The sequence below is a fragment of the Paenibacillus sp. genome, from assembly GCF_035645235.1.
Taxonomy (GTDB): Bacteria; Bacillota; Bacilli; order Paenibacillales; family YIM-B00363; genus Paenibacillus_AE.
Genome location: NZ_DASQMZ010000199.1, coordinates 1 through 51320 on the forward strand (window position 1 = coordinate 1; position 51320 = coordinate 51320).

At 62.4% G+C, this 51320-nt stretch carries 50 protein-coding genes and 2 tRNA genes; 40 read left to right on the top strand and 12 right to left on the bottom strand.

Annotation, left to right across the window (positions count from 1 at the left end; translation table 11 throughout):
* The 15 genes from VEZ38_RS18495 to VEZ38_RS18565 form a co-directional block, all read left to right on the top strand.
* Positions 1-230, top strand: a 230-nt coding sequence (locus VEZ38_RS18495) for a hypothetical protein (RefSeq protein ID WP_324896134.1), incomplete at its 5' end; no start/stop codon positions are given.
* A gap of 2 nt (positions 231-232) precedes the next feature.
* Complete coding sequence (locus tag VEZ38_RS18500; RefSeq protein WP_324896136.1) at positions 233-1858, top strand: hypothetical protein; 1626 nt, start codon at positions 233-235, stop codon at positions 1856-1858.
* Positions 1859-1878: 20 nt separating this feature from the next.
* Positions 1879-3885 carry a hypothetical protein gene (locus tag VEZ38_RS18505; RefSeq protein ID WP_324896138.1) on the top strand — a complete coding sequence of 669 codons (2007 nt, stop codon included), beginning with the start codon at positions 1879-1881 and terminating at the stop codon, positions 3883-3885.
* 12 nt (positions 3886-3897) lie between these two features.
* On the top strand, positions 3898-5067 hold the full coding sequence (locus VEZ38_RS18510; protein WP_324896140.1) for an ATP-grasp domain-containing protein: 1170 nt from the start codon (positions 3898-3900) through the stop codon (positions 5065-5067).
* Positions 5068-5098: 31 nt separating this feature from the next.
* A complete protein-coding gene (locus VEZ38_RS18515) occupies positions 5099-5953 on the top strand; it encodes a DUF3473 domain-containing protein (RefSeq protein WP_324896142.1) in 855 nt (284 codons plus the stop codon).
* An 11-nt stretch (positions 5954-5964) separates the two neighbouring features.
* On the top strand, positions 5965-7503 hold the full coding sequence (gene murJ, locus VEZ38_RS18520) for a murein biosynthesis integral membrane protein MurJ (RefSeq protein ID WP_324896144.1): 1539 nt from the start codon (positions 5965-5967) through the stop codon (positions 7501-7503).
* Positions 7500-8228 (top strand): glycosyltransferase family 2 protein, encoded by a 729-nt coding sequence (locus tag VEZ38_RS18525; RefSeq protein WP_324896146.1) that lies wholly within the window; start codon positions 7500-7502, stop codon positions 8226-8228. The genes murJ and VEZ38_RS18525 overlap by 4 nt, the downstream gene beginning before the upstream one ends.
* Positions 8225-8611, top strand: a complete 387-nt coding sequence (locus tag VEZ38_RS18530) for a DUF2304 domain-containing protein (protein ID WP_324896148.1) — start codon at positions 8225-8227, stop codon at positions 8609-8611. The genes VEZ38_RS18525 and VEZ38_RS18530 overlap by 4 nt, the downstream gene beginning before the upstream one ends.
* Before the next feature lie 42 nt (positions 8612-8653).
* Positions 8654-10561: an HD-GYP domain-containing protein gene (locus VEZ38_RS18535; protein ID WP_324896150.1), complete on the top strand. Its 1908-nt coding sequence runs from the start codon at positions 8654-8656 to the stop codon at positions 10559-10561.
* Positions 10558-11349, top strand: coding sequence for an endo alpha-1,4 polygalactosaminidase (locus VEZ38_RS18540; protein WP_324896152.1), 792 nt, complete (start codon positions 10558-10560; stop codon positions 11347-11349). Before VEZ38_RS18535 ends, VEZ38_RS18540 begins: the two co-directional genes overlap by 4 nt.
* Before the next feature lie 15 nt (positions 11350-11364).
* Entirely contained in the window at positions 11365-11712 is a 348-nt protein-coding gene (locus VEZ38_RS18545; RefSeq protein ID WP_324896154.1) for a hypothetical protein, read from the top strand.
* Positions 11713-11728: 16 nt separating this feature from the next.
* Positions 11729-12781 carry a polysaccharide biosynthesis protein gene (locus VEZ38_RS18550; RefSeq protein WP_324896156.1) on the top strand — a complete coding sequence of 351 codons (1053 nt, stop codon included), beginning with the start codon at positions 11729-11731 and terminating at the stop codon, positions 12779-12781.
* Between the two features lie 25 nt (positions 12782-12806).
* Entirely contained in the window at positions 12807-13940 is a 1134-nt protein-coding gene (wecB, locus tag VEZ38_RS18555; protein WP_324896158.1) for a non-hydrolyzing UDP-N-acetylglucosamine 2-epimerase, read from the top strand.
* A 2-nt stretch (positions 13941-13942) separates the two neighbouring features.
* Positions 13943-14803, top strand: a complete 861-nt coding sequence (locus VEZ38_RS18560) for an SDR family oxidoreductase (RefSeq protein ID WP_324896160.1) — start codon at positions 13943-13945, stop codon at positions 14801-14803.
* A gap of 19 nt (positions 14804-14822) precedes the next feature.
* A complete protein-coding gene (locus VEZ38_RS18565) occupies positions 14823-16043 on the top strand; it encodes a glycosyltransferase family 4 protein (protein WP_324896162.1) in 1221 nt (406 codons plus the stop codon).
* A 14-nt stretch (positions 16044-16057) separates the two neighbouring features.
* On the opposite strand, the gene VEZ38_RS18570 is transcribed toward VEZ38_RS18565, so the two are convergent.
* A complete protein-coding gene (locus tag VEZ38_RS18570; RefSeq protein WP_324896163.1) occupies positions 16058-18076 on the bottom strand; it encodes a hypothetical protein in 2019 nt (672 codons plus the stop codon).
* A gap of 91 nt (positions 18077-18167) precedes the next feature.
* Here VEZ38_RS18570 and VEZ38_RS18575 point away from each other — a divergent pair, with 91 nt between their 5' ends.
* Both VEZ38_RS18575 and VEZ38_RS18580 read left to right on the top strand, forming a co-directional pair.
* Positions 18168-19856 carry an ABC transporter ATP-binding protein gene (locus tag VEZ38_RS18575; RefSeq protein ID WP_324896165.1) on the top strand — a complete coding sequence of 563 codons (1689 nt, stop codon included), beginning with the start codon at positions 18168-18170 and terminating at the stop codon, positions 19854-19856.
* 52 nt (positions 19857-19908) lie between these two features.
* A complete protein-coding gene (locus VEZ38_RS18580) occupies positions 19909-20013 on the top strand; it encodes a lasso RiPP family leader peptide-containing protein (RefSeq protein ID WP_324896167.1) in 105 nt (34 codons plus the stop codon).
* 83 nt (positions 20014-20096) lie between these two features.
* On the opposite strand, the gene VEZ38_RS18585 is transcribed toward VEZ38_RS18580, so the two are convergent.
* Positions 20097-20576 (bottom strand): RidA family protein, encoded by a 480-nt coding sequence (locus VEZ38_RS18585; protein ID WP_324896170.1) that lies wholly within the window; start codon positions 20574-20576, stop codon positions 20097-20099.
* Entirely contained in the window at positions 20573-21496 is a 924-nt protein-coding gene (locus tag VEZ38_RS18590; RefSeq protein WP_324896172.1) for an SDR family oxidoreductase, read from the bottom strand. Before VEZ38_RS18590 ends, VEZ38_RS18585 begins: the two co-directional genes overlap by 4 nt.
* Before the next feature lie 131 nt (positions 21497-21627).
* Here VEZ38_RS18590 and VEZ38_RS18595 point away from each other — a divergent pair, with 131 nt between their 5' ends.
* Positions 21628-21954 (top strand): helix-turn-helix domain-containing protein, encoded by a 327-nt coding sequence (locus VEZ38_RS18595; RefSeq protein WP_324896174.1) that lies wholly within the window; start codon positions 21628-21630, stop codon positions 21952-21954.
* 13 nt (positions 21955-21967) lie between these two features.
* On the opposite strand, the gene VEZ38_RS18600 is transcribed toward VEZ38_RS18595, so the two are convergent.
* Genes VEZ38_RS18600 through VEZ38_RS18615 form a run of 4 tightly spaced genes read right to left on the bottom strand, consistent with a single transcriptional unit; the run spans position 21968 to position 24633 of the window.
* The gene (locus tag VEZ38_RS18600; RefSeq protein ID WP_324896176.1) at positions 21968-22957 is read right to left on the bottom strand and encodes a nucleotidyltransferase family protein; all 990 of its coding nucleotides are present in this window, start codon (positions 22955-22957) and stop codon (positions 21968-21970) included.
* Positions 22958-22959: 2 nt separating this feature from the next.
* Positions 22960-23937, bottom strand: coding sequence for a hypothetical protein (locus VEZ38_RS18605; protein WP_324896178.1), 978 nt, complete (start codon positions 23935-23937; stop codon positions 22960-22962).
* Between the two features lie 2 nt (positions 23938-23939).
* Positions 23940-24359: a lasso peptide biosynthesis B2 protein gene (locus VEZ38_RS18610; RefSeq protein WP_324896180.1), complete on the bottom strand. Its 420-nt coding sequence runs from the start codon at positions 24357-24359 to the stop codon at positions 23940-23942.
* Complete coding sequence (locus tag VEZ38_RS18615; protein WP_324896182.1) at positions 24352-24633, bottom strand: PqqD family protein; 282 nt, start codon at positions 24631-24633, stop codon at positions 24352-24354. Before VEZ38_RS18615 ends, VEZ38_RS18610 begins: the two co-directional genes overlap by 8 nt.
* A gap of 184 nt (positions 24634-24817) precedes the next feature.
* Between VEZ38_RS18615 and VEZ38_RS18620 the strand changes: the two genes are divergently transcribed.
* The 7 genes from VEZ38_RS18620 (at position 24818) to VEZ38_RS18650 (ending at position 31184) form a co-directional block, all read left to right on the top strand.
* Positions 24818-24899: transfer RNA gene (locus VEZ38_RS18620), tRNA-Leu, on the top strand.
* Between the two features lie 574 nt (positions 24900-25473).
* Complete coding sequence (locus VEZ38_RS18625; protein ID WP_324896184.1) at positions 25474-26313, top strand: aldolase; 840 nt, start codon at positions 25474-25476, stop codon at positions 26311-26313.
* Complete coding sequence (locus VEZ38_RS18630) at positions 26313-27491, top strand: Gfo/Idh/MocA family oxidoreductase (protein WP_324896186.1); 1179 nt, start codon at positions 26313-26315, stop codon at positions 27489-27491. The genes VEZ38_RS18625 and VEZ38_RS18630 overlap by 1 nt, the downstream gene beginning before the upstream one ends.
* Position 27492: 1 nt before the next feature.
* Positions 27493-28722 carry a carbohydrate kinase family protein gene (locus VEZ38_RS18635; protein WP_324896188.1) on the top strand — a complete coding sequence of 410 codons (1230 nt, stop codon included), beginning with the start codon at positions 27493-27495 and terminating at the stop codon, positions 28720-28722.
* Positions 28723-28745: 23 nt separating this feature from the next.
* Complete coding sequence (locus VEZ38_RS18640; protein WP_324896190.1) at positions 28746-29300, top strand: D-lyxose/D-mannose family sugar isomerase; 555 nt, start codon at positions 28746-28748, stop codon at positions 29298-29300.
* Positions 29301-29328: 28 nt separating this feature from the next.
* Positions 29329-30396 (top strand): aldose 1-epimerase family protein, encoded by a 1068-nt coding sequence (locus VEZ38_RS18645; RefSeq protein ID WP_324896192.1) that lies wholly within the window; start codon positions 29329-29331, stop codon positions 30394-30396.
* A complete protein-coding gene (locus tag VEZ38_RS18650; protein ID WP_324896194.1) occupies positions 30393-31184 on the top strand; it encodes a DeoR/GlpR family DNA-binding transcription regulator in 792 nt (263 codons plus the stop codon). The genes VEZ38_RS18645 and VEZ38_RS18650 overlap by 4 nt, the downstream gene beginning before the upstream one ends.
* A gap of 415 nt (positions 31185-31599) precedes the next feature.
* On the opposite strand, the gene VEZ38_RS18655 is transcribed toward VEZ38_RS18650, so the two are convergent.
* Positions 31600-32424, bottom strand: coding sequence for an AraC family transcriptional regulator (locus VEZ38_RS18655; protein ID WP_324896196.1), 825 nt, complete (start codon positions 32422-32424; stop codon positions 31600-31602).
* 268 nt (positions 32425-32692) lie between these two features.
* Here VEZ38_RS18655 and VEZ38_RS18660 point away from each other — a divergent pair, with 268 nt between their 5' ends.
* The 7 genes from VEZ38_RS18660 (at position 32693) to VEZ38_RS18690 (ending at position 42230) form a co-directional block, all read left to right on the top strand.
* Positions 32693-33796: a glycoside hydrolase family 172 protein gene (locus VEZ38_RS18660; protein ID WP_324896198.1), complete on the top strand. Its 1104-nt coding sequence runs from the start codon at positions 32693-32695 to the stop codon at positions 33794-33796.
* Between the two features lie 115 nt (positions 33797-33911).
* Entirely contained in the window at positions 33912-35279 is a 1368-nt protein-coding gene (locus VEZ38_RS18665; RefSeq protein ID WP_324896200.1) for a sugar ABC transporter substrate-binding protein, read from the top strand.
* 112 nt (positions 35280-35391) lie between these two features.
* A complete protein-coding gene (locus VEZ38_RS18670) occupies positions 35392-36279 on the top strand; it encodes a sugar ABC transporter permease (RefSeq protein WP_324896201.1) in 888 nt (295 codons plus the stop codon).
* A 15-nt stretch (positions 36280-36294) separates the two neighbouring features.
* On the top strand, positions 36295-37176 hold the full coding sequence (locus tag VEZ38_RS18675) for a carbohydrate ABC transporter permease (protein ID WP_324896203.1): 882 nt from the start codon (positions 36295-36297) through the stop codon (positions 37174-37176).
* Between the two features lie 120 nt (positions 37177-37296).
* A complete protein-coding gene (locus VEZ38_RS18680) occupies positions 37297-38916 on the top strand; it encodes a DUF4185 domain-containing protein (protein ID WP_324896205.1) in 1620 nt (539 codons plus the stop codon).
* Between the two features lie 21 nt (positions 38917-38937).
* Positions 38938-40032 carry a glycoside hydrolase family 172 protein gene (locus tag VEZ38_RS18685; protein WP_324896207.1) on the top strand — a complete coding sequence of 365 codons (1095 nt, stop codon included), beginning with the start codon at positions 38938-38940 and terminating at the stop codon, positions 40030-40032.
* A gap of 101 nt (positions 40033-40133) precedes the next feature.
* Positions 40134-42230: a hypothetical protein gene (locus VEZ38_RS18690; protein ID WP_324896209.1), complete on the top strand. Its 2097-nt coding sequence runs from the start codon at positions 40134-40136 to the stop codon at positions 42228-42230.
* 211 nt (positions 42231-42441) lie between these two features.
* Here VEZ38_RS18690 and VEZ38_RS18695 read toward each other — a convergent pair whose 3' ends face one another.
* On the bottom strand, positions 42442-43428 hold the full coding sequence (locus VEZ38_RS18695) for an aldose 1-epimerase (protein WP_324896211.1): 987 nt from the start codon (positions 43426-43428) through the stop codon (positions 42442-42444).
* An 89-nt stretch (positions 43429-43517) separates the two neighbouring features.
* On the opposite strand from VEZ38_RS18695, the gene modA reads away from it, so the two are divergent.
* The 3 genes from modA to VEZ38_RS18710 all read left to right on the top strand — a co-directional run bounded on the left by modA (position 43518) and on the right by VEZ38_RS18710 (position 45209).
* The gene (gene modA / locus VEZ38_RS18700; RefSeq protein ID WP_324896213.1) at positions 43518-44381 is read left to right on the top strand and encodes a molybdate ABC transporter substrate-binding protein; all 864 of its coding nucleotides are present in this window, start codon (positions 43518-43520) and stop codon (positions 44379-44381) included.
* Positions 44378-45022, top strand: a complete 645-nt coding sequence (gene modB / locus VEZ38_RS18705; RefSeq protein WP_324896215.1) for a molybdate ABC transporter permease subunit — start codon at positions 44378-44380, stop codon at positions 45020-45022. Before modA ends, modB begins: the two co-directional genes overlap by 4 nt.
* 101 nt (positions 45023-45123) lie before the next feature.
* Positions 45124-45209 (top strand) — tRNA-Leu (locus VEZ38_RS18710).
* Positions 45210-45488: 279 nt separating this feature from the next.
* Here the strand turns inward: VEZ38_RS18710 and VEZ38_RS18715 are convergent.
* A complete protein-coding gene (locus VEZ38_RS18715) occupies positions 45489-45716 on the bottom strand; it encodes an alpha/beta-type small acid-soluble spore protein (protein ID WP_324896217.1) in 228 nt (75 codons plus the stop codon).
* Positions 45717-45850: 134 nt separating this feature from the next.
* On the opposite strand from VEZ38_RS18715, the gene VEZ38_RS18720 reads away from it, so the two are divergent.
* Positions 45851-46192 (top strand): DUF4870 domain-containing protein, encoded by a 342-nt coding sequence (locus VEZ38_RS18720; protein WP_324896219.1) that lies wholly within the window; start codon positions 45851-45853, stop codon positions 46190-46192.
* Here VEZ38_RS18720 and VEZ38_RS18725 read toward each other — a convergent pair.
* Together VEZ38_RS18725 and VEZ38_RS18730 are read right to left on the bottom strand one after the other, a co-directional pair.
* Positions 46189-46359 (bottom strand): hypothetical protein, encoded by a 171-nt coding sequence (locus VEZ38_RS18725; protein WP_324896221.1) that lies wholly within the window; start codon positions 46357-46359, stop codon positions 46189-46191. The genes VEZ38_RS18720 and VEZ38_RS18725 overlap by 4 nt on opposite strands.
* Positions 46360-46364: 5 nt before the next feature.
* A complete protein-coding gene (locus VEZ38_RS18730; protein ID WP_324896223.1) occupies positions 46365-46541 on the bottom strand; it encodes a hypothetical protein in 177 nt (58 codons plus the stop codon).
* 161 nt (positions 46542-46702) lie between these two features.
* Between VEZ38_RS18730 and VEZ38_RS18735 the strand changes: the two genes are divergently transcribed.
* From VEZ38_RS18735 to VEZ38_RS18750, 4 genes are all read left to right on the top strand, one after another.
* Positions 46703-48505, top strand: a complete 1803-nt coding sequence (locus VEZ38_RS18735; RefSeq protein ID WP_324896225.1) for an adenylate/guanylate cyclase domain-containing protein — start codon at positions 46703-46705, stop codon at positions 48503-48505.
* Positions 48506-48669: 164 nt separating this feature from the next.
* A complete protein-coding gene (locus VEZ38_RS18740) occupies positions 48670-49419 on the top strand; it encodes a ThuA domain-containing protein (RefSeq protein ID WP_324896227.1) in 750 nt (249 codons plus the stop codon).
* Complete coding sequence (locus tag VEZ38_RS18745) at positions 49416-50516, top strand: Gfo/Idh/MocA family oxidoreductase (protein ID WP_324896229.1); 1101 nt, start codon at positions 49416-49418, stop codon at positions 50514-50516. The genes VEZ38_RS18740 and VEZ38_RS18745 overlap by 4 nt, the downstream gene beginning before the upstream one ends.
* A gap of 105 nt (positions 50517-50621) precedes the next feature.
* A partial coding sequence (locus tag VEZ38_RS18750) for a glycosyltransferase family 2 protein (protein ID WP_324896231.1) occupies positions 50622-51320 on the top strand: 699 nt, incomplete at its 3' end.

Here is a 51320-nt window from a genome sequence, read left to right on the forward strand (position 1 = left end):
CGGCGACGGAAGGCGAGTCGCCGAGTCCGGCCATCACCGAGGAGATCCGTTCGCTGCGCGTGAAATATATCGTCGGCAAGTGGGCCGGCGAGGATTTGTTCGACGCCGCCGGGAAGCGCATCATCGCCAAGGGCGCCGTCATCACCGAAGAGACGGTGGACGCGGCGGAGCGGGCCGGCAAGCTCGCCGAGCTGATCGTCAATATGATTATCCCCGGCTTGGGGGATTGAATATGACGCAGACGACCTTGACGCCGGAAGCGCCGGCCGCGGCGGAGCTCGGGAAGAAGCCGGAACATCCGCTCGATCGGCTGCTCGACGAAGTGCTCGAGCGCCACATGCAGCCGGAAGACCGGTACGAGATCGCGGCGATTCTCGAATCGATGGGCTGGAACGACAAGCGGGCGCAGGAAGCGTTCGGGTCCGAAAACATTTTCGAGCTCGCGGACGATCTGTGGGAAAGGTCGCAATCGAAGGTGCTGTATACGCCCTTCACGAAGGTGCAGGGCATGGGCGCGGCGCAGCTGGCCATGGAACTGACGAGAAACTTCTTAAGAGGACTCATCTTTGCGATCCCGATGGCGATCTCGGTCGTCGCGATGATCACGCTCAAATTTTCGCTATGGTCTTATGAAAATTTGCGTATCGACTACGCGACCGGCATTGCGATCGGAACCATTCTCAGCTTCGTCACCGTCGGCGGTTTCACCCAGGCCATCGCGAGACGAGGCTTCTTTTATATCATCCAGGGCTATTACAACATGGCCCGAAGGGTGACGTTTTATCTCATCACGCTCGGATTTATATTATGTTTGGTATTATGCGCGCTCTTGTTCTTGTTTAATCTCGTCGTCAATATGTTTCCGAACGTCATCATCGGCATTATCATCCTGTACTTCTTCTTCCTGAACTCGATCTGGCTGAGCGTTACGGTCATGTACATCTTGAAGAAGGAGCTGGCGTTCACCGGGCTCATCATCGTCGGCATCGGCATCGTATACGTCTTGTTCGAGTGGATCAAGCTCGACATCATCGTCTCGCAGCTGATCGCGCTGTCGATCGTGACGATCCTGAGCATCGTGCTCGTCTTTCACTTCTTCCGCGCGGCGGAGCGCAAGGCCGAACGCGGCATCGCGCCGAAGCTGCCGAAGATGTCCGTCATGATGTACTCGACGCTGCCGTATTTCGTGTACGGCATTCTCTACTTCGCCTTCTTGTTCGTCGATCGCATGATGGCGTGGTCGACGAACAGCGGGTATATGCCTTACATCATCTGGTTTCGCGGGGAATACGAGCTGGGTCTCGACTTCGCGCTGCTCGTCCTGATGTTCCCGATGGGCTTCAGCGAGGTGGTGCTGACGAAGCTGATGATGGATATCGAGGTGAGCCAGAAAAGCTACCTCGGGGAGCAGATCGACGTCATGAACCGGACGTTCCTGCGGATGTACTACAATCGGCTGCTGACGATCGCCGCCATCTCGACCGCATGCGGGGTAGCCTTGTACGGACTGCTGTACTTGATCTTCCGAGATTCGGCGTCGATCGGACAGACGCTGTTCGGGGACCCTGTCACGCACTTCGTCTTTATCGTATCGATCGTCGCGTACGTGCTCGTCGCCGTCGCGCTTATGAACGCGGTCATCCTGTTCTCGATGTCCCAACCGATCTTCGTCATTCAATCGATATGGCCGGCGTTTTTGACCAACGTGGTGGCGGGCTTCCTCCTCAGCCGATGGGTCGGGTACGAATACGCGGTCGTTGGGCTGTTGCTCGGCTCGATCGTTTTCGTCGTGCTGTCCATCCGCAAGGTCAAAGGTTTATTTAAACACTTGGATTACTATCTGTACGCCGCTTCGTAGCGTCAAGAGGTGAATGAAACATGTATGCGGACGTCGGCAACCAGCTCATCCATCTGTTTCGGTTTTTCGCGGCGTTCCTTCTGCTCTTCTACGCGTTGCCGAAGCTGATGTTTTCGCGACCCGAAGGGGACGGCTTCGAGCGGGCGGGCGCCCTGTTCTTAAAGATGTCGCTCTTCGTCATCGTCAGCGGGTACGTGCTGGTGCTGCTCAAAATATTCGAGGTACTCGCCCTCGTGGCGGTGTACGGTCTCGTCATCGGCCATCGGACGTCGAAGCGGCGGAAGGAAACCAACATCAACCGGATGAAGGACCTCACCGTCAGCACGTTCGATTTGCTGGAGGGCAAGCTGCCGCTCGGGGAGCGAGTGCGCCAGCGGCTGCGAGAGAAGGGACTCGATTGGAAAATGCGCCTGCTCCGCCGCCTCCGATCCGTCCCGAGCGTCTGGATGGCTTTGCTGCTGCTCGTTATCTTCGCGGCAGCAGCCTATATTCGGATGTACGACGCGGTCGCGACCGCGCCGCCGGCGCTGTCGGACGGCAACGTCACGCTGGAGTGGATGAAGAAGATCGACGATCGCATTCTATTCGCCTCGGGCGTCTACCCGCAAGGCTTTCACATTACGCTCGACACGATTCATAAGTTCGCCTCGATCGACTGGCTGTACGTGCTGAAATATATGGGACCGTTCAACATGCTGCTCGTCATGCTGGGGATGTACTTGTTCGTCTCGAGGCTGTCCGGCAACCGGGCGGCGGGCGCTGCGGCCGCCGCGGTATTCGGCCTCCTCGGCGACCAGTTCGGCGGCCCGTTCGACCGGCAGGCGGCGACGAACTCGCAAGAGTTCGCGTTCGTGTTCGTCTGGCCGACGCTCTACTTCCTGCACCGGTTCCTGAAGGACCGGCGGCGGGACGATCTATTCGTCGCAGGCGCCGGCATGGCCGCGACGGGCATGGTGCACGCGGTGGCGTACGGCTATCTCGGGCTCGGCGTGCTGCTCGTGCTGGCGTATCATCTCGCGGCCCAAGGCAAGCAAGCGTGGCGGGCGATCGCCGAGACGTGCGCCGCCGGGGCGGTCTCGGTCGCGGCGTCGCTCGCGCCGGTCGCGGTCGGGCTGTACGTGCTGCGTCGACCGTTCCACTCGTCTTCGGCCGATTATTTGACGGCGGAAACCGACGACGTCGCGCCGGAGATCGTGTTCCGCGAACTGCAGCCGATGGACGAAGCCGCGCTCGCCGCGCTCGCGATTCTCGGATTGGCCGCCTTGCTCGCGCTGCCCAAGTTTCGGCTGATGGCGGCGCTTTGGATTCCGCTGCTGATCGGAAGCGCGACGTTCGCGATGTATCAATGGGGCGGCGCCGTGACGAACAGCCTGGTCGTCGCGACCCGCTCGGGCGAGCTGTGGGCGCTGGCGCTGCCGGTGACGATCGGCATCGCTTACCATGCGGTCGTCCGACCGTTCGCCGAACGCCGAATGAAGCTGCAGCTGGCGCTCGTCAGCGCGGCGGTCGCCGCGACCTTGTGGCTGCACCCGCCGCAGCCGGTCGAGCCGTACAAGATGACGTGGAACAGCAACGTCGAGCAATATTTGCGAATCAGCAACGAATTTCTGCCCCGCTCTTGGACGATCGTCGGCAAGGAGGACGATTATGCGATCATTTTCGGCACCGGGTACCATCAGTATTGGTCTTGGCTGCTGAACGGGTACGACCCGCGAAAGCCGCATCTGACGAAGTTCGGCGAGGAGAAACGCGATAAAGAGGTCACCGAGAACGTCTTCATCTACGTCGAGAAGCAGCTGTTCCGGGTCGAGGAGACGAATTCGATCTACTCGCTGAAGGAGGCCGACTACGAGCGCTGGGAGCGGGAGACGAAGGCGGTGGAGGAATGGGTGCGGATTCATAAGGAAGCGGGGCATCCCGTCGAGGTATATTACGAAGACGAGGTGCTGAAAATTTATCATCTCCGCTACGTACCGACCCGAGAGGAAATTATGGAGACCATCTGGGGTTCGCAGAGGGGCTCGTAAGGGGGAGAACGCATGGCGACCGTGCTGCTGACGAACGGACAACAACGCAAGACGCTCTCCGCCGCCCGATCGCTCGGCAGGCGCGGGCTGCGCGTGTGCGTCGCGGATACGACCCGCGTCCATCCGGCCGGGTGGTCGCGCTATACGGCGAGGAGCCTCGTCTGCCCGGACCCGAAGCGGGAGCCGGACGCGTACGTCGACTGGCTGGAGCGGACCGCGGCCGAGGAGCGGATCGACGCGCTGTTCCCGATGGACGACGACAGCATGGAGCTGGCCCTCGCCCGCCGGGAACGGCTTGAGGCGGTTTGCGCCGTGCCGCTGCCGCCCCTCTCGAGCTACCGGATCGCCGCGGATAAGGGGCAGTCGGTACGCCACGCGATGCACGCGGGCGCGGATTGTCCCCGGACGACGCTGCCGGCGTCGCTCGAGGAGGCGGAGCGGTTGGCTCCGCTGCTCGCATACCCCGTCGTCGTGAAGCCCCGGCGCAGCTCGGGTTCGCGAGGCATTCGGGTGGCGGAGACGCCCGGCGAGCTGATCGCGCGGTACCGGGACGTCCATGCGGTCTATCCGCTGCCGCTCATCCAGGAATATATCGCGCCCGGCGACCGGTACGACGTGTGCTTGCTCTACGGGAGCGACGGGCGGCTGCTCGCCTCCTTCGTACAGAAGGAGCTGCGGCATTACCCGATCGAACGCGGGCCGAGCACGATGCAAGAGAGCGTGCGGCGGCCGGATGTGCTGGACGCCGCCCTCGCCGTTATGGACGGCTTGCCGTGGCGTGGCGTCGTCGAGCTCGAATTTATGATCGATCCGGCCGACGGCAGGCCGAAATTTATGGAGATCAATCCGAGGTTTTGGAACTCGCTCGAGATGGCGGTGCAGGCCGGAGTCGACTTCCCATGGCTGCTGTACGGCTCCGCGGTCGGCACCGACGTCCCGGCCGTGCACGAGTACGCCGTCGGGGTGAGGTGCCGCAACCTGCTGCCCGGGGACGCGCTCCATTTCCTCGCGAACCGCCGTCGTTTCGATATGTCGCCGCCGATCTGGGCGGGGCGCCGCTCGGGCGTGATCGACGACATTTGGTCGGCGGACGATCCGCTGCCGACGCTCGGGGCGCTGGCGGCGTTCGCCCGCTATGCGGCGCAGCCGGAGATGCGGCGTTTGCTGAAGCAGGATCGGTAAAGAAAGATTTCGCAAGAAGGGGGGCGGCGCCGTGCTGAACGCGATGACGGTCGACGTCGAAGATTGGTATATGACGAACGGGCTCGATCTCGCGCCGGAGACGTGGCACCGGTACGAGGACCGGATCGAGGCGAACACCGCCCGAGTGCTCGCGCTGCTCGAGCGGTACGGAGCGAAGGCGACCTTCTTCGTCCTCGGCTGCGTCGCCGAGCGGCATCCGCGGCTCGTCGAAGCGATCGCGCGCGCCGGCCACCAGATCGGCACGCACGGCTATTGGCATCGGCTGCTGACGCGGATGACGCATGAGGACATCGTCGAAGACGTGCTGCGCTCCAGGGCGTTGCTGGAAAAGCTGTCCGGTCAACGCGTCGACCTGTTCCGCGCTCCGTCGTGGTCGCTCGGGCCGCCGACGTACCGCGTGCTGCTCGACCTGGCGCGGGAAGGCTTCGTCTGCGACTCGAGCGTCCAACCGTTCCGCACGCCGCTCTCGGGCGTCACCGGCACTCCGGCGCGGCCGTTCCATCCCGTGATCGACGGGCGGCGGCTCGAGCTGGTCGAATTTCCGTCGACGGTTTGGAACGAGCTCGGCGTCGGCATTCCGTTCGCGGGCGGGTTTTACTTGCGCGCGATGCCGTACCCGCTCGTGCGCCTGCTGCTGCGTCGAGTCAACCGAAGCGCGCCGGGCATGGTGTACGTGCATCCTTGGGAATTCGATCCCGAGCAGCCCCGCTTGCGCGCGAGCCCGCTCATCCGCCTCGCCCAGTATTATCGGCTGGAGGCGACCGCTCCGAAGCTGGAGCGGCTGCTGCGCGAATTCGACTTCGCGCCGATCGGCGAGGTGCTGAAGCGGCTCTCCGTCCCGGACGCGCCGCTGCCTGCCTCATGAGCGGCGGCAGCTTGCCGCGGCACCCGCGGTTCGCCTTCGCCTGGAAGACGATGGGCGCGGTGGCGCTGCTGAACGTGACGGTGGCGTTCGCGGCGTTCTTGAAGGATCTCTGGCTGGCGAAATATCTCGGGACGTCCGCCGAGGCCGACGCGCTCGCCTTCGCGTATTTCATTCCCGATGCCGTGGGCAATAACCTGTTCGCCGCGGCGCTCGGCGTCGCCTGCGTGCCCGTGCTCTCGCGAGCCGCCATGGCCGACCCCGGGGAGGGCTTCGATCGAGCGGTGGCGTCCGTCCTGCGCGCCGCCGCCGGCTGGGCGCTGGGGCTGTGCCTGCTCGTCGCCCTCGCCGCCCCTTGGCTCGCGTCCGTTCCGTCCGGGGCGGCGGGGCGGTTCGCCCCCGGCGACCTGACGGCGGTCCTGCTTTGGCTGCTCTGCCCGTCCATTCTGCTGTTTCCGCTGCTTACGCTCGGAACGGCGGCCCTGCAGGCCAAGGGCAAGTTTCGATGGGCGGCCGCCGCGCCGCTCTGGTTTAACGTCGTGTTTCTGCTGGCTGTCGGCGCCAGCGACTTGCTGCGGCTCGAGCCCGGCGCGGGGGCGGCGGCGATCGCGGTCGGCATTACGGCCGCGGTCGCCGCAGGCGCTTGGTCGGTCGGGAAGCCGCTCGCGAGAGCGGTGCGCGCCGGCGCGGCTTCGGCGGAGCGGGCGCCGCTGGGCCGGTGGATCCTTCCTTACTTGGCGGTGCTGTTATGCGCGCAGGCGGTCTATTTCGCGGAGCGTTGGTTGGCCGGCATGACGGGGCCCGGCGCGATCTCGGGCCTTAGCTATGCGTTCCGGCTCGCGCAATTTCCGATCTGGACGCTGATCGCCGCCGTAACGGCGGTCATCCTGCCGGAGCTGGCCGCGGAAGGCCGGGAAGGGGAGGCGCGGCGTCGGTCGACGTTGTCGAAGGCGATGTCCGTCGGCTGGGCGTGCGCGCTGCCGATCGCCGCGTTGCTTCATCTGCTCGCGGAGCCGATCGCGGCGGCGCTCTTCCAGCGGGGCGCCTTCGACGCCCGATCGCTCGCCATTACGGTTTCGATTCTGAAAGGGTACGCGTTATCGATACCGGGGCAGGCGTTGTTCCTCGTCGGCTTGCGTTATTTCTTGGCGAAGGGCTCGCTGCGGGAGACGGTGGGCATCGCCTTCGCCTCCGGCGCGCTGACGGTCGCCTTCGATCTGGCGCTGCTGCCGCGCCTCGGGCTCGCCGCGATCGGGTACGGCGCCGCCGCGGGCGCCGCGGCGCAGGCCGTCGGCATGCTGCTGCTCCTCGTCCTGAAGCACCGGGCGCTCGGACGGCCGTGGCTCGCCGGGGCGGGCCTTGCGCTCGCCGCCAACGTTCCGCCGGCGTTGCTGCTGGAGCGAGCGCTGCGCCTGCCGTACGTCGCCGAGGCGTTGTCCGGCGGATGGAGCCGCTATGCCGCCCTCGCCTCGTTCGCCGTCGCTTATATCGCGCTAGGATTCGCCATCTACTACCTCATACAAACTATCACGAGGAAGAAGGGTACGTCATGACGCCGGATACGTTGATTGTGATTCCCGCCTATAACGAGGAAGAGAGTCTCGAACAGGTCGTCCTGGATTTGTTGCAAGCGAACGCGGGGGCGGATATACTCGTCGTGAACGACGGTTCGCACGACCGCACGCTCGAAATCGCGCAGCGTCTCCCCATTCATGTGGTGTCGCACCCGAGCAATCTCGGCTACGGGGCGTCGGTGCAGTCGGGCTATCGGTTCGCGCTGCAGCGCGGGTACGGCTATGTCGTGCAGTACGACGCGGACGGACAGCATACGCCGAGAGATTTGAAACTCGTCATGGCCGAATTGCGCGAATCGGGCGACGACGTCATCATCGGTTCGCGGTTCCTGGGCGATCCCAACTTCCATCCGGGCGTGCTCAAGTCTATCGCCATTACGTTCTTTAACGCGCTTATTCAGCTCTTCACGGGCAAGCGGGTGACGGACCCGACCTCGGGCCTTCGAGGGTTGTCGCGCAAGGCGTTCTCGTATTACGCCGGCCGCATGCGATTTCCGTCCGAATGTCCGGACGCGGACATCATCATTCATATGCTGCTGACCGGCTTCCGGCTGCGCGAAATTCCGATCGGCTCGAAGGCGCGGACGACCGGCGTCAGTCAACATAGCGGACTCAAGCCCGCCGTATACTTCATGAAGATGCTGTTCAGCATCGTGGCGGTGCTGCTGCAGCATCTGCTCGTCGAACGGAGGAGGGTCCAATGAGCGATCTTCTGCGATGGCTGCTGGCGGCGGCCGGCCTCGTCTATACGTATTTTGCGATGTTCATGCTCATCAAGAAGAAGCTCAATGAGTTAAATACATTGGTTTGGTTGTCGAGCTGCTTCGTGATCGTCGTCTTTTCGATCTTTCCGGAGCTGTTCGATCGGTTGGCGCTGGCGGTCGGCGTCGCGTACCCGCCGTCGCTGTTATTCCTGTTGTCCGTGCTGGTGCTGCTGCTGCTGACGCTGCATCAGTCGATGCAAATTTCAAAGCTGCAAGAGAAGATTAGAGATTTAACCCAGTTCCTCGCGCTTCAGCATGCTAGAGAGCATCCGGGCGTGCAAGCGGAAGAGGAGCGCCGCAAGGAGCCGGGCGCCGCGGAATAACGTCCGGAATGAAGCGCGAAGGGACCGGAAGGGGGGATGGCGATGAACTCGCAGGAGGCGAAGCGGTGGATATTCGAAGGGGTGCAGGCGGCGCTGCGCTGGGCGGAGCCGCATGCGCCGTATATATGGGCAGGACTGCTCCTCGCCGCGCTTGCCGGGTTCGGCGCCGCCGTGCGGCAAAGCCGGCGCCGCCGCGCCGCCGTCGGTTCCCTTCGGCATGCGCAGCAAGCGCTCAACGCCATTCATTCCGGGAAGAGCGTCGAGCATAATTTGAACGCGCTGCTCGAGGTCGTCGGGGGCGTCCTCGAAGCCACGAATTATGCTTTCTATACGTACGACGAGCGCAATCGGGTGTACGTGCTGAAGGCTGTGCGGCATCGAGCCGAAAACTTCGGCAAGATCAAGCCGTCCTATAGCGGCCTGAAGCCCTACAACGCCAAGGAGACGTACGCGGCGCCGCTGTCGTTCCATGCGAAGGGCGTCGAGCCCGGCGTCTCCATCGTATCGGACGGAGACGTCCCGCTGCTGCAAATGACGGTAGGCGACGCGCTCGGCGTCGTCCGGCTCGGGCCGATGGGCGGCAAGCTGAAGAAGGGGCTGCGCCTCATGCTGGAGGAACTTTGCAGCTATATGTCGCCTGGCCTGCAGTTCATGCTCGACAAGGAGAAGGCGATCCAACAGGCCGACGTCGTCATCTCCTCCGGCCGGGCGCTGCAAAAGATCAGCAATTTGGCGCTCGACCCGACCGTTACGGTCGAGCTGATGCTCGAGCTGTCCATGCGAACGATCGGCGCCGCTGGCGGATGCTTCGTGCGCCGAATCGGGGATGAATTCGCGATCCTTGCGACCCGAGAGCTTCCGCCGGACGCCGAAGCGCGGCTTTCGAGGGATGCGGACGTCCTCGGACGCCTTCACGAGCTGGTCCGCCACCGGCCGAGCGCCGTATTGCGCCGGGGCGACGAGGCGTTCTACGCCCTGCCTCCTTATCTGGCCGCGACCGGCATGCAGAGGCTCACCGTCGTGCAGGCGGACGGACCGAATCAGTTTCTTCTGTATTGGTGGTACGAACTGCCGACCGAGAACGCGGACGAAGCCGAGGAAGGCATGTCCTCGCTGCGCATGATCATGGGCGACATCCGCCAGCTCATCGTGCACCAGTCGTCGCTTCGCCAGCTGTCGGCTACTTATACGAATATTTTGAAAAAGCTGTCGCAACTGCTCGACAACTTGAGCCCGTATACGGTGGGCTATTCCGAGCAGATGAGCCGGTATTGCATCATCATCGCGCAGGAGATGAAGCTTCCCGAGGATGTCGTGCGGGACGTCGCGTTGGCGGCGTATCTCAGCAACATCGGCGTACTCGGCATCTCCACGGAGCTGTATCAGAAGGAAGGAAAGTATACCGATAAGGAGTTCGAATTGATGAAGCTCCATGCGGAGGTCGGCGCATCGATCGTGAAGGTGACGACGGGCAACGAACGAGCGGCCTCCTACATTATGCACCACCACGAGCGGATGGACGGGAATGGCTATCCTTCGGCGCTCAAGGGGGACGATATTCCGGTAGGCGCGAAAATCATCGCGGTCGTGCAGACGTTCCTCGCGAAGATAAACGGCCGGCCGTACCGGGATCCGCTGCCCTTCAGCCAAGCGCTGAAGACGCTGAAGTCGGCGTCCGGCGCGCAGCTCGACGCGGACGTCGTGCGCATCTTTATCGACTGGTTCAAGGCGAAGCAGGCGGACCCTCGTTTTAACGCGCGTTCCCTTGGCAGCTGCTGGGAGATGAGCTGCTCGCCGTCCAGCGTGTGCGAGCATTGTCCGGCCTATCGGCGAACCGACGTCAACTGCTGGGACGTTCCCGGCAACCGCTGCCGCGCGCACGGGAAGCAATGCGAGACGTGCTTCGTCCGTACGGAAGTGTTCACGAGGAAGGAAGTATCGAGCCTGTGACCGAGAGAAGAGAACGATTCCGCGCCAGCCGCTCTTATGCGTTATATTACGGCTCCGGCGAGGCCGAGAAGCTGTCTCGTTACGACGCGGCGATCGTCGAGCCGCAAGGGCAGACGCCGGAGACGCTCGCGGCGCTGCGCGCGGCGGGGACGCTGCGCATCGCGTACGTCAGCGCGATGGAGATCGCATCGTACGACCCGTTATACGACAACTTAAAAGACGAAGATTTCGTGACTGTGCGCGGCGAGCGGGCCGTCAATGCAGCCTTCGGCACCGAGCTCGCCAGCCTGCGGTCGAAGCGGTGGCGCAGCTTGCTCCATTACCGGGTCGGGGGGCTGCTGCTCCGCGACGGTTACGACGGCGTATTCCTGGATACGATCGGCGACGCGGAATGGGCGTCGCTCGAGCGGGAATCGGCGCCGGAATGCGAGGCGGCGGCGACATGGGTGCGCGAGCTGCGCGAGCAGTTCCCGGCGCACGTGATCGTGCAAAATAACGGCTTCGACGGGCTGCATCGGTCGACGGCGCCATACGTCGACGGATTTTGTTGGGAAAACCCGCCCGTCGATCGAAGAGACGCCCGTCCGTGGGTCGAGCGCGTCGCCGCGGAGCTGTATGACCTCCGCCGGCGGCACGGCCTTCTGCTGCTGCTGCTGCTCGAGGCCGACGCCGCTCGGGACGACCGGCGACTCCCGCTTGCGGAGGCGTTCGCCGCGAAGCATGAATTTCTTCTGTACCGGACGTCGACGAACTACTTGGGGATCGAAGGCGCGGAAACGGGCGCTTGACGAGGAGGCGACGAGTTGGCGATTTACGTGACGCTTTATTTGCTGTTTACGATCGGCGGCCTGCTGCTGATGAAGGCCGGGGCGGGCAGCGCCAGCGTGCAGCTGGACAAGACGCTGCTGCAGCTCAGCCTGAACGTCTCGCTCGCCGCCGGCCTGTTCTGTTATGCGGTCAGCTTCCTGCTTTGGATCGTGCTGCTGCGGAAATTCGATATCACGTACATCGTGCCGCTGACGACCGGCATCAGCTACGTCGCGGTCGTCGTCGGCGGCGTCTGGCTGTTCGGCGAACGGGTGTCGCTGCTGCAAGGAAGCGGCATCGCGATCATCCTGCTCGGCATCGTGCTGCTTAATATCCCGAAGTAACGAAGGAGGAACGCGTTTGTTTACGGATCGAACGTTGCTGATTACCGGCGGCACGGGCTCCTTCGGCCATGCGGTGCTCCGCAGATTTTTGAACACGGGAATTCGGGAAATTCGCATCTTCAGCCGCGACGAGAAGAAGCAGGACGAGATGCGCAACCGATTCCGGAGCGACAAAATCAAGTTTTATCTCGGCGACGTGCGCGACCCCGGCGGTCTCCACGACGCGATGCGGGGCGTCGACTTCGTGTTCCACGCGGCGGCGCTGAAGCAGGTGCCGTCCTGCGAGTTTTACCCGATGGAAGCGATCAAGACGAACACGGTCGGGACCGAAAACGCGTTATCCGCCGCGATCGCGGCCGGCGTGAAGAAATTTATCCTGCTGAGCACGGATAAAGCGGTGTACCCGATCAACGCGATGGGCATGTCGAAGGCGCTCGCCGAGAAGATCGTCGCGGCGAAGTCGAGAAGCCTCGCGCCGGGCGAGACGATCGCCTGCACGACCCGGTACGGCAACGTGATGGCCTCCCGCGGCTCGGTCATTCCTCTCTTTATTCAGCAAATCAAAGAAGGCAAAGACATTACGATCACGGATCCGCAGATGACGCGCTTTCTTATGTCGCTCGACGAGGCGGTCGATCTCGTGCTTCATGCGTTCGCGCATGCGGAGAACGGCGACATTTTCGTACAGAAGGCCCCGGCTTGCACGATCGAGACGCTGGCGAAGGCGCTGATCGAGCTGTTCGGCGCGAAGTCGACCGTCCGGGTCATCGGGACCCGGCACGGGGAGAAGCAGGCGGAGACGCTGTTGACCCGGGAAGAGCGCGTGCGGGCGACCGAAGAAGGGAAATTTTATCGCATTCCGTCGGACGCGAGGGATTTGAATTACGATAAATATTTTTCGACGGGGGAAGCCCGCGTATCGGCCCTGGACGATTACAATTCGAACAATACGGAGCGGTTGGACGTAGAAGGCGTGAAGAAGCTGCTGCGGACGCTCGACCTGCTGAAGCGGGAATTGAAGCTCGACGGATGGGAAGCGGCGGGTTCGGAAGCGATCGACATTTTGTGATTTGGAATCGGGAGGGAAGGCTCGCATGAAATCGCTGAAGGTGATGACGATCGTAGGCACGAGGCCGGAGCTGATTAAGCTGAGCTTGGTGCTGAAAGAGCTTGACCGGTACACCGACCATGTTTTCGTACATTCCGGGCAAAATTACGACTACGAGCTGAACGAGGTGTTTTTTCAAGATTTGGGCATCCGGCGGCCGGACCACTTCTTGAACGCCGCGAAGCCGAGCGCCGTCGAGACGATCGCCGAGGTGATTCAAGCGGCGGACCGGGTCATGGAGCGGGAGCGGCCCGACGCGCTGCTGCTGTACGGAGATACGAACACCTGCCTCGCGGTCATTCCGGCGAAGCGGCGCAAAATTCCCGTCTTTCACATGGAAGCGGGCAACCGCTGCTTCGATCAGCGCGTGCCGGAGGAAATCAACCGCAAGATCGTCGATCATCTGAGCGATATCAATATGCCGCTGACGGAGCATGCGAGGCGGTACTTGCTCGACGAGGGGATTCGTCCGGAGACGATTATCAAGACGGGCTCCACGCTGAAGGAAATCATGCTCGCGTACGCGCCGAAGATCGAGGCGAGCGACGTGGTGACGCGCCTTGGCCTCGCGCCGCGGGAGTATTTCGTCGTCAGCGCCCATCGGGAGGAAAATATCGACGACGACCGCAGCTTCGCCGACCTGCTCGACTGCTTGAACGCCGTCGCGGAGACGTACGGCAAGCCGATCTTGTTCTCGACGCATCCCCGCACGCGCAAGAAGCTGGAAGCCTCGGCGATCCCCGTGCACGAACGGGTTACCTTTTCGAAACCGCTCGGCTTTACCGATTACGTCGCGCTGCAAAGACAAGCGTATTGCGTCATCTCGGACAGCGGCACGATTACCGAGGAAGCTTCGATTCTTGGCATCCCCGCCGTGACGATCCGAAACGCCCACGAACGGCCGGAAGGGATGGACGAAGGGGCGCTCGTCATGAGCGGCCTTAAGAGGGAGAGGGTGCTCGACGCCGTCCGCCTCGTCGTCGAGCAGCATGCGTCCGGGGCGGGCTGCATGCGCATCGTGGACGATTACGACGTCGAGAACGTCTCGAAGAAAGTCGTTCGGATCATTATGAGCTATACGGATTACGTCAATCGGACCGTCTGGAAGAAGGGCGAATGAACATGCGGCTGTTGGTGCTAGGCTCGACCGGCATGGCCGGACACGCGATCGCGACGTATTTCGAGGAGCGCGGCGACTGCGAAGTGCACAATATTTCTCACTCGACCGCGCTGAACGAGCGCAGCGTGCGCATGGATTTGACGCGTACCGAGGCGCTCGAGGCGTATCTCGCCGCCGGCGAGCCGTTCGACGCGATCGTCAACTGCGTCGGCGTCCTCATCCGCGAGTCGGAGGAGAACAAGGCCAAGGCGATTCAGCTGAACGCGTATTTGCCGAGGTATTTGGAACGGCGGTTCCAGGGGGAGCGTACGAAAATCGTGCATCTCAGCACGGATTGCGTCTTCTCGGGCCGACGGGGCGGGTATGTCGAGGACGACTTCCGCGACGGGGATACGTTCTACGACCGAACGAAAATCGTCGGAGAATTGAACAACGGCAAAGACTTGACGATCCGCACGTCCATCGTCGGCCCCGAGCTGCGCGAGGACGGCGTCGGCCTGTTTCATTGGTTTATGAAGCAGCGCGGGGTCGTCAACGGCTACGCGAACGCCTACTGGACGGGCGTCACGACGGTCGAGCTCGCGAGGGCGGTCGAAGCGGCGCTGTTGCAGGGCGTGAGCGGGCTGTACCATCTCGTGCCGGCGGCGAAAATTTCGAAGTACGAGCTGCTGACGATCTTTAAGGAGGTCTTTGGACGCGACGACATCGAGGTGGAGCGGTTCGAAAACGCGTTCGTGGACAAAAGCCTCGTCAACACGCGGACGGATTTCCGCTTCGAGGTCGAAGACTACCGCGCCATGGCGGAACGGATGCGGGATTGGATCGAGGCGCATAAGCCGCTGTACGGGCATTACTTCAGGTAGGGACTGAGGTGGACGGAGCATGAAGATTCTCGTGGTATGCCAGCACTTCTGGCCCGAGGAGTTTCGCATCAACGACTTATGCGCGACGTGGGTCGAGCGCGGGCATGAGGTCGACGTCATTTGCGGCGCGCCGAACTACCCGGCGGGCGCGTTCTTCGACGGCTACGGCTTTCGGAAGAAACGCAGGGAGACGTACCGAGGCGTCCGCGTCTTTCGATCCGCGCTCGTCCCGCGTGGGAAGGGCAATCCGATCCAAATTTTCCTCAACTACGTCTCCTTCCCGATTTTTGCGCTGCGAGAAGTATGGGAGCTCCGGAAGAACGACTACGATGCGATCCTCGTCTTTCAAATTACGCCGATCTTTATGGCGTTCCCCGCTTGGGTCATGAAGAAGCTGTTCCAGCCTCGGGCGAAAACCTACATGTACATCCAGGATTTATGGCCGGAAAGCTTGTATTCGGTCGTGCCGCTTCGCGCGAAATTGTTCCGCTTCGCGATCGATCGCGTCTCCGAGGCGTTGTATCGGCGGTTCGAATATTTTCTGACGACCTCGAAGGGCATCCGCGAGCGGGTGCTGCGGACGTATCAGCCGGATCCGGACAAGGTGCTGTTTCTGCCGAATTGGGCGGAAGCGCTGTACGGGACGCGCGTCGGCAACCCGGCGCTGCGGGAGCGGTATGCCGGCGCTTTCGTCGTGCTGTTCGCGGGCAATATCGGGCCGGCGCAAAGCTTCGACACGATTGTGAAAGCGGCGAAGCGGCTGGCCGACGAAGGGCTGCACGACGTTAAATGGGTCATCGTCGGCGACGGTCTCTCCCGCCCTGCGGTCGAAGCGCAGGTACGGGAGCTGGGAATTACGGAGGCGGTCCATTTCCTTGGGAGGCAGCCGGTCGAGCGGATGCCCGAATACTACGATATCGCCGACGGGTTACTGGTTTCGCTCGTTCGAAGCGACTTGTTCCGCATGACGATACCGTCCAAGCTGCAGTCGTATTTGGCGTCCGGCAAGCCGATCGTCGCTTCCCTCGACGGCGAGGGGGCGGCGATCGTCGAGGAAAGCGGCGCCGGGCTCGCCTGCGAGTCGGAAAACCCGCAGGCGCTGGCGGACATCGTGAAGGAGCTGCGCGCGATGCCCGCGGAGCGGCGCGCCGCGATGGGACGCGCCGGGCAGGCGTATTTCCGGGCGCATTACGATAAGGAGCTGCTGCTCGACCGGTTGACGCGGTTTATGGAAGGGTAGCGCCGCCGGCAGAGTTACGGTGCGAGGAAGTCGACTTCGAGCCGATCGCCTTTGCGCACCCAATAGACGCGGAGCACGGGGCTGTCATAATAGATGTCTACCGACTCCGGATGACGTTCCATGTAGCTTTCCGCCCAACGGTACGCCTTCGATTCCAAAATTCTGCGGATTTCCGTATTTCGGTAATAATATTCCGTCAAGTCGGCGCCCTCGTATTCCGGGAACGGCACGAGCGCCTCTTCTTCGGTCACGGGCGTGTCGGAGCCGAGCGGCACCTTCTCGACGAAGATGAAAATATGGTGCGTCTCGAACTTCAGCTCGCTCTCGTCTGGGTGCTCCAAGGCGCGGAGGAACTCCCACAGCTGATAGTGCCAGCCGTAGCCGATCACGAGATGGTTTTCTTCCATCGGCGAAACGACCGTCCATTCGTCGAACGGCGGCTTGAACTGCTCTTTCAGCTGCAGATACACCTTCACATTGTCGTCGTATTGGTACCTGCCGCCTTCGGGCGCCGCGATGACGTTGCCGGAGGCGAACACCGCCGCGGCCGTCAGGACGGCGACGGCCGGCTGCGCGACGCGGCGCAGCCGCGGGTTCGGGAGCGACCGGATCAACAGATGCAGCAGCACCGCCAGCGACATGGCGGCGACGAGCGCGAAGCTGACCCCGAACCGGTCGGATGGAATGGCGGTCGGCAGCCCGTAGGCGGCGGATTCCTGAATCCAATAAAACACGAAGAATAACGCAAGCGCCGCGATGACGGCCGGCTCCGACCGCTGTCGCTCCCGCAGCTTGCTCCCGAAGGATGCGAACCAACGGAACAGCGCATACCCGACGATCAAGGCGAGCATGCCGAGCACCAACGGATTGCCGGACGCGAGCACGTCGATCCAGCGCGATAGGGTGATCGATTGCGTGCCTTGGATATTTTCCTCGAGATAGCTCATGTCCTGCGCCGGCACGGTCAAGAAGGCGATGACGAGCGGGATGGCGCCGACGACGCCGAAGGCGGTCATGACCGAGCCGAACCGAACGATCGACGTTTTCGTGAGCGACGTTTTCCAGAAACAAAGGAACACAAGCACGTAAGCGATGCCGAGCGTCGCGGCGACGTACGGATGGATGAACACCGTAATCGCGAGGCATTCTCCCGCAAGGATGAGCTGGGCCATACGCGAGCTGCGCAGGTACGTGATCAAGAACGCGATCCCCGGCAGCACGAAGATCGCGGCGTATTCCATGGACAGCGCGGAAATTTGCCGCCACGGGTTGCTGGGCAGACCGGCATAGAATACATACACGAACAAGGCGACGAAAATGAAAACGTAGTTTGCGCCGATCACCCGGCGCAGCGCGAAGTAGATCGACAGGACGAGCAGCATGCCGCAGGTCGGACCGATAAATCGAACGATGATATACGGGTCGAGGATGAAAAACTTGTGGACGGCCGACATGACCGCGGCGAACCCATACGGATAGATGGTCTCGGCGAAGATGCGGTTTTCCGCCAGAAACTTCATGAACGTCATATGCACGTAAGCGTCGGACGCGCCGAAATACAGATGCGTCAACGCATGCTTGAAGCGGACGAACGCCGCGTAGGCGAGCGTCGCGGCGATGCACAGGGCGGCGAGCCAGTTGGCGCGGAGGGCGGCGAGCAACCGCGCGCCGCGTCCCCGCGAGGCGGCCTTCGCCGCTTCGATGCGCGCGTCGAGCATGCGCCTCCAGTTCGTCGGATTGTCCGTGAGGTCGTACAGCAGGGTGAGCGTCGTCGTGACGAACGACTTGTTGCCGTTGACGAGCCGATCCGCGAGAACGAGGCCGGCGATCGTGACCGCGAGCAGCGACAACGTCTCGTACAGCTTGATGAAGACGAGCAGGTGAATTACGATGATAAAAAACAAGCTCGAGTGGACGAGGGCGACGAACAGCTTATCGATCCAGCCCTCTTCTTTCTCTTTAAACCGCACGGCGAGCATCGGCAGCCCGACGAACAAGAGCAAATACGAAAATAAAAATTGAAAAAGCATCATACCGGAAACATCCCTTCGGGCGCTTGGCGAAATCTATTTTCATATTAACAATTCCCGTGACGGATGACTATAGATGAAGGCGGTTCCCGCGATGAACGCAATGAAAAGATTTTTGCCCTTCTTTCGGCCTTACGCGCGGCACGGCGCCGCCATCGCGGCCGTGCTGCTGGGCACGACCTTGATTACGGTCGGAACGCCGTATTTTTATAAAGAGCTGGTGGACGACGGCATCGAACGGGGCGACGCCGCTTACGTCGTCGCGATGCTCGCCGCCATTCTCGCGGCGATGGCGGCGCAGGAGCTGCTGTACCTGGCGCAGAAGCATCTTACGCTCGACGTGCGGGAGAAGGTGTTCGCGAAGCTGCGCATGGATTTGATCGCGCATCTGCTTCGGCTGCCGCAAAGCTATTACGCGCAATCGCATAAAGGGAGACTGTTATCCCGCCTGACGTCGGACGTCGACGCCGTGCAAAATCTGCTTCTCGAGAAATATATTTATTTCGCGCAGAACGTACTCGTCGGGCTCTCGATTTTTATCGTCATCGGGATGCTGAACGCCGCGATGATATTCGTCGCCGGCTTGTTCCTGCCGCTGCTCGGCCTGCTGTTTCTGGCGTTCCGAAGACGAATCGCCGAGAGCGGCAAGGAGGCGCAGGAGAAGCAAGAGACGATGGTGGAGCGGCTGCAGGAGGACCTGTCGATGGTGAAGGCGATCCAGGCGTTCTCCGTGCTGCGCCCGCGCCTCGAGCGGACGAACGCGTCGATCGGCGAGGCCGCTCGGGCGAAGCGGCTGCTGGGCTTGCGCTACGCCTGGGCATCGTCCGCGACGGCGCTGCTCAACATGCTCGGCGTCGCCGTCATATGGGGCATCGGAGGCGTCGCCGTCATCGAGGGCCGGATGAGCCTCGGGACGCTTATCGCGATTTCGTTTTACTTAAATTACGTCGTGCATTTGTTTTTTAATGCCTATCATACGCTCATCGGCTTTCAAGCGTCGCTGCCGGCGGCGAAGCGCATCTTCGAGGTGTTGGACGCGTCGCCTTCGACTGAAGCGCCGGGGGCGAAACCCGTCGGCAAGCTGACGGAGGGCATCGTCTTCCGGGACGTCGCCTTCTCGTACGGGAACGGCAAGCCCGTGTTCGAGAACGTTTCGTTCCGGCTTCGGAAGGGGGAGCTGATCGGCGTCGTCGGGGACAGCGGGAAAGGGAAGACGACGCTCGTCAACCTGCTCATGCGCTTTTACGATCCCGACGCGGGCGCGATCGAGTGGGACGGCATGGATCTGCGCGAAGCGACGCTCGACAGCCTGCGCCGCGCCGTCGCGAGCGTGCCGCAGGAGGACCCGATGTTCAGCGCCACCGTGCGCGAAAATATCGTCCTGGGACGCACCGGGGCGGACGAGGCCAAGTTTCTGGAGGCGTGCCGGGCCGCGGGGGTAGACGGCTTCGCGACGGCGCTGGAACGCGGATACGATACGGAAATCGGGGAGAACGGCATGAAGCTGTCTTCGGGGCAGCGGAAACGGCTGTCCATCGCAAGAGCGTTGTTGGAAGATCCGGACGTCCTCGTATTCGACGAGGCGACGTCCGTGCTCGACGAGCGAACGGAGCGGGACATAATGGAGGTCGCCAAGGAGCTGGCCCGCACGCGGCTCGTCCTCGTCGTCACGCATAAGCTGTCGAACGTAAGCGACGCGTCGAGGTTGCTCCATGTCCATGCCGGCACGGTAACGGTATACGAGAGCTACGATGCGTATAGGAAAAAAGTCTTGCTCGCATGAAAATCGAAATGGTATGATATTGGTAAATTGGCGAGATGGAGGGGGACTCTACATGGAGAAACTGACCTACGAGAAGCCGGAGCTAATCAAGCACGCGCAATTAAAGGAAGTAACGCTGAGCAGCACGGGCAGCGGCAAGAAGCCGAATAACAACTAATCCGACAATCATGATATCAACCTATGAAAAACTGCCGTCAGCTACTGACGGCAGTTTCGTTTTGTCGGCCGAGAATATGGTTTCTATTGAAAATCCACCTGCGCGGAGATGACCAACGGAAGGTTCATCGGCAGCGATTCGACGCCGATCGCCGTTCGGGCATGGCGACCGATCTCTTGCCCGAACAGCTCCAGAATGAGATCGGAGAAGCCGTTCATCACGTACGTGGTTTTGACTTCCCCCGGCAGCGCGTTCACATACCCGTTCGCTGCGACCCATGCGGTAATTCGGTCGAGGTCGCCGATCGCCTCCTGCAAGGTGGACAGCATCGCTAACGCCGTCTGTCTCGCGAACTGATAGGCATCCTCGTACGATACTTCCTTCCCCACCTTGCCGAACAGCGGGTATAGCGTCCCATCCGGATTCAAAGCGCTATGGCCGGACAAGTACGCCCGATTCCCCGATATGCGAACCCATTCGAAGGAGATGGCGACGTTGGGGGGCACGACGATCGGCGCCGGCAATGATAAACCCAACCGGCTCAGCTTCTCTTGCATGCTCATGCGGACCCCCTCTCCGCGCCTGCCTCATACGCTTCCCAACGCGTTTTCTGAATAAACTGTTCCAACGATGTCAGTTGCACGGGCAGCTGCTTTAGGATGTCGTCCATGTCGCCCGCGACGAGCGGCGAGGACGGCAGTTCGCTCTGCCAACGGTACAAGTCGGTCACCGCTTTGGCGGCGTCGGGTCCGATGGCGGCCGACAAGCTCTGTTCGAAACCGTCCAACGGGATTGGGTAATAATGGATCGGTTTCCCCAACCGCCGGCTCAATAACGATGCGACTTCGACGCCTGTCAGCGGCTGCGGTCCGCCGATTTGCAGTTCCGCCCCGTTGAGTCGTTCGTTGCGGAGCGCTTTCGAAATGAACGCCGCCACATCCTCCAGGGCAATCCAAGATACAGGCATATCCGCGGGTATCGGGTACGCGAACGTTTGGTTGTTCACGATCGCAGGCGCCGTCCACGGTCCAAGCAAATTTTCCATATAGACGGTCGGCTTTACAACAAGGTAAGGAATGCCGCTGTCGCGTAAATGTTCAATGACGCGACGCTTGATACGAATCGCAACCAAATCTACGCCTTCCGGAACGATGCTTGACGCATTAAATACGATTTTCTGCACATTCGCGTCCTTCGCCGCGTCAATGATGTTTTTCCCGTAGGCGACGGCTTTCGCTTCATCGTACTCCAGCGGCAATTGGAATACGACTTTCTGTACGCCGGAGGTCGCCTTCCGTAAGCTATCCGGATCTTCGTAGCCCCCGGGTACCCACTCCGCCCCTAATGCCCTGAGCGGTTCCACCTTCTCCGCCTGTCTTGCCGAGAGCCGAACCGACAATCCTTCTTGCAGCAGTTTACGGGCAACTGCGCCGCCCTGCTCGCCGCCGGCCCCGTACACCAGCACGCTTTCCTTCTTCTCCAACGTTCCCATCTCCTCGTAATCTAAATTGATTTGCCCTGAAACCAATGTAAACTACGCGGTTGCATTCTGTAAGTACGCACAATTTTGTGCTATAGTATCAAAAAAGGAACCGTCTGCAGGAGGGCGTACTCATGAATCCGTGTCCGGTCGAGACGGCCGTAAATTTAGTTGGGGCCAAGTGGAAGATTCTCGTTATTTATCATTTACTGGGGGGCGTCAAACGGTTTAACGAACTTCGGCGATTACTGCCCGGCGTGACGCAGCGAATGCTTACGCTGCATCTTCGGGAGCTGGAGCGGGACGGGCTCATTTTGCGGCAGGTGTACCCGGTCGTTCCCCCGCGGGTCGAATATTCGCTATCCGAGCTCGGGCAAAGTTTGACGCCGATCTTGACGATGCTGGGCGATTGGGGGCGGGAGTACGAGGCTAGCATGGGCCGCGGGGAGAAAGCGGAATAAACAAAAACGGCCGTCAGCTTTTGACGGCCGTTTTTACGATGTCCCGGAGGTATCGCCAATAGCTGCCCCGGTGGTGGAGGCGAAGCTGCGTCTTGGACGGAACGACGATCTTCAGGGCGCCGCGAAGCTTATTCCCGACGCCGGGCGTCGTCAGGAATTGCAGCACATGACGGTCGAACGCGGTGCGCTGCGCGAGGCTGCGCGCGAATACCCAACGTTCCCGCGCCGTTGCGGGCATGCCGTCGGAATGGAGCCAGAGGGGGGGCAGCTCCAGCCCGGGCGAGAGCTCCCTTGCTTTGCGGAGGCTGTACGAGACCGGCAGGCTCAGCCGGTTGGCCCGCACGAGCCCCGCGAACTCGTCCCAGTCGAGCCGGTTTCCGGCATGCCGAACGACGGCGACGATGTCGCAGCACGACACCTGCCAGTCGTCGAAGTGGTGCTGGAACAGATGCAGGCACAGGTGGAGCAAGAGCGCTTCGGGGGCGAGGACGCGGAGCGTTCCTTCCTCCGTCGCGATCGTCTCCGTCCTTCCGGCGAGCAGCGCGGGGTTCATTTTCCCCAAATACGGATAAGGCCCTAACGAGAAATGAATGTCTATCGGGATGAGCGGCTGCTCGGTCCGATTCATGTAGGTGATTTTATTGGAAAACGTCAGGTGCGTCCACAGATCCATGCCTTCGATGCGAGCTTCGTAGCCGAGCGCGCGCAGCGTCCTGTCGACGCGTTCGTAATCGGCCTTGTCGAGAAAGAGGTCGATATCCTCGATCGGCCGGATGCCGAACGGATACACCGCGTGGATGAGATGGGCTCCCTTGAGGACGACGGGCGATGCCCCAGCCTCCTCCAGCGCCCGCGTCGCGGCGAACAGCCGGTGGCGGATAAACATGTTGCGCACGCCGATTTCGCGGGCGAGCGGCTTGCGCCGCTCGTCGGTCGGGCGATCGTCCGCGTCCGGGCCGCTCCGGATGTAATCGAGCAGCAGCTCTCGCATATGCGCTTCCATCGTTAGCATTCCCCCGATTCCGCCAAGAATTCGCCGGCGATCCGGCTCCATTGCGCCCGGTCGTCCCCTAAGAACAGGCGGATGATGGGCAGCCCTCCGACGAGGCGGCCGAGAAACTCGAAGTGCGCGCGCCCGGCCGCGGGATCGAAGCAGACCAGCGTCAGCGGCAGCAGCTCGACCAGCGCTTTGCCGGGGGCTACGCGCTCCGCCCGGCTCGGCGCTCCCGGCGCCCACTGCGGGAATACGATGCCGTGGATTCCGCTATGGAGGCGGACGCGATCCGGATAATATTTGCGAAGATCGAGCGGCTGCTTCGCGGCCGGCGCGCCCGACAGCTCATCAGCGGCGCTGAGTGCCCCGATATGGGAGACGTTCGAGGCGAACAGCTTGAACGGCTCGTAAAATGCGAACATGTCGAAGCCCGCGTCCGTCTCCCGGACGAAGCAGCGGTCGTCGGCCAGAAAGCGAAACCCGTTGCTGACGAGATCGGCGCACAGCGTCGACTTGCCTTGGCCGGACTTGCCGACGAGCAGGAGGCCGCGGCCGCCTTGCTCGACGGAGGCGGCGTGCAGCGGGTATAAGCCGATCTGCCGCGTCAGCTCGTGCAGCGGATGCATGAAGTCCTCGAAGGCGGTAATGGACGGAAGTACGATGTGCGGGTAGACGTAGCCGACGAGTCGCAGCCGCTCCCGCTCGAGGACGACGAGACCGCTCCTGCGGAACTTTACGTACCACCGCTCGCCGTCGTCGTAATATGCCGCGGTGTCGTTATCGTGGGTATGTTTTGCCGACGGCGGCACCTCGAACGGGGGCGGCTCGTCCGGCGCGAGCGCGACGAACGTCGCCTCGATCGCGGAACGATTGTCCTCCGGCGCGTGCTCGGTTACGAAGTCTTCCATCCATTCCGTCACGCGCGCGAGGAAGCCGGGATGGTCCGACTCGACCCGGATATGCGCATGACCGATCTGAAAACGAGCCATAATCACCCTCCCGAAGTATGGATCACGGCGTATTTCGCGACTTCTTCTTCTTCGTCGTATAGAATTCGCCCGTCGCGCGTGAGCCAGCAGTGGCCCGCGAGCGCTCCTTCTCGCTTCGAAATGCCGATATGGATGCGCAGGCCGCTGACGCCGTAACGGAGCAGGAAATAATAAAGGAGTAGGTTTCTACGATAGCAGTTGTTTCGAATGAGAAACAGCTTCCACTTGATCACCTTCCGAATGATCGCGACGCGCCGCTCCAGCGTCTCGCCGTCGACGCGGCGGACGCGTTTCCGCGGCGATTCGACCGCCCGTAAGATGCGGGGCAGCGGCAGCGCCACCGTCGCCGCGCTGACCGCGGCCGACGCCGCGACGACCCGGAGGAGGAACCAGGCCTCTTCGAGCCGTCGTCGTTTACCCAAGCTCGATCAAGCCTTCCTTGCGCATCGTCGCGAGGTATTCAAGAATGTCGTCCCGGATGTCCTCGACGGCTTTGTCCGTCCGTTCGCCGATCGCGGCGACGATCTCTTCGACGGTTCTCGCGCCGTCGCACAGCTCCCACACCGCCGCGCCGATCGGGTTCGTACTGAAGTAATACCCGGTCTGCAGGTTCAAAAGTATCGTATCGGGCGGCATCGATTGGACGGCGATGTCCTTCGCCCGGAGCGGGCGGTCTTGCGGCTGGATCGTTCCCATACGTGGTTTAGCTCCTTCGCGTCATCGTCATGCGTCAATTTTATAGGCAGCCAGTCGGATGTTCAAGAATTTTCGACATCGGCCGTCGGTGCGTTGTCAATCGTTCCCGCTTTACTTTTGGTTTCGAATCCGGTATATTAGTTTTTGTCGCCGCTTTTCCTCGAAGGCGGCGAAACAAGGACACGCGGTCGTGGTGGAACGGCAGACACGCTATCTTGAGGGGGTAGTGCCCACTGGGCGTGAGGGTTCAAATCCCTCCGACCGCATATCGCAGTTCACATAGGAAGCTTCTCGACGGGCGACGTCGATGGGCTTCCTTTTTTGTTTTGCGCAAAATTTGAGCATACGTCCGCGAAATGCGCAAAATTTGAGCATAAGTCCGCGAAAAGCTCAAAATTTGAGCATAACGGGGGCGGCATCGAGGGCGGAGTGTGTCGGGGCAGGCGTAATGGCGGGGCGAAACGGCGAAAAGAGCAAAATTTGAGCCTAAGTCCGCGATAAGCGCAAAATTTGAGCATAACGGTGGGCAGCGGCGAGGAAGGTGGGTGTCAGGGCAGGCGGGACGGCGAGGCGAAGTCGGTGAACGGCGGGGCGAAGGCGGCGGAAAGAGCAAAATTTGAGCCTAAGTCCGCGATAAGCGCAGAATTTGAGCCTAAGTCCGCGATAAGCGCAAAATTTGAGCATAACGGGGGCAACGTCGAGGGCGGAGTGTGTCGGGGCAGGCGGGACGGCGGGTAAGAAAGTTTTGCTAGACACCATGTTCGAAGTGAACTAGAATTATGTTATAAACGAACATAATTAATGTTTCTAAATAACATTTTCTAAGGGAGTGTTGTTCCGGTGTCGCATAAAGCGAGAATGAACCGCATGTTCGGCAAGACCGGCAAGTGCTTCGATGTCGCGGTGGATCACGGCTTTTTCAATGAGTACTCGTTCCTCGCGTCGATCGAAAATATGGAGCAGGCGATCGCCACGATCGTGGGCGCGGGGCCGGACTGCATCCAGCTGAGCGTCGGGCAGGCGAAGCACCTGCAAAACGTGCCGGGCAAGGAGAAGCCGGGGCTCGTGCTGCGGACGGATGCGGCGAACATCTACGGCTCGACGCTGCCGCACTACCTCTTCAGCGAAATCATTGACAACGCGATCGAGCATGCGGTGCGCCTCGACGCGGTTGCGGTGTGCGTGAACCTGCTGCTGCTGCCGAATCAGCCGGAGCTGCATTACCAATGCGTGAAGAACGTGATGAAGCTGAAGTCGGATTGCGAGAAGTACGGCATGGTGCTGATGGTCGAGCCGCTCGTCATGCTGCCGAACGAGGCGAAGGGCGGGTACATGGTCGACGGGGACATTCAGAAAATTATGCCGCTCGTTCGGCAAGCGGTCGAGCTCGGCGCGGACGTCATCAAGGCGGATCCGTGCGATAACGTCGACGAGTATCATCGCGTCGTCGAGGTCGCAGGCGGCGTGCCGGTGCTCGTACGCGGCGGCGGGCGCGCGTCGGACGAGGAGATCGTGCATCGGACGGTGAAGCTGATGGAGCAGGGCGCCGCCGGCATCGTGTACGGGCGCAACGTCATTCAGCACCCGCATCCGGACCGGATGACGAAGGCGCTCATGCGGATCGTGCACGAGGGCGCGTCGGCGGAGACGGCGCTTGCGATTCTTGGGGGTGAGGCGTGATGGGGGCTTCGAATTCGACTTCGAAAACGGTCATCCGCTTCGGCGTCATCGGCTGCGGCCTGATGGGCAAGGAGTTCGCGAGCGCGGCGGCGCGCTGGTGCCATCTGACCGGCGTCGACTTCGAGCCGCGCATCGTCGCGGTGTGCGACGCGAATCCGGCGGCGACGGCGTGGTTTGAGGAGGCGCTGCCGAGCGTGGAGCGCGCATACACCGACTACCGCGAGCTGCTCGCCGACCCGAACGTCGACGCCGTCTACTGCGCGGTGCCGCACAACCTGCACGCGCAGCTGTACGTGGACATTATTCGCGCGGGCAAGCACCTGCTCGGCGAGAAGCCGTTCGGCATCGACGCGGCGGCGAACGCCGAGATTATGGAAGCGCTGGCCGCGAACCCGGACGTCATCGTGCGCTGCTCGTCCGAGTTTCCGTTTTTCCCGGGCGCGATGCAGCTGACGGAGTGGGTGCGCGAAGGGCGGTTCGGCCGGATTATCGAGGTCGAGGCGGGCTTCTGGCATTCTTCCGATCTCGATCCGAACAAGCCGATCAATTGGAAACGCCGCGTCGCGACGAACGGCGAGTACGGCTGCATGGGCGACCTCGGCATGCACGTGCTGCACCTGCCGCTGCGCTACGGCTGGAAGCCGAAGAGCGTGCGCGCGCTCCTGTCGAAGATCGTGGAGGCGCGGCCGGACGGCAAGGGCGGCATGGCGCCGTGCGAGACGTGGGACAACGCGATTCTCGCGTGCGACGTCGAGACGGAGGGGCAGTCGTTCCCGATGGTGCTGTCAACGAAACGCATCGCGCCGGGCCACGCGAATACGTGGTTTATCCGCATTCAGGGCACCGAGCTGTCGGCGGAGTTCTCGACGAAGTATCCGAAGCAGGTCGCGTCGCTGCCGTACGCGCCGGGCGGCTCGCAGGCGTGGCACGTCGCCGACGCGCCGTATAAGTCGGCGTACGGGACGATTACGGGGGGCATTTTCGAATTCGGGTTCTCGGACTCGATTCTTCAAATGTGGGCGGCGTTCTGCGACGAGATCGCGAACGGTCCGGACGGGATGCGGCAGCCGTTCCGCTGCGCGACGCCGGAGGAGGCGGCCGGCAGCCATCGCGTGTTCACGGCGGCTTTGGAGTCGCAGCGCACCGGCTGGACGATCCCGCTGAATTGGGGGGAGTAACGTGGCCGACGCAGACGTGCGATTGACGCTGCCGTACCCGGCGGTCGTCGGCGGGCATATTTGCCTCGACGTCATTCCGACGTTGTACGATCGGCAAAGCGGCGTAGACGCGATTCTCGTACCGGGCAAGCTGATCGACATCGGCCCGGCGACGCTGTCGACCGGCGGCGCCGTGTCGAACACGGGGCTTGCCCTGCATCGGCTCGGCGCGCCCGCGCGGCTGATGGGCAAAATCGGGGACGACCGGTTCGGCGCGGCGATTCTCGACATCGTGCGGGAGCACGGCGGCGAGTCGCTGGCCGAAGGGATGATCGTCGCGGCCGGCGAGGCGAGCTCATATACGATCGTGATTTCGCCGCCGGGCATCGACCGCATCTTCCTGCATTGCACCGGGGCGAACGACACGTTCGAGGCGCCGGACGTCGACGCGGACGCGCTCGCGGACGCGGGGCTGTTCCATTTCGGCTATCCGCCGCTGATGCGCGGGATGTGGGCGGAAGGCGGGGCCGGACTCGAGGCCGTGCTCGCGAAGGCGAAGGCCGCGGGCGTGACCGTCAGCCTCGACCTCGCGAAGCCGGACCCGGACGCGGACGCGGGGCGGGCCGACTGGCGCGCGATTCTCGCGCGGGCGCTGCCGAGCGTCGATCTGTTTCTGCCGAGCTTCGAGGAAATTTTGTTCATGCTGCGGCGGGAGACGTACGACCGGCTGACGCGGGAGAGCGGATCGGCGGATTTGCTGCCGCACGCGAACGAGGCGCTCCTCTCGGAGCTGGCCGACGAGCTGCTTGGGATGGGCGCGGCGGTCGTCGTGTTCAAGCTCGGGGAGTACGGATTATACTTGAAAACGACTTCGTCTCTTGATCGCCTTGCGTCCTGCGGCCGGTATGCGCCGTCCGACGCGGCGGCGTGGGCGGGGCGCGAGCTGTATGCGCCATGCTTTCGCGTGAGCGTCGCGGGCACGACCGGCGCCGGCGACTGCACGATCGCGGGGCTGCTGACCGGGTGGATGCTCGGGTTGCCGCCGGAGGCGGCGCTGCTCGGCGCGGTCGGCACCGGCGCTTGCAACGTGGAGCGGCCGGACGCCGTCAGCGGCGTGAAGCCGTGGGCGGACGTGCAGCGGCGCATCGCGGCCGGCTGGGCGCAGCATCCGCCGAAACTCGCCGAGTTCCGGGAGACGGTCGCGGACGGCGGCGCGCGCGTCTGGCGCGGGCCGGGGGACGCGGGGGAGTGACCATTTTCTAGGGAGGTATGGGTATGGGATCGATCAAACGGAGCGAAGTGCGAGCGGCGCAGGCGCGGACGGCGGAGCTGTTCGCCCGCACGGGCATCGTGCTGACGCCGGAGGAAATCGAGGGCATCGAGGTAGCGTCGTTCGGCTTGGGCGATTTGGAAAAGGAAGGGCTCGAGCTGGTAACGTATATTAACACGGACCGTTATTGCGCGAAGGAGCTCGTGTTGTTCCCGTATCAGACGTGTCCGGAGCATTTGCACCCGCCGGTCGGGGACGATCCGGGCAAGATGGAGACGTTCCGCTGCCGCGCCGGGAAGGTGCTGCTGTACGTGGAAGGGGAGCCGGCGTCTCCGGTACAGGCGCGGATTCCTTCGGGGAGCGAGGCGTACTACACGGTGTTCCACGAGGTGGAGCTGTCGCCGGGGCAGCAGTATACGATTATGCCTGGGATCAAGCATTGGTTTCAGGCCGGACCGGACGGGGCGATCGTGTCGGAGTTTTCGAGCACGAGCCGCGACGAGTTCGATATTTTCACGGATCCGCGCATCGAGCGCATTCCGGTCATTGTAGAAGATTAAACGGATTTCGACGGGAGGCGGCATCGCGGTGGCAGAACTGTACGGAAAGACGTGGACGCGGCGCGAGCTGGAGGCGCGCGTCGGGCGCATCGAGCAGGTGGCGGGCGCGCGGCGGCTCCGGTTGACCGAAGGGGCCGAAGCGGGCGTCGACGTCGTGCGCGTGCGCACGGGCGGCGGGCTGTCGTACGACGTCGTGCCGTCGAAGGGGATGGACGTCTCGCTCGTCGAGTTCGGCGGCGCGCCGTTGTCGTGGCAGTCGCCGAACGGCGACGTCGCGCCGGCGTTGTTCTCGGCGGACGGCGCCGATTGGCTGCGCACCGCGTCGGGGGGGCTGCTCATGACGTGCGGGCTGTCGTCCGTCGGCACGCCGGGGACGTTCGAGGGGCGCGCGTACGGCTTGCACGGACGGTCGCACCACACGCCGGCGCGCGACGTGTGCATCTCTTCGGCGTGGGAGGACGACGAGTACGTCATGCGCGTGACGGGCGTCGTCGAGGAGACGGAAATTTTCGGCAGCTGTTTGCGGCTCCGGCGGGAGATCGTCTCTACGCTTGGGTCGGCGCGGCTGACGCTGCGGGACACGGTGGAAAACGTCGGCTTCGCCTCGGCCCCTCATATGATGCTGTATCATTGGAATTTCGGCTTTCCGCTGCTGACGGAGGCGACGCGGGTGCGGCTGCCGAGCCGGCGCGCGGTTCCGCGCGACGCCGGCGTCCCCGTCGACGGGTACGATTCGTGGACGGCCCCGCAGGCGGGGTTCGCCGAGCAAGTATATTACCACGACGTCGTGGCGGACGCGGACGGGTTTGCGGAGGCGGAGGTGCGGCAGCCGGCGTTCCCGCTGGCCGGCGGCGCGGCTGCGGCGCCGGTAGTCGCGCGGCTGCGCTGGCGGACCGATACGCTGCCGGAGCTCGTGCAATGGCGCATGCTCGGGGCCGGCGCGCACGCGCTCGGCCTCGAGCCGGCGAACTGCCGGGTCGAGGGCTTGGCGGCGGAGGCGGCGCGCGGGACGCTGCGCCGGCTCGAGCCGGGCGAGACGGTCGAGTACGCGTTAGAGTTTAGCGTCGCGGTCGAACGGGAGGCCGAGGAGCGATGAGCGGCGGCGGGGGGATCGGGAACGGTTCGGGTTCGGCGCCGGCGCTGAACGAACGGCAGCAGCAGATGCTCGAGCGCATTACGCTCGGCGGCGAGGCGAAAATTGCGGAGCTGCGGGAGGCGTTCGCGGTTACGGAGATGACGATTCGCCGCGATCTCGAGAAGCTCGAAGCGACGGGACTCGTGCGGCGCACGTTCGGCGGGGCGATCTACGTCGGCCGCGACGTCGCGCTGCAGGAACGCGCCGGGCATATGATCGAGGAGAAGCTGCGCATCGGCCGGGCGGCGGCGGCGCTCGTGCGGCCGGGGGAGTCGATCTTCATCGACGGCGGCACGACGACGATCGAGGTCGCGCGGGCGTTGCCCGCCGGCTTCGACGTCACGGTCGTGACGAACGCGATGAACGTCGCGCTCGAGCTCGTCGCGAAGCAGGTGCCGGTGCTGGTGACGGGCGGCACGCTGCTCGAGTCGACGTCGTCGCTCGTCGGGCCGGTCGCGGCGCAGACGTTGTCCGGCATGGCGTTCGACCGAGCGTTCCTCGGCACGACCGGAGTGTCGGCGCAGCACGGCTTCAGCAACTCGAACATCTACGAGGCCGAGGTGAAGAAGCTGGCGATCCGCCAGGCGGGCGAGACGAACGTCGTGCTCGACCATACGAAGCTAGGCGCAAAGGTGCTCGTCTCGTTCGCGCCGCTCGGCGGCGTGACGCGCATCGTCACCGACCGCGCGCCCGACGCGGCGTGGTCGCGGCTGCTCGCCGAGGGCGGCGTCGAGGTGTTAGTCGGGTAAGCGGGAGAAGGGGCGCAGCCTGCCGGGGCTGCGCCCCTTTATTGTTTGCGGACGGCGGGCGGGTTGGGGAGTGTGCGGCAGCGGGCGAGCGGCGGCGGAAGGCGGGAGAAAAGCGCAAAATTTGATCATAACGGCGAGATAAGCGCAAAATTTGAGCATTTGGCGGCATGTGCGGGATGGCGGGCGGGTCGGGGAGTGTGCGGCAGCGAGCGAGCGGTGGTGGGTGTCGGGGAAAAAGTTCAAAATTTGATCATAACGGCGAGATAAGCGCAAACTTTGAGCATTTCGCGGCATGCGGCGGACGGCGGGCGGGTCGGGGAGTGTGCGGCAGCGGGCGAGCGGCGGTTGGTGGCGGGACGGCGGGCGAGTCTGGGGGGGCGCGGCGGGACGGGGCCGCGCCCCTCGCCGCGGCGCGCTACGGTGCGGACGGCGGGGCCCCGTCGAAGAACGACTTCATGAACTGCGTCGGGGAGACGCCTTCCATCTGCTTGAACGCCTTGCTGAAGGCGAAGACGCTGCCGTAGCCGACCCGCTCGGCGATCGCCGTCATCGACAGCGGGCTGTAGATCATGAATTCTTTCGCCTTCTCGATGCGATGGCGCATCTGGAGCTGGTGCGGCGCCTGCCCGTACTTCAGCTTGAACAGGCGGGAGAAATGGTACACGCTTAGACATGCGATCTTGGCCAGCTCCTCGAGCCGGACGGGCTCGTTGTAATGCTCGATAATGTGGGAGAAGGCGGCTTCGAGCGATTTGTGGCGCAAAGTGACCGACGGATTCGCGTTCGCCTCGAGCCCCTTCAAAACCAAATATATAATGCGCAGCACGAGCGACTTTTGCAGAATCGCGAACTCGGGGTCGCGCCGCTCGTACGCGTGAATGATTTGCAGCAGCAGCTTGTGCACCTCGCCATGATTGCCGATGCGGAGCACGTCGGGAATGCCGAAGACGCGGCCGAGCACGTCGGGGCGGAGGAAGCGGGCTTCCTCGGCGCCTTCCGGCAGCGTCTTGAAATAAATCGGCACCTCCTCGAAATCCTCATAATGCAGGACGTCGAAATGGATGTGCGGCATGACGCACTCGCCGACGGAATGAAGAAACTCGTGTTCCTTGCCGGGCTTGAACAGGACGATGTCGCCGGGCTTCAGCTCGTGCAGCTCGTCCTCGATCGAGACGGTCAGCTCGCCCTTTTCCAAATACAGCAGCTCGTAATCGAAAATGATGCGGGGTTTCATTTTCATATGATCGACCTTGTGGTTCCAGGCCCGCCGAATATTCGGCGAAAGTTGGAGCATGATTCGGGAGCGAGCATCGTACGTCGGTTCCAAGGAAGACACCTCCGGTAGCAAGATCGGATAAATAATAACAAAACTTTGTAAGGAAATAAAGGGTGACATCTGCTATTATCAAAAATGTAATCGCTAACACAAATCGAGTTCAAATTTGTTGAACGCATGATCGGTTAAGCGAGCAAGGATTCGAATTCGGCATGGGGAAGGGGGAAACGGCATGATCGGTTCGTCGCTGAGGGATTTGTGCCGCGTCCGCGACGCGAAGAGAAAAAGAGTTTCCAGCTACGATCGAACGGGCGGAAACAAGGATTTTTATACGATCGGGCCGGGCGAAACGAAACAGCTTTGCAATATTCCGGGAGCGGGGTGCATTACGCATCTGTGGATGACGATGGCGCCGTTGGAGGGCGCGACGGAGCAGTGGCTGCACCGCAAGGTCGTCATTCGTATGTATTGGGACGGGGAAGCGAACCCGAGCGTGCAGGCGCCGATCGGCGACTTCTACGGTCTTGGCCACGGCATCACGAAAAACTATTCGTCCGCGCCGCTGGCGATGAGTCCGGAGGACGGAAGAGCGCTCAACTGCTTCTTCCCGATGCCGTACGCGGAGGGCGCCCGCATCGAGATCGAATCGAACGCGGACCGGGCGATCAAATTTTATTTCTACGTCGATTACGAGGAATACGCGAAGGCGCCGGACAGCCCGCTCCGTTTCCACGCGCTGTGGCGCCGCGAGCTGACGGACGGGATCGAGGACAACATCTCGAACGCGCTGTTCGAATTCGGCGGGAAAAACACGACGGGGGCCGGCAATTACGTGCTGCTCGACGCCGTCGGCCGCGGCCATTACGTCGGTTGCAATTTGAACATCCACAACCTGCGGGCGACGCGGGAGTGGAATTGGTACGGCGAGGGCGACGACATGATTTTCATCGACGGCGAGGCGTGGCCGCCGACGCTGCACGGCACGGGCATGGAGGATTACTTCAATACGGCTTGGTGCCCGCAGCAGGAATATCATTCGCCGTATCACGGCATCCTCCTCGGCGGGGGCCCGAACTGGTCTGGCAAAATTTCTGCGTATCGATTCCACATCGAGGATCCGATCATGTTCGAGACGTCGATCAAGGTCACGATCGAGCATGGGCACAACAATCATCGCAGCGACGATTACAGCAGCACGGCGTACTGGTACCAGACGGAGCCGCATCGCGACCATCCGCTCATTTTGCCGGTCGCGCAGCGTCTGCCGCTGCCGGACATTTTGCCGTTCAACGAAGCGGATTTGGAACGCTGCTTCGGCCACGACTCGGAGAACTAAGCAGGCGCCTTCGGGTTCGCGGGTCCCTCGCCTTTGCGGGCGGGCCCGCCGCCCGGGCGCCCGGTCTCGAACGCGAATAAAAGTAAGCACTTTCAATACCTAAGGAGGAAATCCAATGAAGTCCAGTAAAGTGGTTGTTAGCATCCTGCTGGTATTCGCCCTGCTGCTGGCGGCTTGCTCGTCCGGCGGCGGCGGCTCGACGGCTTCGGAACCGCCCGCGGCGTCGAGCGATTCGAAGGGGGGCGACGCGGCCCAGCCGGCGCCTGCGGCCGATTCCGGCGAGAAGGTCGAAATTCGGTACGCGTTCTGGGGCATGCCGGAGGAAGTGGCCGTTCAGGAAGCGCTCAAGAAGCGGTTCGAAGAGCTGAACCCGAACATTACGGTCAAGCTCGACCTCGTCTCTTCCACGGGCGACTTCTTCGCCGCGCTGCTCACGCAGATCGCCGGCGGCAAAGCGCCGGACGTGTTCTACATCGGCGAAGCGCTCGTCAGCAGCTTGGCCAGCAAGGACGTCCTGCTTGACCTGATGCCGTACGCGCAAGCGAGCGGCCTCGACTTCAGCCAATACTTTCCGGCGAATCTCGATCCGATGGGGTATCAGGAAGGCCATCTGTGGGCGTTCCCGAAGGACACGACGCCGTACATGATGTATTACAACAAAGACTTGTTCGATAAGGCGGGCGTGCCGTACCCGACGCCGGACTGGACATGGGACGATTTCGTCGAGAAGGCGAAGGCGCTCACGATCAAGGCCGACAACGGCCGCGTCAGCCAGTACGGCTACGCCGCGGACCTCGGCTGGCCGCCGATGATCACGACGATTTATAAGAACGGCGGCACGGTCATGAACGACGACCGCACGGCGTTCACGCTCGACCAGCCGGAGTCGATCGACGCGATCGAGAAGACGCGCCGGCTCATGTACGAAGACGGCGTCGCGCCGTCGCCGGAAGGCTTGCAAGGGCTCGGCGTAGGCAACATGGACCTGTTTAACTCGCAGAAAGCCGCGATGATTTCCGGCGGACGCTGGGTCGCATTCTTCGCGCAGCCGCTGAAAGCGAATTGGGGCGTCGTGCCGTTCCCGGCCGGCAAGCCGGGCTCGCCGTCGCCGCTCCTGTTCGTGACGCTCGCCGCGCCGAAGACGACGAAATACCCGGAGCAGGCGTGGAAGTTCATCGAGTTCAGCATCTCCGAGGAAGGCCAGAAAATCATCTCCAGCACGGGCCTCGGCCTCCCGGTTCGCAAGTCCGTTTTGGACGAAGGCGGCTGGCTGCTCGGGAACGAGCCGAAGGAGCACATCGGCATCTATCGCGGCGAGCTGGAGAAGGCGGCAAGCCTGCCGTTCCACCCGGAGTGGGCGAAGACGATCGACGAGATCATGTGGCGCGAGACGGATACCGTCTTCCGCAATAAAGCGTCCGCGGCGGATGCCGTCGCCAAGATGGTGACGGAAGCGAACAAAGTATTGGCGGAATCGAAGTAACCCGCCCGGGCTTCGCAGGGATTCGGGACGGATCGGCAGCGCCGGTCCGTCTCGGGTCCCGGTTTTGTCACTTTCTTCCGAAGACGGAGGATCCCCTAGGAGGTGCTGCAGCATGAACCGGCAACGACGATCCGAAATCCTGCACGGCTATCTATTCATCGCGCCGAATATGCTCGCGATGCTCATCTTCGTCATGATCCCCATCGCGGTATCGTTCGGACTGAGCTTTACGAACTGGGATCTTATCAATGCGCCGAAATTTATCGGCTTCTCGAACTTCACGGACACGATGATGAAGGACGCTCAATTTTGGGTATCGCTGAAAAACACGGCGATCTTCTCTCTGCTTTCCATCCCGCTCGGCATGCTGTGCGCGCTCTTCTTCGCGCTGCTGCTGAATCAGGCGCTCCGCGGCGTTACGTTGTATCGGGCGCTCGTCTTCCTGCCGGTCGTCGTCTCGATGATCTCGGTATCGATGGTGTGGCGCTGGGTGTTCAATACGGACGTCGGCATTTTGAACTTCGTGCTCGATTGGTTCGGCGTCGCCCCGATCGGGTGGATTACCGACGAGCGCTTCGCGCTCATCTCCGTCGCGATGGTCGCGATTTGGAAGAGCATCGGCTTCAACATGGTCATCCTGCTCGCGGGACTCAAGAACGTGCCGAGCCACTTATACGAAGCCGCGACGATCGACGGCGCGGGAAGCTTCGGCAAGCTGATGCGCATCACGTTGCCGCTTATTACGCCGTCGGTGTTTTTCGTGGCCGTCATGTCCGTCATCGGCTCGTTCCAGGTGTTCGACGTCGTCTACATGATTACCGGCGGAGGACCGGGCGACGCGACGCGGGTCATTTATTACTGGCTCTGGCAGAACGCCTTTAAATTTTTCCAAATGGGCTACGCGTCGGCGCTCGCTTGGGTCGTGTTCTTGATCCTGTTCGCCATTACGCTGCTGCAGCTGAAATTTTTCGGCAAGCGGGTCAACTATGAGATGGATTAAGGGGGTCGAAGCAGCATGCTAACCGCCGTGAGCAAGAACGGAGCGAGCGCGGTCCGGACAGCCGCCCGGAGAAAGCCGCTGTCGCCGAAGGCCGTGCTTTCGCATCTGATTTTGATCCTGTCCAGCGTCGGCTTTGTCTTTCCGTTTTATTGGATGATCGTCACGTCGCTCAAGGCGCCGGACGAAATTTTCTCGTGGCCGCCGATCTTCGTCCCGCAGACGTGGCAATGGGGAAATTACGCGGAGGTCGCGAACGCGATTCCGATCGTGCGCATGTTCTTTAACTCCCTGTTCGTCTCGGTGACGGTGACGCTCGGCACGGTATTTTTCTGCGCGCTCGCCGCGTACGCGTTCGGCCGCATCCGGTTCCCGGGGCGGGAGGCGATCTTCCGGATGTATTTGGCGACGATGATGGTGCCGGGCATGGTGACGATGATTCCGATGTTCATTATCATGCGGGACTTCGGCTGGATCGACACGTATTGGGCGCTCATCGTGCCGGGCTTCTTCGGCAACGCGTTCGGGACGTTCCTGCTGCGTCAGTTTTTCATGACGCTGCCCGTCCAGCTCGACGAGGCGGCGCGCATCGACGGCGCCTCGTATTTCGGCATTTTCTTCCGAATCCTGTTGCCGCTCGTCAAGCCTGCGCTCGCGTCGCTGTTCATCTTCACGTTCATGGGCGTTTGGAACGACTTCCTGTGGCCGCTCATCATGATCCAATCCGACGACCTGCAGACGCTCAGCCTCGGCTTGTCGTCGTTCCAAGGCATGTATGCGGCAAGGTACAACCTGCTGATGGCGGGCGCGGTCCTGTCTGTCGTGCCGGTGTTGATCGCGTACGTCTTCGGCCAACGCTACTTTATCGAGGGCATCACGCTGACGGGCTTGAAGGGATAAGGCCGGTAGGCGCCGGCGGGGGAGGTCGAGATGGCGCATTATCCAAGGTTCGCCGCGATCGCTGCGGCATTGGCGGCAGGGAGTGTTTTACTGATTTCATGCGAAGGCGGGAATACGACGATGAGCGAACGAGAGCAAGTCGAGGAAAGGAACGACGAAGCGCCGGCGGGGCCGATCGTGCCCGAAGCGAGCACGTTCTTCTCCACCGCGTACGTGGAGCCGAAGTCGACGTACCATACGCCGAGCAACGGCGATTTATGGCCGGTCGCGTGGGGGCCGGACGACGTCATGTATACGGCGAACGGCGACGGCAAAGGCTTCGACGTCTTGTCCGAATGGGCGGACATCGTCGTCAGTAAGTTCACGGGCAACCCGTGGGAACGCAACATTACGGGGGAGCGCATCGCGTCGGGCGACGCGGTCGGCCGCGTATGGAGCGACCCCGAGAAGTACAACAAGAAGCCGACGGGCATGATTTCCGTGAACGGCGAGCTGTATTTGGCGGTGCAAGACCTCAATAAAGAAACAGAGGGCGGGCGCATTTTCAACGACGTGCCGGCGGCCACCATTTTGAAATCGACGGACAAGGGCGTCACATGGACCGGCGCGACGGACGCCCCGATGTTCAAGGACCATACGTTCACGACGATCATGTTTCTCGATTACGGGAAAGACAGCGCCAACAACACGTTCGACGAGTACGTCTACGCGTACGGTATGGATTATAACTGGCGCGATTCGTTCTCGAACACGGTGCCGGATCCGCAGCATCTGTACCTTGCCCGGATGCCGAAGGATGCGATTCAGGACGCTGCTCGGTGGGAGTATTATACCGGCGACCTCAAGGGCAAGGCGTCGTGGAGCGCGCCCGGCGACATCGCGGCGCGGAAGCCCGTGTTAACGGACGAGCGGCGCGTGTACAACGAGCGCGTCATGCCGGGCCTAACGTCGCTGTCCGTTCTGTCGCAAGGCAGCATCGTGTACAACAAGCCGTTGGACCGGTACCTCTATACGTCGTGGACGGAATTTACGTTCGAGTTTTACGAGGCGCCGACGCCGTGGGGGCCGTGGAAGCTGTTCCTGTCGAAGGATTTCGGGGCGTATCCTTGGACGCTCGACCGGCACGGCGGCTACGCGACCGTCATTCCGTCGCGATTCATCAGCGAGGACGGGACGGAAATGTGGCTGAACTCGAACACGTTCGTCGGCGGCGTCGAAAACTACAACTTCTCGCTGCGCAAGCTGAAGGTGACGCCGTACCGGGAGACGAAGCCGGAAAATAAAAAAAGCGACGACAACCTCGCCCGGGTCGGCGAGAACGCGACGCCGATTTCCCGCGCGGCGGAGAACGGCGACTTGTTCCGTATTGCGGACGGCGACCGCAGCCTGCAAGAATCGAGCTTCAACGGCGAAATTAAGGAGGAGGATTTCTGGGGATTCACATGGTCGCGTTCGTACAACCTAAATAAGCTCGTCTATACGGCCGGCGACACGCACGAGCAGCTGGGGGGGTGGTTCGAGGACGTTCGGGTGCAGGTGCGGCAGAAATTCGAATGGAAGGACGTCGAGAAGCTGACCGTATCGCCCGCTTACCCGGGGGACGCGACGAGCGGGCCGAAGAAGACGTACGCGTTCGCGTTCAAGGATACGTGGGGCGACGGCGTTCGGCTGATCGGCAAGCCGGGCGGTTCGGAAACGTACACAACCATCACCGAGCTAGAAGTCTACTACGCGAAATAAACGAACAGGGAGAGAGACAATATGCAAACGAACGGACTCACATTCAACGGATTAGAGATGAGTATCGGCAACCTGGCGCGATTGTCGAACGCGAAGACGCGGTCGATCAGCCCGGAAAACTTCACGGGCGAGAAGGGCAAAGGCGGTATGGCGACCGAAGGCACCGGCGCGAACGCGGCGCGCGATCTCGGTCAAGGCTGGAAGGTGTCGCCGTCGGTCGAAATTCCGGCCGGCGCGACATGGACGATGGCGGACATCGAAGGGCCGGGCGCCATTCAGCACATCTGGCTCACCTGCTTCCCGTCGCATTGGCGAAACATGATCCTGCGCATGTACTGGGACGACGAAGCGAACCCGTCGGTCGAGGTGCCGCTCGGCGACTTCTTCTGCAACGGCTGGCAGGAGCGCTGCAACGTCAACTCGCTGCCGATCGCGGTCAATCCGGCCGGCGGCATGAACAGCTATTGGCTGATGCCGTTCCGCAAAGCCGCGCGCATTACGGTCGAAAACCTCGAAGCGGATAAGGTCGTGCTGTACTATCAGGTCGACTACACCCTTACGGACGTGCCGGACGACATGGCGTACTTCCATGCCGAATGGCGCCGGTCCAACCCGGTGCCGTACAAGGAAGTTCATACGATCCTCGACGGCGTGCGCGGGCGGGGCCATTTCGTAGGCATGTACCTGGCCTGGCAGGTGAACAATCGCAACTGGTGGGGCGAGGGCGAAGTGAAGTTTTACATGGACGGCGACACCGACTTCCCGACGATTTGCGGCACGGGCACGGAGGACTACTTCGGCGGCGCCTGGAACTGGGAGCAGCCGAAAGGGCAATACTGCACGTATTCGACCGCGTATCTCGGCATGCATCAGTTCATCGCGCCGGACGCGCTGTACCGGCCGCAGCCGCGGTTCGGCATGTACCGCTGGCATGTAATGGACCCGATCCGGTTCGAGCAGGACTTGCGCATCACGATTCAAGATCTCGGCTGGCGGTCGGGCCATCGGTACCTCGCGCAGCAGAGCGACATCGCGTCCACGGCGTTCTGGTACCAGACCGAGCCGCATGCGCCGCACCCGAATTTGCCCGGCAACGACGAGCGAGAAGTGATTTAAGGTTCGGAAAACGATCCCCGCGCCGCGCCGCCTTCCGGCGGCCGGCCGCGAGCGGATCGGGAGACATTTTCGGAAAATATTTCGGAAGAGGGGGCTATGTCATGTTGAAAGCGGTAACAATGCGGAGTTGGGTTCGCGTTGTCCTCGCGGGCGCCTTGCTGCTGACGGGGGCGGTGCCGGGCGCGGCGGCGAAGGCGGAGGAGAGCGAGCTGTTCGCGACGGTCGCGATCGAATCCGCCGACTCGATCACGACGGCGTCGGACGGCGACCTGTGGGCGAGCTGCTGGGCGGACGACGGGTATTTATATTCGGCGAACGGGGACGGCCGCGGGTTTTCGCTTGACGGTCCGTTCGCGGACATCGCGGTGAACCGCATCGCGGGCGACGTCGGGGCGCTGACCGGCGAGACGATCTCGACGGACGTCGGACAGGTGTGGACGGAAGGGCCGTACAATCGGAAGCCGACGGGCATGCTCTGTACGGACGGCGCCATGTATATCGCGGTGCAGGACCTGAACCTCGATTTCAACGACGCGCCGGCGGCGACGATCGCGAAGTCGATGGACCGCGGCGTCACCTGGACGTGGGATGCGTCGGCGCCGATGTTCGACGATTACGAATTCACGACGATGATGTTCCTCGACTACGGGCCGAACGGGGCTTGGAACGTGTTCGACGAGTATGTATACGTGTACGGCTTCGACGGCAACTGGCGCGATTCGTTCAACGACGCGGTCGAGGACCCGACGGCGATGTATTTGGCGCGGATGCCGGCCGACGGCGTGCAGGATCGGTCGACGTGGGAGTGGTACGCGGGGGATTTGAACGGGAAGGCGGCGTGGACGAGCGACTTCGACGCCCGCCGGCCGGTGCTCGAGGACGCGCGGCGCGTGTACCCGGCGCTGCTCGACCCGAACGGGCTCGGAAACTTGACGGTGCTGTCGCAGGGCGGCGTCGTGTATAACCGGGCGCTCAATCGGTACCTCTATACGTCTTGGACGGAGTATACGTTCGAGTTTTACGAGTCGCCGACGCCGTGGGGCCCGTGGAAGAAGTTCGTGTCGAAGGATTTCGGCGGGTATCCGTGGTCGGATGCGAAGAACGGCGGCTACGCGGCGAGCATTCCGTCGAAGTTTATTTCCGCCGACGGCAAGACGATGTACATTCAATCGAACACGTTCGCGGGAGGCGCTTGGAACTACAACTTCTCGCTGCGGAAGATGACGGTAGAGCCGTACGTTAAGACGGCGCGCGCGAAGAACGAAATGGACGCCGGCGCGAATTTGGCCGATCCGGCGAACGGAACGGTCCCGGTCGAGAAGGTCGCGCACTTCGGCAATGTCGGCTATTATAACGACGGCGTCATTCGGCAGAGCGAGGACAGCTGGAACGCCGAGGCGAAGACGGAGGATTGGTGGGGCTATACGTGGCCGCGCGCGTACCGCATGAACCAGGTGAAGTTTACGACCGGGAACGTGTTTCCGGACGGCGGCTGGTTCGAGGACGTCCGCGTGCAGGTGCGCGACAAGTTCGAGTGGAAGGACGTCAAGCAGCTGTCCGTGACGCCGGATTACCCGGGCGACGCGTCGGCGGGCGCGAACGTGACGTATACGTTCACGTTCAAGGCCGAGGAGGGCGACGGGGTGCGGATCATCGGCACGCCGGGGGGCTCCGCGCGGTTCACGTCGATCGGCGAGCTGTCGGTGTACTATGCGGACGAATTCGTGCCGGATCCGCCGCTCGAGCCGCTGGCGCTCGTGCGCGACGGCGGCTTCGAGGAGCAGGGGAGCGACGCGATCGGCGCGCCGTGGTACGGGCATGGGCCGAATACGAAGGGCATCGACCGCGGGCTCGGCTTCGCGCGCACGGGCTTTAACAATGCGTGGATTCGCCACGACACGACGAACTGGAACGCGGTAAAGCAGGACATCGCCGTCGAGCCGAACACGGACTACGTGCTTCGCGGCTGGATCCGCGGCTCCTCCAGCATCGTCCACGGCTACTTCGGCGCGGCGACGCTGCAGGGCGCCATTATCGGCGAGCAGCGATATGCCGGCATGCCGGAGTACACCGAGTATGCGGTAACGTTCAACTCCGGCCCGCATACGGCGATCAGCGTCTTCGCGGGCTTCTGGGGCCCCGGCGGCGACGCCTACATCCAAATCGACGACGTGACGGTAGAGAAGGCGACGCCGTAAGACGCGGGGCGGCCGCGGAAGGGGGAGTGGGCCCCTTCCGCGGCCGCTCTTCTGTGCGTTTGGCGCGCCCGGGTCAGGGCATTCGCCGCGTCGAGACGGCGGTTCGAGCGTTTGTTAAGCGATTTGCCATATTTGATAAAATGGTTTTATTCCATATGGAAAGTTGCTTAACAAACCCGGCCGTATCGGCCGAGATCGAATCGACATCCCGTCAAACCTCCGAGATCGTCAGCTTGCTGACGACTTCCGCCGAGGCGCCGGGCTCGAGCGCCTGCAATCCGGTCAGCTCGGCGGGCGCGTTCACGTTCGGCGCGTTCGGCACCCAGGTGAGCGGCTCCGGGCAGAAGAAGCCGCGGTCCGGCTTGCCCTTGCCGTTGTAGAGCACCCACTGCGTGAAATACCGCCGATCGCCCTCGTACCGGATGCGGAGGCCGGCGCCCGCGTCCGTCAGGATCGCCTCGAAGGGCGCGTCCGGGGAAGCGAGGAACACGTCGTCGAGTTCGACGCGGTCGAGCGGCAGCCCCGCCGCCATTGCGTCGCGGTATGGATTGTCGACGAGCTCGCCGCTCGGCAGCAGCTGCTCGTCGAGCGCCCACGTCTTGTCGGCGCGCAGCTGCAGCGTGCAGCGCGACAAGTCGCCGCCGGGGAGCGGGAGGAGGAACGTCGTATGGTAGCCGAGCCCCCACGGCATCGCTTCTTCGTCCCGGCTTTCCAGAACGAAGCGCAGCTCGACCGCATCCGTCGTGAAGCGAAAGCGCTGGCGCACCGTAAACCGATGCGGCAGCGCGGCGTAGACGGCTGGGGTTTCCTCGGCGACGATCGTCGTCTCGACGTATGCCTCTTCGCCGTCGACGGCTGCTTCGGACAGACGCCACGGCTCGCGCATCAGCACCCCATGGATATGATACGGCCTCGCCGGATCCGGCATGGGGAAGCGGTACTCCCGCCCTCGGAACCGGAACGTCCCGCCCGCGATGCGGCTCGGGGGAAACAAAATCGGCATGCCGTGCAGCGTCGTGCGGGCATGGTACGCTTCGGCCGTCGCCGGCGTCCGCAGCAGCGGCTGGCCGGTCGGCCGCCACGTCAACGAAATCAGGTTGCTGCCCCAGGCCGGGACGACGACGCCTTCGAGCTTCTCGGTCGTTACGCGTACGGCGGACTCGCCCAAGAACGTAATATGTTCGATCGTCGGATGCATGCTTCTACCGCCTTTCCCTTCGTCTCGCTAAACAAAGGTAGTATAACATGGTAGAATACAGAAATTAAACGAGTCCGAAGGGGTGCGCGATGGTGACGGCGAACGAATGGGAAAAGGCTCCCGCCGCCGCAGGCAGACGGCCGACGGCCGCGGGGCGTCGGTTCGCGAGGGGGCGTCGGCGGTTCGCCGCCGTCGTCGCCGCGCTCGCGGTCGTCGTCGCGGGCTGCGCGGGGGGCGGCGGGCCGCCCGTCGAACGGCCGACGCTGACGGTATCGGCCGCGGCGAGCCTGATGGAGCCGCTCGAAGAAGTCCGCGCCCGGTACGAGGCGCTGCACCCCGGGGTGACGATCCGCGTCAACTACGGCTCCTCTGGCGGCTTGCAAAAGCAGATCGAGATGGGCCTTCCCGCCGATCTATTTTTCGCCGCCGCCCGGCTGCATATGGATCAGCTGGTCGCGCAGGGGTTTATCGACGAGACGCTTCACGCGACGCTGCTGACGAACGCGCTCGTCGTCGTCGTTCCCGTCGAAGCCGTCGCTTCGCCCGATTCGGTCGCGGCGCTCGCGGACCCGGCGTGGAGCCGCATCGCGATCGGCGTGCCGGAGACGGCGCCGGTCGGCGCGTACGCGAAGGAAGCGCTGGAGCGGGCCGGCGTCTGGGAGCGGGTGCGCGCGAAGGCGGCGTTCGGCGTCGACGCCCGCAAGGTGCTCGCCGCCGTAGAAACCGGCAACGCGGACGCCGGCTTCGTTTATGCGACGGATGCGCGCGCGTCCGGCCGGGTGCGCGTCGCGTTCGAGGTGCCGGCCGAGCAGCATGCGCCGATCGAATACCCGATCGGCGTCGTCGCTACGACCTCGCGGCCGACGGAAGCCGAGGCATTCTACTCCTTCCTGCGAAGCGAGGAGGCGCTGGCCGCCTTCGAAGCGCGCGGCTTCGGAACGGTCCGGCCATGAACGGCGCGTCTTGGTTCGAGCCCGTCCGCCTGTCGCTCGCGACGGCCGCCGTCGCCGGGACGCTCGCCTTCGTCCTCGCGGCGTTCGCCGCTTGGAAGATGACCCGCGTCCGCTTCCCCGGCCAAGCCGCCGTCGAGACGCTGTTTCTGCTGCCGCTCGTCCTGCCGCCGACCGTCGTCGGCTTCGCGCTGCTCGTCGCCTTCGGCCGGCGCAGCTGGGTCGGCGCCGCGTACGAGCGGCTGCTCGGCCAGCCGCTCGTCTTCTCGGCCGTCGTCGCGTTCCCGCTCGCGTATCAGACGGCGAAGGCGGGTTTCGCGGCCGTCGACCGCGACCTGACGGACGCGGCGCGGTCGATCGGCGCGAGCGAGTGGCAGCTGCTGCGCTACGTCGCCGCGCCGCTCGCGGCGAGGGCGCTCGGCGCGGCCTTCGTGCTCGGTTTCGCCCGGGCGCTCGGCGAATTCGGCGCGACGCTCATGGTCGCTGGCGCGATTCCGGGGCGCACGCTAACGCTCCCGACCGCCATTTACCTCGCCGTGGAAACCGGGAACGAGGCGCAGGCGTGGACGTGGTGCGCGGCGATCGCGGCGATCGGCTTCGCGCTGCTGCTGGCGGCGCGGGCGTTCCATGCGAGAGAGGCGTAATCGCCGTAATCGTGTTGCGTGCGTGGATAAAAATGGATATAACTTAACGCTTTACTTTTTATTTCGACCGTGGTAAGATACTACTTGTCTCGTTGAAAAACGCGGTCGTGGTGGAACGGCAGACACGCTGTCTTCAGGCGGCAGTGAGCGCAAGCTCGTGGAGGTTCAAATCCTCTCGACCGCACCATACTTACGAATGAGGGAAGCCGAGAGGCTTCCTTTTTTGTTGCGCGCAAAAATACAGTTATTTCGCGGGATCGGGGCTCTCTCCGGCACGGTACATGCAAAAAATACAGTTATTCCTGACGCGAAAGCGCTGTCATATTGAGATTAACTGCATCTTTGCAGAAGATAAGCGCTTACATGGCTTTAGGAAGTAAAAATAACTGCATTTTTTGCAGTAAAGGCAAACCCCCGCGGACCTTCGCCGACGGGGGTTTCTATGTGCTGGATGGTAACGCTTAAGTTAGAATCGTGCGCCGCCGCGAGCCAACGTCTCTTCGGCGAATTGCACCATGCGGCGAACCATGTGACCGCCGATCGCGCCGGTGTCGCGCGTCGCCATGTAGCCATAGTAGCCGTCCTGCGGGATTTGCACGCCAAGCTCTTGAGCGACTTCGTACTTCAATTGCTCTAACGCTTGGTTCGCTTGAGGAACGATCAAATTGTTGGATGTCTTAGAACCTGTAGCCATTGATGTCACCTCCTGTGGAATGTAAGCATATCATTTGCATTTTCAAATATTCTATGCATGACTTCCGGAAACAAACTTTGCATCCGGGAGGGCGCCGCCTGCGTATAGTAGGAGAAAGAAGGAGTCGATGAGGCATGGAAACTCGAAAAATTTTGGCGGCGCTCTCGTATTTCAGCATTTTCTTTATGGGTTTTATTCTTCCGGCGGTGCTCTATTTCGTCTCGGACGACCGGTACGTGAAGGATCATGCCAAGGCGGCGTTCCTCTCCCACTGCATCCCGCTCGCTGCAGTCGTCGCCGCCTTCGTCGGCATGCTAGCGACGGGCATCGGCGCCTTCGGCATGAACGGCGGCGCCGAGGCGGCCGGCGCCGGCACGCTCGTCGCGATGGTATTGCTGTTCGGCGCCGCCGGCCTTGTCTCCCTGATCGTCACGATCTGGAACGTCGTGAAGGGCGTTCAAGTCTTGATCCGCTAGACGCCTCCGCAAGATTCGCCCGGGTACGGGCGCTCTGCCTTCAATCGCTCGTTCTCGTCCTCGATCAGCTCGTCCTCCGGCCGCGCGGCGACCAGCTTCGCCGGCGGCTGCTCGAACCGAACGTCGCCGCGGGGGCGGGAGGGGGAATCGTTTTCCAAAGTCGTCATTTCCATTACTCTCCCTTCAGGTCCGCCCGGCAGGCGGTCGATTCGTTCTCGTTCGCTTCTTTCTCGTACGCGATCAGCGTAATTTCTTCGCCCAGCTCTTCGTACAACCTGGATTCGAGCCCCTTCAGCTCCCGAATCGCATGCTCCGGCAGCTCCGCGAAGCTATAGTTCTTGCGCCCCATAACGAGCACGCTCCTTTCCGCCTTATTTTGGCTTCGCGACTCCGGGACTATCCGGGAACATTCCGCGACATTTTCCACCGAAATGCCCAATTTTATGGTATGATCGTTACCATCGTTAACAATGGAATGATCCATTGAACTTTCATGGGCGGGGGACGGGAATGAACCGGAAGCTGAAGATTTGGTTGATCGTGGCGAACGCGGCGGTGCTGCTGTTATCGCTGGTGATGTATTCGTTCGGAAGTCTCGAAGTGATCAATCGGACGTTATTCAATTACCACATGCAAAACAACATGACGCACGCGCCGAACGAGCGCATCGTCGTCATCGGGATCGACGACGAATCGCTCGAGGCGATCGGCCGATTCCCTTGGGATCGCCGCGTCTACGCGGAGCTGCTGCACGTGCTGAATCAACCCGGCTACGAGCCGAATTCCATCTCCTTCGATATTTCGTTCGACGAAGCGTCGGACCCGGAAGCGGACGCGGCCTTCGCCGAAGCGCTCTCGATGTACGACAACGTGGTGTTCCCGGTGACGGGCATTACGGAGCAGGTGCGCAGGGAGGTGACGGTCGAGCGCGGCGGGTATCTCGAGGCGTACGACGTCCGCATGCCGTACGGCCCGTTCGCGGAGCATGTCAAGCTCGCCCATATTAACGCGATCATCGATCCGGACGGCGTCATCCGCCGCACTGTGCTCGCGATCCAAGGACCGGACGGCACTGTCTATCCGTCGCTCGGCCTCAACGCGGCGCAGATGGCCGGCGTCGATGTCTCGAAATACATAGAAAACGATTATATGGCCGGCGACAGCATGAAGACCGAGATGTTCATCAATTTCGACGCGACGAGCGACGAGTTCATCACGGTGCCGTTCGTATACGTCCTCTCGGGCGAGATCGATCCGGAGCTGTTCCGCGACGCGATCGTGCTGATCGGCATTAACGCCGTCGGCTTCGAGTTCGACCATCGCTCGACGACGGTCGAGCGCGAGATGAAGCTCGTCTACGCCCATGCGAACATCGTCAACCAGCTGTTGGACGGCTCGGTCACGAAGAAGTCCGAATGGTATATTACGCTGACGCTGATGCTGCTGCTGCTCGGCTTTACGTGGTGGTCGGCGTGGCGCTTGAAGTCGACCTATAGCGGGATCATCTTCGCCGCGATGCTCGGCGGCTTGTTCGGCGGACAATACTTGATTTATCAACAGCTAAGCCTGTACGTCGATATCGTCTACCCTGCACTCATCCTTGTCTTGACGTATATCCTGAACATCGCCGTAAAGTCGTATCTCGAAAACAAACAGAAGAACTTCATTACGAAGCAGTTCGGGCGCTACATCTCGCCGGATCTCGTCAAGGAGATCGCCGCGGCGAACAACGAAATCAAGCTCGGCGGCATCAACAAGGAGCTGTCGATTCTGTTCCTCGACATCCGGGGCTTCACGACGCTGTCGGAGAAGCTGAAGCCGGAGGAGGTCGTCGACTTCCTGAACGAGATGTTCGACCTCATCACGAACAAGGCGCTCGAAAATAAGGGCACGATCGACAAGTTTATCGGCGACGCCGCGATGCTCATTTACAATGCGCCGCTCGACGTCGAGAACCATCCGTACTATGCGGTCAAGACGGCATGGGACATCCAGCAAGGCATGAAGGAAGTGCGCGAGCGCATCCAGGAGCGCCACGGCGTTACCGTCAACTGCGGCATCGGGGTGCACACGGGCGAGGTCGTCGTCGGCAACATCGGGTCGTACCTGCGCGTCGACTACACGTGTATCGGCGACAACGTCAACACGGCGGCGCGCATCGAGTCGCAGACGACGGCGGGGCAAATCCTCGTCTCGGAAGCGACGTACGAGCGGACGAAGGATCAATTCCACTTTAATTACGTCGGCGACCGGATGATGAAGGGCAAGACGGTAGCCGTCAAGCTGTACGAAGTATTGGGGCCGATCGCGTAAGCGGTCTTCTGTCGCCGCCCGACGCGTTCCGCGTCGGGCGGCGTTTTGTTTTTGCCGAATAGAAATCGCAACATTCCACAGTTTGCATCTGATTCGCTCTCCGGTAAAGTAGGGGACGAACCGCGTTGGGCGCAGGGACCCCGAGACGGAAGGAGATATGGAACATGGGTACGAACCGTACGAAGGTGACGATTTGGAATGAATTCGTGCACGAGCGGAAGAACGAGAAGGTCCGGGCGATTTACCCGGAGGGGATTCATCGAGCGTTGGCCGAGGGATTGGCGGCGAGCGGACGCGACATCGCGACGGCGACGCTCGATCAGGAGGAGCACGGCCTGTCGGAGGCGCGGCTGAACGATACCGACGTGCTGCTGTGGTGGGGGCATATCGCGCATAAAGAGGTGTCCGACGTCGTCGTGGAGCGGGTCGCGAACCGCGTGTTGGACGGCATGGGACTGATCGTGCTCCACTCCGGGCATTGCTCGAAAATTTTCAATAAGCTGATGGGGACGCAATCCTGCCGGTTAAAGTGGCGCGAAGCCGACGAGAAAGAACGGCTGTGGGTCGTCGATCCGTCCCACCCGATCGCCGCCGGCCTCGGCGAATATATCGAGCTGGAGCGGGAAGAGATGTACGGGGAGCATTTCGACGTGCCGCCGCCGGAGGAGCTCGTGTTTCTTAGTTGGTTTCCGGGCGGCGAAGTGTTCCGAAGCGGGTTGACGTACCGGCGGGGGCGGGGGAAGGTGTTTTATTTCCGCCCGGGGCACGAGACGTACCCGACGTATTATCATCCCGATATTTTGCGTGTCCTCTCTAATGCGATCGACTGGGCGGCGCCTTCGGCGACGGCGCGGCCGACCTACGGGCACTCGAAACCGCTCGAGCCGCTGAACGCGGGGGAGGCGAAGCCATGACGGGGCCGGCGGGAAAGACGTACGGGTTCGGGTTTATCGGACTCGGCGGCATGGGGCGCGAGCATCTGCGGCGGCTCGGACGATTCCCCGAGGTGCGCGTGGCTGCCGCGTGCGACGAGAACGCGGACGCCGTGCGCGCGTTCGGCGACGCGGTTTCGCTGCCCGAGGGGAAGCGGTATACCGATTATACCGCGTTGATCGCGGATGCCGACGTCGACGCGGTCGTCGTCGTAACGCCGAATCATACGCATGCGGACATCATCAGGGCATGCCTCGACGCGGGCAAGCCGTTCATGGCGGAGAAGCCGTTCACGCGCACGTTCGAGGAGGCGCAGGCGCTTCTGGCGTATTATCGGCGACATCCCGTCGCCAACATGATCGGCTTTTCTTACCGTTACGACCCGCAATTTCGGTATTTGAAGGAGCTCGTCGCCTCCGGGCGCATCGGCAGGGTGCACAGCGCATTCATACAATACTTGCAGGGGTGGGGCGCTGCGGTGTGCGACACGCCGATGGCGTGGCGGTTCGACGCGTCGGTAACCGGCACGGGCACGCTCGGGGATCTTGGATCCCATATGGTCGACATGGCCCGATTTCTGATCGGAGAATTCGACGAGGTGTCGGGGCGGCTCGCCACGTTCGTGCCGGAACGGAGGGATCGCGCGACGGGACGCATGGTGCCTGTAACTGTCGACGATTACGCGTCTTTCCATGCCCGGCTCGAGGGAGGCGTCGTCGCGTCATTCCAAACGTCGCGCAACGCGGTGGGCTCGGGGAATCAGCATGAGGTGTACTTGTACGGCGACGAAGGGACGCTGTTCGCGACGTCGAACGACAAGGGAGCGGTACTGTGGATGCATCTGGACGCGAAGGGCGAACGTATCAAGGAGCCGCTCGCCGTGCCGGACGGACGCGCCGTGGACCAATGGGACGAGTTCCTGAAGGTGCTTCGCGGCGCGGAAAGCTCGATCGTGACGACGGTGGAGGACGGGTTTCGGAATCAGGCGGTCCTCGAGGCGATCGTCGTCTCGCACCGCGAAGGTCGGCACGCCAAGCTTGCGGAATGGATCGGCGGAGAAGGCCCGAACGACGCCTAGCGGGACGCCGCGCCGGCCGTGCGCAGCCGAGGCGGCCGGCATTGGCAGCAGGGAGCGGAAGAGGTAAAATAGAAGGAAAGCTTTCGGAAAATGTGAGGTGCCCGCATGCCAGCCATATCCGTCATTACCCCGACCTATAATCGCCCGCACGCCGTCGCGGAGCTGCTGGAGGCATTGTCCCGGCAGACGTTCGGCGACTTCGAGGTGCTGCTCGTCAACGATGCCGGCGAGCGCGTCGACGACGTCGTGCGCCTGTACCCGGAGCTGCGCGTGCGCACGATCGACCTGCCGGTAAACTCGTACCACGTCTGGGCGAGGAACGCCGCGCTGCCGCATGCGAAGGGCGAGTGGATGATGCCGATCGACGACGACGATCTGATCGTGCCGGATCATATGGAGCGGATGCTTGCCGAGGCGGAGGGGGCGGATCTCGTATACGGGGACGTCGAAATTTTCGACTATGTCGCGAAGGAAGGGGCGCGCGTGCCCAAGGGCCGCTACCTCTTCGCTTACGAGCATGATCTCGCGCTGCTGCGAAAATTCAATACGTACGTCGCATCCGGTTCGCTGTACCGACGTTCTCTGCACGACGCCCTCGGTCCGTTCGACCCGGAGATGCGGAACTACTGGGATTGGGACTGGATACTACGCGTTGCGGAGGCGGGCTTTCGGGTGAAGAAGGTGCCGCGGGCGGGCGTCTTGTATGCCTTCGCTTCGGCGGGCGGAGACAATCAATCGAACAACCAAGACGCCATGCGGCCGTATCTGGATCGGCTTAGCGAGAAGCACGGTCTGGGAAGCCTC

Bases quoted from the DNA above. Each gene is read 5' to 3' on its own strand.
- VEZ38_RS18500 (WP_324896136.1), top strand. From the start codon at position 233: ATGACGCAGACGACCTTGACGCCGGAAGCGCCGGCCGCGGCGGAGCTC.
- VEZ38_RS18505 (WP_324896138.1), top strand. From the start codon at position 1,879: ATGTATGCGGACGTCGGCAACCAGCTCATCCATCTGTTTCGGTTTTTC.
- VEZ38_RS18510 (WP_324896140.1), top strand. From the start codon at position 3,898: ATGGCGACCGTGCTGCTGACGAACGGACAACAACGCAAGACGCTCTCC.
- VEZ38_RS18525 (WP_324896146.1), top strand. From the start codon at position 7,500: ATGACGCCGGATACGTTGATTGTGATTCCCGCCTATAACGAGGAAGAG.
- VEZ38_RS18530 (WP_324896148.1), top strand. From the start codon at position 8,225: ATGAGCGATCTTCTGCGATGGCTGCTGGCGGCGGCCGGCCTCGTCTAT.
- VEZ38_RS18535 (WP_324896150.1), top strand. From the start codon at position 8,654: ATGAACTCGCAGGAGGCGAAGCGGTGGATATTCGAAGGGGTGCAGGCG.
- wecB (WP_324896158.1), top strand. From the start codon at position 12,807: ATGAAATCGCTGAAGGTGATGACGATCGTAGGCACGAGGCCGGAGCTG.
- VEZ38_RS18560 (WP_324896160.1), top strand. From the start codon at position 13,943: ATGCGGCTGTTGGTGCTAGGCTCGACCGGCATGGCCGGACACGCGATC.
- VEZ38_RS18565 (WP_324896162.1), top strand. From the start codon at position 14,823: ATGAAGATTCTCGTGGTATGCCAGCACTTCTGGCCCGAGGAGTTTCGC.
- VEZ38_RS18570 (WP_324896163.1), bottom strand. From the start codon at position 18,076: ATGATGCTTTTTCAATTTTTATTTTCGTATTTGCTCTTGTTCGTCGGG.
- VEZ38_RS18575 (WP_324896165.1), top strand. From the start codon at position 18,168: ATGAACGCAATGAAAAGATTTTTGCCCTTCTTTCGGCCTTACGCGCGG.
- VEZ38_RS18580 (WP_324896167.1), top strand. From the start codon at position 19,909: ATGGAGAAACTGACCTACGAGAAGCCGGAGCTAATCAAGCACGCGCAA.
- VEZ38_RS18585 (WP_324896170.1), bottom strand. From the start codon at position 20,576: ATGAGCATGCAAGAGAAGCTGAGCCGGTTGGGTTTATCATTGCCGGCG.
- VEZ38_RS18595 (WP_324896174.1), top strand. From the start codon at position 21,628: ATGAATCCGTGTCCGGTCGAGACGGCCGTAAATTTAGTTGGGGCCAAG.
- VEZ38_RS18600 (WP_324896176.1), bottom strand. From the start codon at position 22,957: ATGGAAGCGCATATGCGAGAGCTGCTGCTCGATTACATCCGGAGCGGC.
- VEZ38_RS18605 (WP_324896178.1), bottom strand. From the start codon at position 23,937: ATGGCTCGTTTTCAGATCGGTCATGCGCATATCCGGGTCGAGTCGGAC.
- VEZ38_RS18615 (WP_324896182.1), bottom strand. From the start codon at position 24,633: ATGGGAACGATCCAGCCGCAAGACCGCCCGCTCCGGGCGAAGGACATC.
- VEZ38_RS18630 (WP_324896186.1), top strand. From the start codon at position 26,313: ATGGGGGCTTCGAATTCGACTTCGAAAACGGTCATCCGCTTCGGCGTC.
- VEZ38_RS18640 (WP_324896190.1), top strand. From the start codon at position 28,746: ATGGGATCGATCAAACGGAGCGAAGTGCGAGCGGCGCAGGCGCGGACG.
- VEZ38_RS18650 (WP_324896194.1), top strand. From the start codon at position 30,393: ATGAGCGGCGGCGGGGGGATCGGGAACGGTTCGGGTTCGGCGCCGGCG.
- VEZ38_RS18655 (WP_324896196.1), bottom strand. From the start codon at position 32,424: ATGAAAATGAAACCCCGCATCATTTTCGATTACGAGCTGCTGTATTTG.
- VEZ38_RS18660 (WP_324896198.1), top strand. From the start codon at position 32,693: ATGATCGGTTCGTCGCTGAGGGATTTGTGCCGCGTCCGCGACGCGAAG.
- VEZ38_RS18665 (WP_324896200.1), top strand. From the start codon at position 33,912: ATGAAGTCCAGTAAAGTGGTTGTTAGCATCCTGCTGGTATTCGCCCTG.
- VEZ38_RS18670 (WP_324896201.1), top strand. From the start codon at position 35,392: ATGAACCGGCAACGACGATCCGAAATCCTGCACGGCTATCTATTCATC.
- VEZ38_RS18675 (WP_324896203.1), top strand. From the start codon at position 36,295: ATGCTAACCGCCGTGAGCAAGAACGGAGCGAGCGCGGTCCGGACAGCC.
- VEZ38_RS18680 (WP_324896205.1), top strand. From the start codon at position 37,297: ATGAGCGAACGAGAGCAAGTCGAGGAAAGGAACGACGAAGCGCCGGCG.
- VEZ38_RS18685 (WP_324896207.1), top strand. From the start codon at position 38,938: ATGCAAACGAACGGACTCACATTCAACGGATTAGAGATGAGTATCGGC.
- VEZ38_RS18690 (WP_324896209.1), top strand. From the start codon at position 40,134: ATGTTGAAAGCGGTAACAATGCGGAGTTGGGTTCGCGTTGTCCTCGCG.
- VEZ38_RS18695 (WP_324896211.1), bottom strand. From the start codon at position 43,428: ATGCATCCGACGATCGAACATATTACGTTCTTGGGCGAGTCCGCCGTA.
- modA (WP_324896213.1), top strand. From the start codon at position 43,518: ATGGTGACGGCGAACGAATGGGAAAAGGCTCCCGCCGCCGCAGGCAGA.
- modB (WP_324896215.1), top strand. From the start codon at position 44,378: ATGAACGGCGCGTCTTGGTTCGAGCCCGTCCGCCTGTCGCTCGCGACG.
- VEZ38_RS18715 (WP_324896217.1), bottom strand. From the start codon at position 45,716: ATGGCTACAGGTTCTAAGACATCCAACAATTTGATCGTTCCTCAAGCG.
- VEZ38_RS18720 (WP_324896219.1), top strand. From the start codon at position 45,851: ATGGAAACTCGAAAAATTTTGGCGGCGCTCTCGTATTTCAGCATTTTC.
- VEZ38_RS18725 (WP_324896221.1), bottom strand. From the start codon at position 46,359: ATGACGACTTTGGAAAACGATTCCCCCTCCCGCCCCCGCGGCGACGTT.
- VEZ38_RS18730 (WP_324896223.1), bottom strand. From the start codon at position 46,541: ATGGGGCGCAAGAACTATAGCTTCGCGGAGCTGCCGGAGCATGCGATT.
- VEZ38_RS18735 (WP_324896225.1), top strand. From the start codon at position 46,703: ATGAACCGGAAGCTGAAGATTTGGTTGATCGTGGCGAACGCGGCGGTG.
- VEZ38_RS18740 (WP_324896227.1), top strand. From the start codon at position 48,670: ATGGGTACGAACCGTACGAAGGTGACGATTTGGAATGAATTCGTGCAC.
- VEZ38_RS18745 (WP_324896229.1), top strand. From the start codon at position 49,416: ATGACGGGGCCGGCGGGAAAGACGTACGGGTTCGGGTTTATCGGACTC.